Annotated in this window: 51 protein-coding genes (2 of these 51 cut by a window edge); 13 read left to right on the top strand and 38 right to left on the bottom strand. The window is 36.3% G+C overall.

From position 1 onward, the window contains the following. Positions 1 to 24, top strand: the 3' portion of a protein-coding gene (locus HHL23_RS11040; RefSeq protein ID WP_169234859.1) for a ferritin. Its footprint begins 486 nt before the window's first position; 24 of the gene's 510 nt are visible here — the last part of the coding sequence; the start codon falls outside the window, past its left edge; it ends in the stop codon at positions 22 to 24. Between the two features lie 319 nt (positions 25 to 343). Here the strand turns inward: HHL23_RS11040 and HHL23_RS11035 are convergent, their stop codons facing one another. The 13 genes from HHL23_RS11035 to HHL23_RS10975 form a co-directional block, all read right to left on the bottom strand. Continuing rightward, a complete protein-coding gene (locus HHL23_RS11035; RefSeq protein WP_169234858.1) occupies positions 344 to 763 on the bottom strand; it encodes a hypothetical protein in 420 nt (139 codons plus the stop codon). 119 nt (positions 764 to 882) lie between these two features. After that, positions 883 to 1,425, bottom strand: a complete 543-nt coding sequence (locus tag HHL23_RS11030; RefSeq protein ID WP_169234857.1) for a hypothetical protein — start codon at positions 1,423 to 1,425, stop codon at positions 883 to 885. 230 nt (positions 1,426 to 1,655) lie between these two features. Then, the gene (locus tag HHL23_RS11025) at positions 1,656 to 2,099 is read right to left on the bottom strand and encodes a hypothetical protein (protein WP_169234856.1); all 444 of its coding nucleotides are present in this window, start codon (positions 2,097 to 2,099) and stop codon (positions 1,656 to 1,658) included. 69 nt (positions 2,100 to 2,168) lie between these two features. Then, on the bottom strand, positions 2,169 to 2,870 hold the full coding sequence (locus tag HHL23_RS11020) for an XAC2610-related protein (protein ID WP_169234855.1): 702 nt from the start codon (positions 2,868 to 2,870) through the stop codon (positions 2,169 to 2,171). A 204-nt stretch (positions 2,871 to 3,074) separates the two neighbouring features. Next, entirely contained in the window at positions 3,075 to 4,067 is a 993-nt protein-coding gene (locus tag HHL23_RS11015; RefSeq protein ID WP_169234854.1) for a DUF5991 domain-containing protein, read from the bottom strand. Beyond that, the gene (locus HHL23_RS11010) at positions 4,054 to 8,130 is read right to left on the bottom strand and encodes a PAAR-like protein (protein ID WP_169234853.1); all 4,077 of its coding nucleotides are present in this window, start codon (positions 8,128 to 8,130) and stop codon (positions 4,054 to 4,056) included. Before HHL23_RS11010 ends, HHL23_RS11015 begins: the two co-directional genes overlap by 14 nt. A 4-nt stretch (positions 8,131 to 8,134) precedes the next feature. Then, positions 8,135 to 8,938: a hypothetical protein gene (locus tag HHL23_RS11005; RefSeq protein WP_169234852.1), complete on the bottom strand. Its 804-nt coding sequence runs from the start codon at positions 8,936 to 8,938 to the stop codon at positions 8,135 to 8,137. 159 nt (positions 8,939 to 9,097) lie between these two features. After that, positions 9,098 to 9,508 carry a hypothetical protein gene (locus HHL23_RS11000; RefSeq protein ID WP_169234851.1) on the bottom strand — a complete coding sequence of 137 codons (411 nt, stop codon included), beginning with the start codon at positions 9,506 to 9,508 and terminating at the stop codon, positions 9,098 to 9,100. Further along, positions 9,486 to 10,577 carry a DUF2235 domain-containing protein gene (locus HHL23_RS10995; protein WP_169234850.1) on the bottom strand — a complete coding sequence of 364 codons (1,092 nt, stop codon included), beginning with the start codon at positions 10,575 to 10,577 and terminating at the stop codon, positions 9,486 to 9,488. The genes HHL23_RS11000 and HHL23_RS10995 overlap by 23 nt, the downstream gene beginning before the upstream one ends. A gap of 2 nt (positions 10,578 to 10,579) precedes the next feature. Continuing rightward, entirely contained in the window at positions 10,580 to 11,014 is a 435-nt protein-coding gene (locus HHL23_RS10990) for a hypothetical protein (protein WP_169234849.1), read from the bottom strand. Next, positions 11,014 to 12,348 carry a hypothetical protein gene (locus HHL23_RS10985; protein WP_169234848.1) on the bottom strand — a complete coding sequence of 445 codons (1,335 nt, stop codon included), beginning with the start codon at positions 12,346 to 12,348 and terminating at the stop codon, positions 11,014 to 11,016. The genes HHL23_RS10990 and HHL23_RS10985 overlap by 1 nt, the downstream gene beginning before the upstream one ends. Positions 12,349 to 12,358: 10 nt before the next feature. After that, positions 12,359 to 14,284, bottom strand: a complete 1,926-nt coding sequence (locus HHL23_RS10980) for a type VI secretion system Vgr family protein (RefSeq protein WP_169234897.1) — start codon at positions 14,282 to 14,284, stop codon at positions 12,359 to 12,361. A 343-nt stretch (positions 14,285 to 14,627) separates the two neighbouring features. After that, a complete protein-coding gene (locus HHL23_RS10975; protein ID WP_394354154.1) occupies positions 14,628 to 17,783 on the bottom strand; it encodes a UvrD-helicase domain-containing protein in 3,156 nt (1,051 codons plus the stop codon). A 168-nt stretch (positions 17,784 to 17,951) separates the two neighbouring features. Between HHL23_RS10975 and HHL23_RS10970 the strand changes: the two genes are divergently transcribed. The 4 genes from HHL23_RS10970 (at position 17,952) to HHL23_RS10955 (ending at position 21,151) form a co-directional block, all read left to right on the top strand. Further along, positions 17,952 to 18,698 carry a carboxypeptidase-like regulatory domain-containing protein gene (locus HHL23_RS10970; RefSeq protein ID WP_169234846.1) on the top strand — a complete coding sequence of 249 codons (747 nt, stop codon included), beginning with the start codon at positions 17,952 to 17,954 and terminating at the stop codon, positions 18,696 to 18,698. A 6-nt stretch (positions 18,699 to 18,704) separates the two neighbouring features. Continuing rightward, positions 18,705 to 19,511 carry a hypothetical protein gene (locus HHL23_RS10965; RefSeq protein WP_169234845.1) on the top strand — a complete coding sequence of 269 codons (807 nt, stop codon included), beginning with the start codon at positions 18,705 to 18,707 and terminating at the stop codon, positions 19,509 to 19,511. Between the two features lie 16 nt (positions 19,512 to 19,527). After that, positions 19,528 to 20,343, top strand: coding sequence for a carboxypeptidase regulatory-like domain-containing protein (locus HHL23_RS10960; protein ID WP_228464714.1), 816 nt, complete (start codon positions 19,528 to 19,530; stop codon positions 20,341 to 20,343). A gap of 73 nt (positions 20,344 to 20,416) precedes the next feature. Beyond that, on the top strand, positions 20,417 to 21,151 hold the full coding sequence (locus HHL23_RS10955; RefSeq protein WP_169234844.1) for an SIMPL domain-containing protein: 735 nt from the start codon (positions 20,417 to 20,419) through the stop codon (positions 21,149 to 21,151). A gap of 170 nt (positions 21,152 to 21,321) precedes the next feature. Here the strand turns inward: HHL23_RS10955 and HHL23_RS10950 are convergent, their stop codons facing one another. From HHL23_RS10950 to HHL23_RS10930, 5 genes are all read right to left on the bottom strand, one after another. After that, a complete protein-coding gene (locus HHL23_RS10950; protein ID WP_228464712.1) occupies positions 21,322 to 21,702 on the bottom strand; it encodes an N-acetyltransferase in 381 nt (126 codons plus the stop codon). Between the two features lie 134 nt (positions 21,703 to 21,836). Then, positions 21,837 to 22,058, bottom strand: a complete 222-nt coding sequence (locus tag HHL23_RS10945) for a PspC family transcriptional regulator (RefSeq protein WP_169234843.1) — start codon at positions 22,056 to 22,058, stop codon at positions 21,837 to 21,839. Next, the gene (locus HHL23_RS10940) at positions 22,051 to 23,322 is read right to left on the bottom strand and encodes a DUF2851 family protein (RefSeq protein WP_169234842.1); all 1,272 of its coding nucleotides are present in this window, start codon (positions 23,320 to 23,322) and stop codon (positions 22,051 to 22,053) included. The genes HHL23_RS10945 and HHL23_RS10940 overlap by 8 nt, the downstream gene beginning before the upstream one ends. 254 nt (positions 23,323 to 23,576) lie before the next feature. Next, positions 23,577 to 24,725: an N-acetyl-alpha-D-glucosaminyl L-malate synthase BshA gene (bshA, locus tag HHL23_RS10935; RefSeq protein ID WP_169234841.1), complete on the bottom strand. Its 1,149-nt coding sequence runs from the start codon at positions 24,723 to 24,725 to the stop codon at positions 23,577 to 23,579. Positions 24,726 to 24,729: 4 nt separating this feature from the next. Beyond that, positions 24,730 to 26,463 carry a glycoside hydrolase family 3 protein gene (locus HHL23_RS10930; protein WP_169234840.1) on the bottom strand — a complete coding sequence of 578 codons (1,734 nt, stop codon included), beginning with the start codon at positions 26,461 to 26,463 and terminating at the stop codon, positions 24,730 to 24,732. 114 nt (positions 26,464 to 26,577) lie between these two features. Between HHL23_RS10930 and HHL23_RS10925 the strand changes: the two genes are divergently transcribed. Together HHL23_RS10925 and HHL23_RS10920 are read left to right on the top strand one after the other, a co-directional pair. Continuing rightward, positions 26,578 to 27,123, top strand: a complete 546-nt coding sequence (locus tag HHL23_RS10925; protein ID WP_169234839.1) for a hypothetical protein — start codon at positions 26,578 to 26,580, stop codon at positions 27,121 to 27,123. Between the two features lie 150 nt (positions 27,124 to 27,273). Further along, a complete protein-coding gene (locus HHL23_RS10920) occupies positions 27,274 to 27,666 on the top strand; it encodes a hypothetical protein (RefSeq protein ID WP_169234838.1) in 393 nt (130 codons plus the stop codon). Between the two features lie 69 nt (positions 27,667 to 27,735). Here HHL23_RS10920 and ribA read toward each other — a convergent pair whose 3' ends face one another. The 8 genes from ribA to HHL23_RS10880 form a co-directional block, all read right to left on the bottom strand. Beyond that, the gene (gene ribA, locus HHL23_RS10915; RefSeq protein ID WP_169234837.1) at positions 27,736 to 28,332 is read right to left on the bottom strand and encodes a GTP cyclohydrolase II; all 597 of its coding nucleotides are present in this window, start codon (positions 28,330 to 28,332) and stop codon (positions 27,736 to 27,738) included. Positions 28,333 to 28,348: 16 nt separating this feature from the next. Continuing rightward, positions 28,349 to 28,804, bottom strand: coding sequence for a hypothetical protein (locus tag HHL23_RS10910; RefSeq protein WP_169234836.1), 456 nt, complete (start codon positions 28,802 to 28,804; stop codon positions 28,349 to 28,351). Further along, the gene (locus tag HHL23_RS10905; protein WP_169234835.1) at positions 28,801 to 29,415 is read right to left on the bottom strand and encodes a DUF4254 domain-containing protein; all 615 of its coding nucleotides are present in this window, start codon (positions 29,413 to 29,415) and stop codon (positions 28,801 to 28,803) included. Before HHL23_RS10905 ends, HHL23_RS10910 begins: the two co-directional genes overlap by 4 nt. Before the next feature lie 15 nt (positions 29,416 to 29,430). Continuing rightward, positions 29,431 to 29,646, bottom strand: a complete 216-nt coding sequence (locus HHL23_RS10900; protein ID WP_169234834.1) for a twin-arginine translocase TatA/TatE family subunit — start codon at positions 29,644 to 29,646, stop codon at positions 29,431 to 29,433. A gap of 31 nt (positions 29,647 to 29,677) precedes the next feature. Next, positions 29,678 to 31,240 (bottom strand): peptidoglycan DD-metalloendopeptidase family protein, encoded by a 1,563-nt coding sequence (locus HHL23_RS10895; RefSeq protein ID WP_169234833.1) that lies wholly within the window; start codon positions 31,238 to 31,240, stop codon positions 29,678 to 29,680. Continuing rightward, positions 31,237 to 32,082, bottom strand: a complete 846-nt coding sequence (locus tag HHL23_RS10890; RefSeq protein ID WP_169234832.1) for a DUF4292 domain-containing protein — start codon at positions 32,080 to 32,082, stop codon at positions 31,237 to 31,239. The genes HHL23_RS10895 and HHL23_RS10890 overlap by 4 nt, the downstream gene beginning before the upstream one ends. A gap of 108 nt (positions 32,083 to 32,190) precedes the next feature. Then, positions 32,191 to 33,207, bottom strand: coding sequence for a sugar phosphate nucleotidyltransferase (locus HHL23_RS10885; RefSeq protein WP_169234831.1), 1,017 nt, complete (start codon positions 33,205 to 33,207; stop codon positions 32,191 to 32,193). 156 nt (positions 33,208 to 33,363) lie between these two features. Then, entirely contained in the window at positions 33,364 to 34,818 is a 1,455-nt protein-coding gene (locus HHL23_RS10880) for a lipopolysaccharide biosynthesis protein (protein ID WP_169234830.1), read from the bottom strand. 219 nt (positions 34,819 to 35,037) lie between these two features. On the opposite strand from HHL23_RS10880, the gene HHL23_RS10875 reads away from it, so the two are divergent. Further along, positions 35,038 to 36,375: a dihydroorotase gene (locus tag HHL23_RS10875; RefSeq protein WP_169234829.1), complete on the top strand. Its 1,338-nt coding sequence runs from the start codon at positions 35,038 to 35,040 to the stop codon at positions 36,373 to 36,375. Between the two features lie 304 nt (positions 36,376 to 36,679). Here HHL23_RS10875 and HHL23_RS10870 read toward each other — a convergent pair whose 3' ends face one another. From HHL23_RS10870 to HHL23_RS10860, 3 genes are all read right to left on the bottom strand, one after another. Further along, positions 36,680 to 38,977, bottom strand: a complete 2,298-nt coding sequence (locus HHL23_RS10870; protein ID WP_169234828.1) for a GH92 family glycosyl hydrolase — start codon at positions 38,975 to 38,977, stop codon at positions 36,680 to 36,682. Between the two features lie 90 nt (positions 38,978 to 39,067). After that, positions 39,068 to 39,748 (bottom strand): response regulator transcription factor, encoded by a 681-nt coding sequence (locus HHL23_RS10865; RefSeq protein WP_169234827.1) that lies wholly within the window; start codon positions 39,746 to 39,748, stop codon positions 39,068 to 39,070. 18 nt (positions 39,749 to 39,766) lie between these two features. Continuing rightward, a complete protein-coding gene (locus HHL23_RS10860) occupies positions 39,767 to 41,014 on the bottom strand; it encodes a sensor histidine kinase (RefSeq protein ID WP_169234826.1) in 1,248 nt (415 codons plus the stop codon). A 172-nt stretch (positions 41,015 to 41,186) separates the two neighbouring features. Here HHL23_RS10860 and HHL23_RS10855 point away from each other — a divergent pair, with 172 nt between their 5' ends. The 5 genes from HHL23_RS10855 (at position 41,187) to HHL23_RS10835 (ending at position 48,430) form a co-directional block, all read left to right on the top strand. Further along, complete coding sequence (locus tag HHL23_RS10855) at positions 41,187 to 41,597, top strand: DUF1573 domain-containing protein (RefSeq protein ID WP_169234825.1); 411 nt, start codon at positions 41,187 to 41,189, stop codon at positions 41,595 to 41,597. 371 nt (positions 41,598 to 41,968) lie between these two features. Beyond that, positions 41,969 to 42,850, top strand: coding sequence for an SDR family oxidoreductase (locus HHL23_RS10850; protein ID WP_073335501.1), 882 nt, complete (start codon positions 41,969 to 41,971; stop codon positions 42,848 to 42,850). 87 nt (positions 42,851 to 42,937) lie between these two features. Further along, positions 42,938 to 45,136: a M1 family metallopeptidase gene (locus HHL23_RS10845; protein ID WP_169234824.1), complete on the top strand. Its 2,199-nt coding sequence runs from the start codon at positions 42,938 to 42,940 to the stop codon at positions 45,134 to 45,136. 306 nt (positions 45,137 to 45,442) lie between these two features. Next, entirely contained in the window at positions 45,443 to 46,270 is an 828-nt protein-coding gene (locus HHL23_RS10840; RefSeq protein WP_169234823.1) for an endonuclease/exonuclease/phosphatase family protein, read from the top strand. 294 nt (positions 46,271 to 46,564) lie between these two features. Then, complete coding sequence (locus HHL23_RS10835) at positions 46,565 to 48,430, top strand: M1 family metallopeptidase (RefSeq protein WP_169234822.1); 1,866 nt, start codon at positions 46,565 to 46,567, stop codon at positions 48,428 to 48,430. A 52-nt stretch (positions 48,431 to 48,482) separates the two neighbouring features. On the opposite strand, the gene HHL23_RS10830 is transcribed toward HHL23_RS10835, so the two are convergent. From HHL23_RS10830 to clpB, 9 genes are all read right to left on the bottom strand, one after another. Further along, entirely contained in the window at positions 48,483 to 49,487 is a 1,005-nt protein-coding gene (locus tag HHL23_RS10830) for a zinc metalloprotease (RefSeq protein WP_169234821.1), read from the bottom strand. Between the two features lie 533 nt (positions 49,488 to 50,020). Next, a complete protein-coding gene (locus HHL23_RS10825) occupies positions 50,021 to 51,037 on the bottom strand; it encodes a zinc metalloprotease (RefSeq protein WP_169234820.1) in 1,017 nt (338 codons plus the stop codon). A 260-nt stretch (positions 51,038 to 51,297) separates the two neighbouring features. Then, on the bottom strand, positions 51,298 to 51,939 hold the full coding sequence (locus tag HHL23_RS10820) for a response regulator transcription factor (RefSeq protein ID WP_169234819.1): 642 nt from the start codon (positions 51,937 to 51,939) through the stop codon (positions 51,298 to 51,300). Next, positions 51,936 to 52,721: a sensor histidine kinase gene (locus HHL23_RS10815; protein ID WP_169234818.1), complete on the bottom strand. Its 786-nt coding sequence runs from the start codon at positions 52,719 to 52,721 to the stop codon at positions 51,936 to 51,938. Before HHL23_RS10815 ends, HHL23_RS10820 begins: the two co-directional genes overlap by 4 nt. After that, entirely contained in the window at positions 52,697 to 53,350 is a 654-nt protein-coding gene (locus HHL23_RS10810; RefSeq protein WP_169234817.1) for a DUF6962 family protein, read from the bottom strand. The genes HHL23_RS10815 and HHL23_RS10810 overlap by 25 nt, the downstream gene beginning before the upstream one ends. A gap of 35 nt (positions 53,351 to 53,385) precedes the next feature. Further along, positions 53,386 to 53,925: a hypothetical protein gene (locus HHL23_RS10805; protein WP_169234816.1), complete on the bottom strand. Its 540-nt coding sequence runs from the start codon at positions 53,923 to 53,925 to the stop codon at positions 53,386 to 53,388. Positions 53,926 to 54,105: 180 nt separating this feature from the next. Next, the gene (locus HHL23_RS10800) at positions 54,106 to 55,107 is read right to left on the bottom strand and encodes a zinc metalloprotease (RefSeq protein ID WP_169234815.1); all 1,002 of its coding nucleotides are present in this window, start codon (positions 55,105 to 55,107) and stop codon (positions 54,106 to 54,108) included. A gap of 270 nt (positions 55,108 to 55,377) precedes the next feature. Next, positions 55,378 to 55,533, bottom strand: coding sequence for a hypothetical protein (locus tag HHL23_RS10795; RefSeq protein WP_169234814.1), 156 nt, complete (start codon positions 55,531 to 55,533; stop codon positions 55,378 to 55,380). A 342-nt stretch (positions 55,534 to 55,875) separates the two neighbouring features. Further along, positions 55,876 to 57,671, bottom strand: the 3' portion of a protein-coding gene (gene clpB, locus HHL23_RS10790; protein WP_169234813.1) for an ATP-dependent chaperone ClpB. Its footprint extends 799 nt past the window's final position; the window shows 1,796 of its 2,595 coding nt (coding positions 800-2,595); its start codon lies beyond the right edge, outside the window; the stop codon is at positions 55,876 to 55,878.

The following is a 57,671-nucleotide window of genomic DNA, read 5'->3' as shown; positions in this document are numbered from 1 at the left end:
TTTGTGCCGGCTGCAAAAGCTTAAGCAAATATATTGTACAAACATCCCCGGCGTTCGAAGAACGCCGGGGATGTTTTGTTTTAAGGATATTCTGAAGTTATCCATAAAAATTCATGAAAATGATGGGTAATTGTGGATAATATCTATAATTTTTAATTTGTTTATTTCTTTTATTTGTAGGTGTTTGTGCGGTGTTTTAAGAGTTATCCACATTGCTTTGTGGAAAACTATTTTAAGGATTAAATCTTTCTATTTCTTATAATGCGTCATAGTATATAAAGGGTAGTCTACCTTTTAGATAAAGGTCAAAAAGAGAAAGCTTACCAAGAATTTTAGCATTTTCTTATTGTAGTTTTGTCAAAGGCATTTCATTATTTCCTGGATTGATAAAATATATAGGATTTCCAGAAATATAGAATTGATCATCAGATTTTTCGATAAAGATTGTTCCCATACCATTTTCAAATGAAGAATTATAGATGATTTTTATTTTATCTTTATTAATTATTTCAGCTTTGATATTAGAATAACTTTCTTTATTTCCATCTTCATTAATATTAACTGAAATATTGTCCAACGATTTTATAATAATATCAAAAGCTGTTTTAGCATTGTCTCTGTTAATGGCCTCAGCATGATAAGTTCCATTCCACTCTTTATTTAAACCAAATTCTTTTGAGGTTGTATTTGTATTGGTCTTTTCCTGCACCTTGCTACAAGAAAACATGCTTGATAAGCATAAAATTAGTATTAAATTTTTCATTTTCGTTATGAAAGGTTTCCTGTGTAGATAGCCCTCGTTCTCATATTAAGTTCCAGCTAATTGAATTGAGTTTTCGGTATATTGTCTTTGATTGTTGAGTTGAGTTTAGATTTCTCGCTTCAATTTTCTTTTGAAATTTTAAATCCATTTTTATCTGGTTTTGTAATAATATCGGAATCTATCCATTCGGATTGAATATAAAAATTACGATTATCCTTTATCAATATAAATTCAGGGTTCATATTTTCTCCAAGGGTATAACCATCAAGATTCTTTTTATATTTTAATATTAATTTATTTCCTTCCTCCATTGCAGTTACCTCGTCCTTAAATCCAATTTGATAGCCACTTCCTGATGCAGTAATATTATCACTATTTATATTGATTTCTAGATCCCATCCCACATTCATTCCACCAATTTTTCCATAATCTAACCGAGTTTTATAGATGCCATACCATTTTTTATCAATATTAGATTTCTGTACTAAAGTTGAAGTTTTTTTTGTTGAAGTAATTGTATCTGCAACAGTGCTTTTCTCAAAGAATCCACCATTATTGTCTGGAATAGACGCTTTGCTATTTTTACATGAAAAAATAGCAGATAGGCATATAAGTACTAGATATGACTTTTTTGTTATTTTAATTTCGATAATTCTATCCATTCGTTAAATGTAGCTTCTCCTCCCAGACCTGGCTAAAATAATATTCTCTTTTTTTGTCCTCTACAATTTATAAGATTAAAACTCTAAAACTAAGATTGTACTTGCCACAGGAGGGCTACAAAAACTATTTTAATTTGTCAATAAAGTTATAAGTTACCTTATCAAAAGTTAAAGTTCCAAAGTTTTTCTCTGTCCATACTTTTACTGGGAAGGTTTAATAGTAAGAATCTCTAATTTTTTTTTAGCACATATAATTCAGGACCCCGCTCCGAAAATCTGGTATTTAAATAAGGAGAGTTCCATATATATTTTCCATTGTCAAGACTTATAAAACCAAAATCCTTAGTTTCTTTAAGTGTACTGTTTTCTGTATTTTCTAATGCCTCACTAAAATGAAGAAATAGTTTACCATTTTTCTCTACAGATGATAATCTAAAAAGATCATAAATTTGAAAACCAGATGCCGAATATGCAATGCTATCTTCGGTTATTTTTAATTGTATCTCTTGATGTGCTCTCCAATCTTTGTCGGTTTCATTTATGGTAAATTTAAAGCTTCCTATCCATTTGCTTGAAATTTTTTGATTTTCAATATGAACGCTTTTCTTGTTTTCTTGAGCGCAGGAGAAAAAAAATAAGCAAGTCAGTAAGAGTATGTGTATTTTTATTTTCATTTCGTTTTATTTTTTCTGACTTGAGTATTGTATTTAGTTAGCAATACTCTAAAAAGACTTGTATCAAAATCAATTCATATTCTCCTCTTTTGATGAAAGGATCTCCCAATTATTATCTTTTTTTAATTTAAAAACCGTTGTTTTAATTTTACAACAGCCACTAGGTTTGCGAAGTGTTATTGTTTTATTTACTTTATCTAGAGTTTTAGGGAAATTACCCTCATTTAAAGGGAATTGTTTATTTACAATAAACTGTCCTTGGTCATTTTGAAAGAAATATGAATAAGAAGGACCGCCATTTCCTCCGTAATCATATAAGATTGCAAAATCTTCAAGATTGTCGAAATTAAAATCAGCAATAATGAAGTCATGATAATCTTCTATTCCTTCTTGTATTTTTAAATTTTTATTATAATAATCTATTTGAGTAATCTCAAGTGAATCTTTAATTGCAACCCAGGTATTTGGTTTGTATATAATATCTTGAATATGGTTTGAATCTTTAGTGATTTCAATTTTTAGTTTTGACGGTCTATTATCACTATCTCTTTCTAGCATCGAGACCAAAAATTTAAATTCACTAGAGTTCTTGATTGAATTCTTGCTGGTTGTAGATACCCTATTTTTTAATTCATTTATATTGTTTGATTTCTCACAACTCAAAATAGATATTATTAAAAAATATCCGATTTTTAAATTCATGTTTTCTTTATTTACATTAATAGGTTTAAATAAACTTTCAATTCTTTGGCTGTTCTCTATTTTATCCATTCGTTAAATGTAGCTTCTCATTCTAGACCACTGAATAAAATAGCATAGTCTAATATTAAACTTGTCACATTTTTTTGATTTTCAAAAACGCAAATAAATATTTTCCTTTTTGTTTTTATTAAAAGTAGAAACTCTAGAAGATTGAAAGCGTAAACATTTAATACTCGTTGCGTAGGTATATTTTTAAGAAAATTTAAATCAACTTTAATCTTTCTTGACCATCAACAACTCTTTATCATAATTCCATTTATTATCAGCTACAATAGAGCTTTTTAAATAATATTTTCCCTCCTTATGTATGATAGAACCCAGATTAGTAAGATTAGAATGGTCAGAAAAGCCATCTCCATCGATTGCTTTTATATATTTTAGAGTTAATTGATTTCCATTTTCTTCTATTTTGCATAAATCAGTAAAGTAGGTTTTGTATCCCATTCCTGAAAAAGTACACTTCCCATTAGTAATCTCTATATCATAGTCTATTGACATTTCTGAGACATTATCTAATTTTCCATAATCTATATTTAATTTATAAGTGCCTTGCCAAAGATTATTTTCTTTTTTGTTTGAAGATTGTATTTGATTGATTGGCGTTTTTTTTATAATTCCTGATTTAAAATATTCAGGGAAGTTATTTCTAAAAAAATCAGAATTAATATAAGGAGGTAACACCTCTGATTTAACATCTTTTAATAATTCCCATTTTTTTTTGGCAGAATTATAAATATATATATATGCTATACTTTCTTTTTTAGCATATATACTCTCCTCAGTACAATTTCCATCTAAATACTCTTTTGCAATTTGGTATGAAAAAATATTATAATTATCGCTTTTATTTTTTAATAAATTAGAGATCTTTACATTATCCTTTTCTAAATTAATATTATTAAAATCGTAATCTTTTAAAAAAATATTTTTCCAAAAGTTTTGTAATACCTCGGTCTTAGGAATATAATGGATTGTAAAATATCCTAACTGATTACAATCTAAGTAAGATCTTAATGGATGATCTGCAATGTTTGACTCGTCAATAATTAATGAATATTGAGGATCTCCAAATTTTTTATTAAAGAAATCTATACTTTTACTTTCTTTTTTTTCTTCATTTTTTCCTGAATGTTGATTTTGTGCATCTCCTTTACAAGAAATGAACAGAAACAGGACTAATGTGTAAATTGCTTTATTTAATTGCATTTCCTTTATTATCAAATTTTGTTTTCATATAATCTTCAGGCTGTAACCTATCCTTACCAAAAAAAGTAGCTGCCCCACTTCCATTAGAACATGCTTCAATATGTACATGCCAATTTTCTTTGTTTATACCTCTACCCGGAATTCCATTTGGTAGACTTCCATCCGATGCATTTCCAGTAGACCCTGATAAAGCTATTTTTTGACCATGCTTGACCGTTTCTCCTTCTTCAACATATACTTTATCTAAATGACAATATAATATATATACTATATTTCCATTTTTGTCTTTGGACTTTATATTTATGACATTACCAAGTTTTTTTTCTCCATATTGATTGGTTTTAAAAGAGGTAATTATTTTTTCTACCTTACCACACATTAATGAATGTACTTCTTTATAGATTGGCCCGGATAATATATCTACGCCTTTATGTCCTCTGCTGGATCCCTTATCAAATCTATTATTATTTTTTCCTCCGTTGTCGCTGCTTATTATTGGATTTTCCCATACATCTGCATAATCAAGACACTGCGAACCATCCTTAGAACATAATGAAATTTCTGCTGGATTGTTTTTATCATTATTCTCTCCGCATTCAAAATTACTTTCTTTATTTGCGGTTCCTTCGGTAATATAAACTTGGACTTTTGCTTTAATTTCGGATTTCCAAATTTTACCATCTTTATTAGTATCTAAGCCGTCATTCTGTTTATAGGCAGTTACTCTTAAGTTTCTTAGTTTTTCAGGCTCATTTGTCCTTGTAGTTAATTTATCTAAAGATGACGCAAAAACTATATGATCATCTTTACGGGAGGATGCTGGAAATAATACTTGCAGATAAAAATCAACAAATTCAACTGTTTTATTTCTTAAAGGTTCAAAATATTTTTTAACGTAATCTAACTGTTGTATTGCTGTCATATCAGCAAATTCTTTTACTCTTTTTAAATACCAATCTTCTTTTTGTTTGGTTTTTTTATTATATTTTTTTCCATAGTAATTCTTAACATTTTCTATAGTAATTTTCTTTCCAAGCAAACCTGCTGCTGTGCTTGGCATGAACTGTATTAACCCCGTTCCTCCAGAATCAGCTTGGTTAGGAGCATCAGGTTTAAATGTTCCGCCACTTTCCCAACGGAAAACAGCCATTAAGTTATTGGCCATTTGTATTTTATTTTCCTCACCCCATAGATCTTTACATATTTCTACAACTTTCTTCCTGAATTCACAGTTTACATTGGGATGACCGCCCCAAATTAAATCATAATCTCTACAAACACATGTTCCAGTATTTTTTACAATCTTTTCATCACCTACTTTGACTGCACCATTGTTTTCTGCGAGTTTTGTCAACGAACTTCCTTTCTTTAGTTTGGCAGTTGCCATAGAGAAGTCGCCGTCTGCATCATATAATACTTTTCCTTCCTTATTGTTTTCCTTAATAATAGCATATACGGTGAGAGAATTTACTTTGTTTTTTATATTATTCCATACTATTCTTTGCTTTATAACTCCGCTTTGGTCTGCTTTTATATTGGTTTGGAATAATAATAAGGGATCCTTGCCGAATACTGAATCCCGAATTTCCAAGTAGAGGTTTTCACTAGCTGAAATACCTCGTGAATGGGCGTACAAATAACTTATTTCATCATAGTCTACTATGGTATGTTTTTCTTTTCCATTAGCGCTTCCAAAGATGGCATTATATATTTCTCTTTTGTCCTGAACGTCCAGTTTATAAGTTTTGGGAAAGCTCTGCCCTTCTCCGGTTGCAATCAATTTTGGGACAGAAACTTTTGCATAGATTAATCCTTGATTTCCGGCTTTATCCTTCATATATGAATCTAGTGTTACCGGAATCAATCCTCCATCATAAGGATTAATTGTAATGGTCTTAACAGGATCATCTTGTACTGTATCATTATCCCAGAGAACTACATTTATTTCTTCGTTTGAAAGCCCATTTTGGTCAATCCATATATTTACTTTGTGTCCCCAGCTTGCTTTTTCAATTTTATTTCCGTTGCTGTCTGTAAATTGGATATCATTAATAACAGGCTGTACCACATTTACTTTTTGCGTCACACCCTTACCCTTTATTTTACTGGTTATACTCAAAGTTCCCGGAGTTTTCGGGGTGAAAGTTATGGATTTTCCGGTAACAGGGGTAGAGAATCCTTGCCAGTGTACGATTTCATTAGGGAGAAGATCAGCAAATACCATTTTATCAACAGTAGCTGTTATCGGTTTTCCTACCTTCGGAGTTCCGCTTAAGGTAAAACTAACGACGTCATTTTCCTTCACTTCAAAATGCCAGTCATCATCTTCTTTTTTTGCATTTTTTCCGGTAGCGTTGGCGGAGATGCTGTAGGCTTCCACGATGTATTTTCCCGGAGCCATCAGTTTGGAACCTGCTATGGTGAAGCTTTTTCCGGTTCCCTGAGGAATGCCGTTAAGGTTCCATTTGATTTCTGAAGATTCTTCAGAAGTAAGGTCGTACGGGGAATTATCTGCTCCGAATTTATATTTCATCTTGGAAACACTGAAAGACATAGCTGTTCCTGGTCTTACAACCTCCGCGCCATGACTGATGCTTAATACAGCATTGCCTTCCGTTTCTCCGGCTATCTGTTTTTCTATGACTTCACCCTGATCATTGGTGTATCTTGCTATAATGGTATATTTTGCTTTGGTGTTTTTAGGCGTGAAGGTGAGGATCTCTCCATTCTCCTGAACGCCTTCCGTAATGGTATTCCCACTTCCGTCCTGCACCGATAGTGTAAGTTTTGATTTTTCCTCTGCCGTAAGATCGGGAATGAAAAATTTAGCTTTGAAAACCGAAGGAACTCCTTTCCGGAATTTTCTGTTTTTGGAAGGATCGATTCGTGTAGTAAAATCCGCGGAAGTACATTCAATATCAATCAGCGTATTTTCTACCACTTCTACATCAATAGAGCAGGAAGGATCACATTTGTCATATTTTCCTTTTTCAAAATCCTGATTTTTAGGTTTTCCATAACCTTCTATTCTGAATTTTCCCAGTCCTTCAAAGCTCTGTGAAAATTCTGTTCCGATTTGTTCTCTCAGGAAAATTCTGTTTTCTTTCTTCCCCTGATGATCGCTGTAGACCATCCAGGAAGTAAGTTGTTTATTACCGCTTTTCAGATTGGCCTTAAAAGAAGCTTCTTGATCTTTTCGGAGATAAATAATACTGCTTTTATTTTTAGAATCGATTTCTTTAAAAGCTGTTCTGTTTTCTACTTTGGTTAAAACAATAGAGGTAACGGAAGGGTATTCCTCTTTTTTCTTAGGCTGATCTATTGCCGGATTGACCATGGCAAGTTCCACCGGATTGGTATTGTCGGCATGGGCATTACTTACCGAATCGGTTTGCCCATGCTTGAATATCGTGATTTTTCCACCTACGGTACATTGCAGTTCGGATATTTCCGTAAGGGTGTTTTTGCCCATGACCTGTGTGCTTTCATAGGTTTTCGCCCATTTGGGAGCCGGAGCTAAAGCACAGGGAAGGTAACCTCCCGATGAAGGTTTCAATTTACATTTTCCAAAGGTGGCAGCGGGAGGGATAAACGTTTTATCCTCTTCGGTCGCGGCTAATTTACCCTGCTCATCATTCAGAACAATAATGGAGTGGGTGGTAACCTGTAAATCGGCAGTTTGTTTTGGATTTTCAGCTTTGTCACACACGCATTTTGCATTGTGGACGACAAAATATTTTCCGTCATGATCACTTTTGGAAGCTTTTTCTTCTTTTTTCTCCTCTTCCTCCTTTTTCTTTTCCTGATCTTGCTTCTGTTCGGCACTCTTTTGCTCTTCTACAGGATCGGGTGGAGGAGTCTCACCATTCATGGTATAAATTTCATCCTTTGGCGGAGTCTGAAGAATGAATCCTGCATAAGGGATATCTGAAGTCTGCTGACCGGAACCAGCCTGCTCATTATGATATTGTTTAAGCTTTGTCCAGTCTTTGATACCCAGTTTTTTAGCGATATCCTGCAGCGTTTCTCCGCTCTGAACTGTATATGGGATAGGTGCTGACATATTCTTATTTTGTTTCTATGGTGATGGTGTGCTGGTAATAAAATTTATTTTCTGCCTCAATACAAACATGGGTTTCTGCTTTTTCCATCCTTCCGGTTTTACCCGTATAGCTGATGTTGTTCTGAAAGTCTGCATAGAGTGGGAGATGTTCTTCGTCGAAGTTGACGTAATAATCATGTTGATGAATGTATCTGATCAGATCATTCATGATATCCTGGGCATTGTCAATTTTAGGTTCAAAAGACAATGTGTTGTTTTCTTTTTGATATTGGGTTTCCCCTTTCCATTCCGAAGTTCCAATGGGTAAAACTCTCCACGAAGTTTCGTATTGCCTTTTAGGATTAAACTTCTGCATGCCATATTCCAGCATTTTGATAAAGTGGAGCTGTTTGATGAACTGGGTGAGTTTTTCATCAGTTTCAATGGCTCTAAAAAAATTCGTTTGAATGTGGTCGATACCTTCTCCACTGTAGATATCATAGATACTGATGTCTGCTTTTTGAATACGTTTTCTGATCTCCTCAAGGTTTTCAATGGAAAAACTGTATTTGTTTATTTTACAGGTTATAGGAAACAGAGCATCCATATAGGTGTTGGATACCTCAAGAAATTTGGTGTCTATTTTCTGGCCATTGACCTTAAAATTCGATCTGTTGATTATTATTTCTTCACTGTCTTTTTTTCCGGGTTCTATGTACAGGGTGTAGGAGAGTAAAGCATCATGCTGCTCTCTCCCTATTTTTATAGTGCATTGATCCTGCACCGAATAGGTAGAAGTCGGGAAAAGATCTGGTGCTGATGAGGTCATGTTTAAATTTTTAATTTCAATTTTTGTGTTGCTATTTTATGCTTTTGATCTTGAAAAGTTTAAATCATATATTTTGTAAATTATTATAATTAGTTCACTATCATCAAATTAAAGGATAGTGGGGGAAATTAAGAATATGCTATTAAATAATAATAATTATTATTTTAAATGAAAATCTATTTTATTCGTTTGCTTTGTAATATCCTGAACAATAAGAAATTTGCTGAATCCCTCTTTTACATTATCAATCTGAACATTACAGCTTTTATCAAAATGAATAGAATAATGCCCACTTTCATTTGTAATTATTGGCGTTTTTTCTCCTCCCATATAGCTTTCACCGTCACCACCCTCATAATAATAATTTGTAATGTATAAGGTGTAATTTTCAACAGTTTTTTCATTTTGATCATAAACATACCCTTCTATATTTACGTTATTTATGTCTTTATTGGTAAGTGAAAAAAGATTCTTTATCATCGTTGGAAATATTAAATAATATGATGCAAGTCCTAAAGCTATTAATGAAATTACTATAATCATGATTTTATTTCGGGTATTTGTACTCATCTATTCTCTTTTTAAAAATTGAAATTATTGTATCGAATTTTTTTTGTTGAATATTTCCATGTGTAACATCTGGAGCGGTTGCATTAATATTATCAACTTTGTTTCTTCCTTCTGCTGTATGCGGATACCCTCTGGAAGCCGGAGAATTTGAGCTCCCATCACTTGAACTCCCTTCGCTGGAATTAGGGTCATCACTGTTTTTCCCTGATTTACTAGAGCCGCCCGACGCTTTAGTCTGATAAATATTTAATGTATATCCAACATTATCTGGGACTGAAGTATCAACTGAAATTTGATGCAATGGGCCATCAGTGCTATCAACTATAATCATGGTGTCGACAGGTAAATTAGAAGCATCTATTCTTTCTGCTAAGTTAACAGCATTATCACCTCCATAACTGTAACCATATATGATTATTTCATAACCTGGACGATAATTTTGAATTATAAAATCATAACCTGTTGATACCCCATATTTTTCTACTGCAGCGGGTGCTATAATAGCTCCAACAACTTCATGACCTTTAGATTTTGCATACTTCATTACATTATTATAAATTACTCCAGTATATCCTGTATCATCATTTGATTTACCTTTTATTTGTCCCCTTCCAAATGGACCGCCATGAAAAAATACAAATAATACTTTATGTTTCCTGTATACTTTTAATACTTGATTATCTTGATAGGCTAAGTCAACTGCTTTATCTTTATAGATAACTTCACAATAGGCTTCTATTTCTTCTCCCTTTTCACCAGTTCCTTCGATCATATTATCCCAATCTTCACGAATTTTAAAATCATATTGAACTAACAGACCTCTAATGCTCACTTTCTTGGCAGAACCTAATCTTGTGTCATTCATCCAATCTTTTTCATAAAATTGTAGCGATAATAAATCTCCAATTGAGACAAATGGACTAAGGAGGATGTTAAACCTGACTTTATCACCAAAATAAGCACGTTTAATGGGCTTATTATTTAGGTTTGTCCAGTAACCATATATCACATTACCTTCTAATTTACCATTTTGCAATTTTTCAAAACTGACTCCAGCTGATGTACCCATGATTATTTAAAATTTTTGGTGAATTTTTTATTTATTAATACAAAAAAGATAATATAAAGACTAATACATATAATTATTGGCATTGTTGATTTTGATAAAACTTCGATATTAATTTCATTTTCTGAAAACGTACTCCAATCCGCCTCTCTTGTTTCAAATATGCCAACATTTATATATTTAAACCACATAATTATTAAATATACCAGAATCACAATTAAGCTAAACCATTTACTCCATTTTATTCTATCAAAGATAACTTGGATAAAGAAAATTGGTGCAACAGTAATAAGTGCCTGTATAATTAATTCAACATGAAAAGAACAATCTATACAAGCAGACGAAATATTACTTGAATACTCTCCCATCGCACAATATGCCTGGAAAATTGTTAAAACAAAACAAAGGATGCATATCACTATGCTTTTAATAATATTCATTATTTAGGAACTGCTTTTTTATTTTTTTCAAATTTATATACTTGCGAGGGAAGTCCTGTAGGTGTTGTACCAACCGTTGGTGGAGCATAAGCACCTTGCGGATTCCATAATGCTTCATCCCATTGATTTGGACGATATGCTTCTCCATTTAAGTCTTCATCTTCAATTTGTATGTACTTATTCTTATAGGCTTTATTACCTTTATCATCCCAAGTTGATTTATATTCTGACCTTTTGATATAAGCATACACAGTTGCATTAAAATAATCTGCTAATTTTTGAGCTAAACTTTCCTGCGGTTTCACTAGTTCTATCCAATTTGAATCATAAGTATACCCTTTTTTTGATGCTTCGGGTCTATTATCTAAATTTCCTGTTCTACAAGCAAAGGAATATATTATGGGACTAGATACAAATGACTCTTTCTTTATTTCGGAAATATGTTTAATTTCAAATCTTTGTGTTAGTTGGTTTTTACCATCTAAACCAAAGTCAAAAATGCTTGGGAGCCCATGTGCAAATACTTTGATAGTTGATATTTTCACATTTCCTCGAATGACTTTAGAGTCGCCTTTGTTAAAATAATTTATGAGGTCTGTGACAGTATTAATTTTCTTAAAGTTTACATTGGCATTAAATGCTTTGGCACTATTTTCAGGATTCGAAAGTTCTTCTGAATTATAGCCATCTGTAAACATAAGTATTGTTAGATATTTATATGCGGAATAATTTTGTCTAATTTCTCTAACCGCCTGCGCTGGAAACATCATTTTATTTCCATAGTTTGCAGAGTGCTGCTCCGTTCCCACTATCAAAATAATTTCTTGCTGCACAATTTTAGCCTCAGCACTTACATTTTTATTGGCTTTTTTAAAATAGGCGTAAATTCTTATTTTAGATGCCTGAGTAGTGGATTTAACCATGAAGAATATGTTTTTAGACCCTTTAGCTCCAGAATCTGTGGTTTCAACTATTTTACCGTCATCATATTGACGCGCCCACTTTAATTCCTTTAACTCCTTTTCTTCTGCTTTTCTATTAAATTGAGTCGCTTTAAATGTATACCATTTATCTTTTTCCATTAAAGAAACTTTCATCTCCTTATCATCAAAAGGACCCTCAACGTTCAATACTCGAAGTGGAGCTTTATCTTCTCCAGCGGATTCTCTTCCATGGCCTTGTAAAATCGCTCTTCTTTGGCTAGAAAGTTCAAGATTCTGTTTTGTTGCTTTAATAATCACTTCTCCGGATTCCTCGTGAGAAACCTTGCTTAGAGAGGTGTAATTATTCGTAACCTGTACGTTGATATTGTTTGCTTTTTTTACAATGGCCATATCAAGACTTTTAGTGGGTGTTGCCCTGTTCGCCGCTTTGTGATTTTACTGTTTTTTCACTTTGTAAAATCATATTCTCTTTCGTGCTTACAACCGTTACCTTTTCAGCATAAGAGTCACTTTTCTTAGCCTGAATATTTCTTTCGTTTTCGGAAATTTCCGTTCTCATATCAGAAGATTCGTGAATGTTTCCGGTGGCGGTCTGCATAAGATCTTTCCCTGCAGTATCAATCATGTTTACTCCTGCATTGGAAACAATATTTACGTTAGCTGTGGAGAACATGCTGTTTCCTGCAATAGAAGTGATGTCATGTCCTGCGGTCATCTTGATATTGTTACCGGCAGTGAAAGTCATATCTTTCGGTGCGTTTACAGCAATATTTCCTTTTCCGTCCATAAAGTAAGTGTTTCCACTCGGGTCCTCAATAAAAATACTCCCTTCGGCATCATTGAATATTACTTTATTTCCGCTGCGGGTTTGTATCGATTTGATATGGTTATTGACACCCCCGCCTAAGCCTACAGCTCCATGGAACATTCCTCCCATAGCAAAAGGAAAATCCGGATGATGGTATTCAAAACCTACCATAACCTGATCTCCGACTTCCGGAACGGCTACAAAACCTCTGTTTTGGGTAATAGCATCAGTTCCTCCTGCGTCAGGGCTCATCATTCGGATGAAATGGGTGGTGTCATGTAGCTGCCAGTCAAATTGCACCTGTATCCGTCCCTGGTTCAGGGGATCGGTATTGGAAATCACAGTGGCGATTTGGGGCTCTGCCTGTGGATGCGTAAATTCCGGAGTGGGAATATATCCTGTTCCTTCTGCAATTGCTTCAAATGATCCGCTATAGTATCCCCGCGTATTCACTTCATGGGAAACTTCTGTGATCATAAGTTTAGTGAAATAAGACGTTTGGTTGGTGTTCGGTTTTCTCATTTCGATGTCTGCAATACAACCGGGATGCAGAAAAGGAACCGTCGTATTTCCAGAAACCGTAAAAACTTCTACAGCAGCACTTCCTGCCGCACTTTGCTGGGCATCATCTACATTTAAAGACATGTTTGCATTCACAGGGGAAGGATTCAGTGATCTGGTTTTATATATACTGTCATTAAGTTCATAAGCCTTTGATGCAAGCTGTCCCAAATGTTTGATATTGGCTTTTGAGCTAAGCAGCTTTTCATGTTTGCTGCTGTTGTATCCGTAAAATTCGGGTTTTGTATGCACTGCTTTCAGTTCAATACAGATGTCACTTACGTTACTTCCGTAAATAAGCTTGATGGGTTGCTCTCCTGGTGGCAGTTTCCCAAAGTGAAGAACTTCACCGTCATAATAGAACTGTTCTCCATAGGTTTCCGCCAGTCTTGCCAGATAGTTATAATGCGTTTCCTTGTACTGGGCGCTGTAATTGATATAGCTTTGATTTTTTGAGTCTACTTTGAAATCATACTTGCCGGAGCCTAAAGCTTCCTTGATCACTCTGTCAGCAATAATGGATGTATTGACTGACTGATCCCCTCCAAAGCTTTGGGTATGGGGAGCAGAATCCATCAGAATCGTCGGGCTTTTACCTTTCAGGACAATATTTCCCAGACTCATTTCTTCCTGGCTGAATGCGACCTGGGTGATAAGTCCCACAAAAGTTCTTTCAGGGCTCTCATTTTCCGCATCTTTATATTTAAAAACAACAGTTAAACGTTTTCCTAAAAACTGTTGAGCTTCTTCCAGATTGTAATCCTGATGATCTCCCAGAGTGTCATGAGCGAGTGTAAGTTCGAAATGATGGTGTTTTCGTATGCTTTGCTGTAAGCGGAAATGCTTGAAATGTCTGATGATCTTACCTTCAATAACAATATCTAGCTTTACCACACGCTGTACACCAGCGATATGATTCTCAGCAATTTTATCTGCATTGGTAGCCTTCTTTTTCATCATTAGTTTTTTTGTGATTATGTCACTAAAATTAGAAATGTTTTAGATTAATTGGTTAAATAGACTGTTAAAATTTAAAAATTGTAGTAGAAGTACGACATGAGTACATGAAAAATCTGATAATTAGCTAAAGGAGATCACTTGATAACTTTATGAATTATCTGGAGTACAATAGAAAATAATTCCGTGTTTTTGAGCGGTTTGTGAGTGAAATGTAAATATCATCCCTATAACTAAGAATGATATTTATAAACTTTTAACCGTCAAAATGAGCTCAGAGAGTATTGAAAATGATCAAAGGAGATGGTTTCTAAGATGTCATTTTGAAAAAAGTAATTGGAAATTATAAATAGATAAGCTGTGTCTTTAAAACCTTTCGGCCCAAACCTTCAAGGATATTTTTATACCTTTCAATCTGAAGTTCGTTTTTTTCTGTCTGTTCACCGGTTTTAAAATCAACGATAATATATCCTTCTTCTCCTTTCAGAATACGGTCCGGTCTGAAAATATGGCTCTGTCCTCTTTCAGAGATCATGATATCTTTTTCATTGATCACTTCCCATTTTTCATCAAAGAACTCCGCATGTTTCTGAATGATCTGAACCAGAGTTTCCTGGATCTCATTTTTTTCTTCCCAGGTGATTTGTCCCTCCAGAACATAACTTTCCAGAACTCGGGCAATATCTTTTTCTGTATTGATTTTTGATAATAATTCATGGACGAAAAGCCCGATTCTTACCTTCTCATTCCGTACCTGATAGTTTTTGGATGGAGTGGCAATTTTAATCGAAGATCTGTTTTCATTACTATTTTTAAGGTTTTGAATATCCTTCGTTTTAAATAATGATGTTTTATCCTTTGAATGCTTTTTCAGCATCTCAGGACGTACTTCATACAGATCAAATTCATCAGCCCCTTCGTTATTTTTTCCGTTAAAAAATTCAAGTAGCTCAAGATTATTGGATGTCTTATTAGCTTTCTGAAGATAGAAAAATAACTGTTCTACAGGGCGTGTCGTAGCCACGTACTGAAGACACAATCTGTCGATCAGATTTTTATAGGAATTCTTTTTATTAAATGCCTCGATTTCCACATCATAGACTTCAAGGTTTTTACTGAACTGATTGATGTTGACTGATTTTAAAGCATCATCGTTATTGGTGTCAAACCAATTGGTAAACTCACTGTCCCTGTTTTTATTCATCATGGGAATAAATACGATGGGGAATTCCAGTCCTTTCGATTTGTGAATCGTCATAATCTGGACAGCATCAATATTTTCTGAGGCCTGAATTGTATAACCGGACGCTTCCTCGTCCCAGTATTTTAAAAATTCTTTTGTGCTGGCTCCGGCGTTCTGGGTGAAGTTGAAAAGCATTTCCAGAAAGTTCAGAAGGAAATCTGTTTCTTTGTTTTCTACTGCAAATTCATTGATATAATATTCCACAAAATTATACAGGTTGAATCTCGGGAAATTTTCCTGTTTCAGTTTCAGGGAATAGGTATTTTGGAGAAACTGAAGAATTTCCTCGTGTGTTTCTATCTCGAGAATTTCTTTCATTTCCAACGTAAAATCTGTCATTTTGATTCTGCCCAGGGTATTCAGATAATACATCATCATGATCAGATTCGGTTTGTTTTTGGGATTAATTTCCCAGCGTAGAAATTCAATGACCGCTTTTAATGTATTGGAGAGTTCAAGGGTCAGACCTTTATCGGAAATTGTTTTGATATTTGTTTCTTCTCCGCGGTACTTCACCTTCAGATTTCCCAGCTTTTGAGAATAGCTGAAAATATCAAAATTACCACGGCATAAAATCGTAATGTCAGAAAATTTAAAACCATTATCCAGGCTTTCCTGGATATCATTCCGCATTTTTTCAGAAGTATCATTATAAAAATCATCATTGGTGAGATTTTCAATAAGACTCACTTTCACACGTCCTTCGATCTGGGATCTTGGGTTCTGTTCAGCATCCTCACCAAAAATATTCCGATGTTCTTCCTCCAGATCCTGCGAATGATAGCGGTACAGCTCATTATTGAACTGAACAATATTTTTCGCACTTCTCCAGTTGTCTTTCAAAACAAATAGAGTAGCTTGCTTGGGAGAAAATTCTTTTTTATTAATGATATCCAGCATCAGTTTACTCTCCCCGCCACGGAATCTGTAAATACTCTGTTTAGGGTCACCTACCAAAGTAAAGGAAGTATTCTCCGAAGAAACACTGTGGTCTCTCAGCGGAACAAAATTTTGCCACTGCAATTCAGAAGTATCCTGAAATTCATCAAAGAAAAAATGCTGAAACTGTGAACCTACCTTCTCATAAATAAAAGCGGACGGTTCATTTTTAAGATTCTCGTTGATCAGGATGTTAAATTTTGAAAGCAGAACCAGATCATTTTCCTCTTCAATTTTTTTTAATTCATCCTGAATATCTTTGTTCACCTTTAAAGGAAGAAGTGCAGATAGAATTTTTTCTTTCTTTTGGGTTTCAATATATAAAAGGATCAGCTGCATCCTGTTGTCAAGAAGCTGGTCGAGGATTTCAAAGATTTCAGGTTCCTTGTTTTTTGATTTTGAAGAAGCTCCCTTTCTGTAATTATTGACGACAGATTCTTCCTGTGTGGTAGGAAACGGAAATCCGGGTCTTTTCTGGCTGTAAAAATCCTGAACTTTCGTGAAAAATCCACCAATTCCATTTTTGCCCTGAGCAAAATCTTCGATCTCAATATTTCTGGACCGGAAGAGCTCAACAGATTGGGCAGCAATATCTGCAGACTGTTTTTTATTCTGTACGATTTCTTTTCTGAGTGTATTTTTTATGTTCTCATAATTCGTATCGTCAAAGCTCTTGTTGCTTTTCAGATGTTCATAATGAATATCTTTTACAAACTCTTTTGCAGAATCATAAAGGTTCTTGTTGAGGTTAATTCTCTCATTGTTTTCCAGACTGTAGTCCACATAATCCATGAAAGAATTGGAGATGTTGTCATTTTCGCCAATCTGGTCAAGCATTTTATCTACCGCTTCGATAAGAAACGGTTCAGCGTCGATTTCGAGATTGAAATTTTTAGCTAAACCAAGCTCATAGGAAAAGCTTCTCACCAATCTTGAGTTGAAACGATCAATCGTTCCGATATTCAGGGTTGAATAATTGTGAAGGACGTAGTCCAGAAGTTTTTTAGAACGGATATGAAGTTCGTCAATCGTAATTCTTAAACCGTCAGCTTCAAATGCTTTCTGAATATTTTTCAGATCTCCATTCTCTGCGAAATTCTCCGCAGAAAAATTCCCAAGCCACGTCAAAATTCTTTCCTTCATCTCATTGGCTGCTTTGTTTGTAAAAGTAAGCGCGAGAATATTCCTGATCGACTGCTGCTGATTAGGATAGCGGAGACAGATCATCAGAAGCCTCTGGACAAGGGCATATGTTTTCCCCGAGCCTGCTGAAGCATTGATTACTGTATAAGAATTTTGCATTGCTGAATTTAGAATTGAGACTGCAAGTTAGCTAAATTTTAAGTGAAATTTTAACAATTCCGGGCGGTGATTTAACAGTTTCATGAGCAAAAATCAAAAAGAAATCCCAAAACGCGTTAACTGTGGTTAAACTTACCATTTTCTTTAAAAATAATTTTAGATTTGCTTTATAAAAAACTGTCCGTGAAACTTAAACTACTCTTTTTTTTAACCACCTTTTTTTTCATTCACACCAATGCCCAGAATTATATTTTCGGGAAAATAATTTCTGAAGACAATGCGGAAATTCCAGATGTAACGGTAATTAATATCAGAACGGACGAAAGAGTAGTCACGAACAGAGACGGGCACTTTATGGTGTCCGGAAGGGCAGGCGATGAGCTCCGTTTTGTAAAGGCCGGCTATGAACGCATCGTTAAAAAAGTTTCCAAAGAAAATATAGAATCTCCCTTAAATGTTACTCTGGGAAGAGCCACCATATTAATTCCCGAAGTGGAAATCAAGAAGGGGCTTACCGGTGATCTTAAAATTGATACAAAAAATCTTAACCGGCCGAAAAAAGTGGATAAGCTGATCAAAGATATCGATAGGTATATCGCTCAGAAATCAGATCCTAGGATTCTTGCAGCAAAACCGGGAGAATTTGTACAACCGAAAGGGCAGGGGTTCTATATTGGGAAAGTAAAAAACAAGTGGGATGATGTTGATCTCATCAATTATCTGCATTCGGCACTTGGTGATGAATATTTTATTTATTTGAAAATAGGAAAACCTCAGATCGAACATTTTATCGGTTACGTCTTGGCCGGAGGTTTCGAAAGGCAAAGAATTCTGAAGTATGGCTTTTGCAGCGATGCAGATCTGAGCAGATTTCAAAGGTTTGTACTGACAAGAATTTCCTCTTACCGTGCTCCACAAACTCAAAGATAAACACCAATGAGAACTTACATTAAACAAAGTCTTTATACAGTTCCGCTTTTTATATCCGCAGAATTTTTTTCCCAGCAGCAGGCAACCGGAATCGTTACAGATAACGGCAAGTCTAATATCAACCCGGTTTTAATCATTAATGTTTCCAACCAAAAAAGTACCCTGAGTGATGCTTCGGGAAAGTTTAGTATTGAAGCATCAGAAAATGATGAACTCAGATTTGTGAAAGAGGGGTATTACCGTATGGACAAGAAAATGGGAAAAGAAAATTTCAATTCTCCTTTAATGGTAAGCCTTGAAAAAGTAGAAATAGAGATCCCTGAAGTGAAAATTACCTACAAGCCGACAGGAAATCTGGAAAGAGACAACAAACATCTTAATGAATCCAGAAAAGTGGTTTCTTTAAGGTCAGAATTGGATGAGTATATGAAAAGTCCGATGAATGAGGCTTTACCGGATAATACGATTTCAAAATCTTTTAAACAGGATTATGGTGCTGGTCAGGTAAGTATTTTAGGGGTTTTAGATGCGGCTGTAGGCCTGTTCAAAAAAGCGACAGAACTTAAAATTACCAAAGCCAATTTTACAGAAACACAGGATTTTATCAAGAAAGTCAAGCAGGAAGCTGATTTGACCTTCCTTACAAAATATGGAATGGGTGAAGAACAGATTGATCAGTTTCTTCTCTATGCCAATGATACCCGAACCATGGCGAAAAAATTCAGAAAGAACTTTAAGATTGATGTGGTGGAATATGAATTAAGAGTAGCTTTTGCAGAGTATAGGAAAACCCGTAAGTTGGATAATCTTTAATTTTTAACGAATAGAAATGAATTTTGTATGCGGAAATATCGGGATGGCTCAGTGGAAGAAAATTATTTTTTTTCTTGTTTTTCCGTTCATGAATGTCTTTGCTCAACAAACTGTAACCGGGCGTATCGTAGATGACAGCGGTGAAAACTTAAGCTCTGTCGTTATCATCAATATGTCTACCGACCAGAAAGTATCGTCCGATTTTATGGGGATGTTTTCCATTGAAGCTTCTCCCAATGATGAGCTGAGGTTTGTGAAGGCCTATTTCAGCAGAGTTTCTGCGAGGGTTCCTGCCGGTGGATTCAATGCTCAGCTGATGGTCACCCTGATCCCAATACCCACAGACGTTGGAGAAGTGAAAATCGTAAAAAAACCAACCGGTGATCTGGAAACCGATTCACGGTTGGCCGGAAAAGTAGATAAAGGGGAAATTGTACAACAGGCGGTAGGTCTGCCGCAACCTGTTGGAAAGATGCGGGAAAAACCTGCCGAGGTGAAGCAAGTCCTTCTGCCCATACTTCTAGGTTCACTGGATGTGCAGGGTGCCTATGATCTGATCAGTGGGAAAGCAAGGAGACAGAAACGTCAATACAGGTATGATGATCTCCAGGAACATATTATGTGGGTGCGAAACAGAGTAGATAACGAATACTTTACGCAAGCAGGAATTCCTGAAGAGCGTATTTCTGAATTTATACAATATTCTTTTGAGGCTAAACCTCAGGTAAGAACTTATGTGAAGGCCAAAAACCTGTCAGGAGCATTACTCAGAATGGAGGAAACAATGCCTGTCTATCTCGAAAGATTAAAACAGCAGAAAAAGCAGGAATAATGTTAAAGAATTCTTAAAAATCGGAATAGAAATTGATGTACTGCTAGACAGAATCAATCAGATCACATTTTTTATGAATAAAAATATTATTGCAGTAGCAGTCGGAGCACTGGGATTCGTCCTCGGCCTCGGCTTTTTAGGAAATGCCATTAAAAACAGAAATAAATCTGAAAATACGATTTCTGTAACCGGATTGGGCACAAAACAGTTTACTTCAGACCTGATCACCTGGTCAGGAAGTTTTTCCAAAAACAACTCCGATTTAAAAGCAGCTTATGATGAGTTAGCGATAGACAGAAAGGTCATCAATGATTATCTTGTGTCAAAAGGGATCAAACAGAGTGAGATTGTATTTTCTTCGGTAGATATCCAGAAGCAGTTTAGAAGCTATAACGACTCCAATGGAAATTATGTACAGGGAGAATTTTCGGGATACAACCTTACTCAAAAAGTGTCCATTGAAAGTAAGGAAGTGGTAAAGATCGAGAATCTTTCCAGAAATATTACAGAAATCATCAACCGTGGTATCGAGTTCACCTCTTCAGCGCCATCTTATTTTTATACTAAATTAGCAACGGTAAAACAGGAAATGATTGCCGGTGCAACAAAGGATGCTAAAGAAAGAGCTGAGAAAATTGCTGAGAATTCAGGAAGCAGTCTGGGAAGTCTTAAAAAAGCGACAATGGGGGTGATTCAGATCACGGAACCTAATTCCAATGAAGACTATTCCTATGGCGGAACATTCAATACTTCTTCCAAAGAAAAAGAAGCAAATATTACCATAAAACTGGAATACGAAGTTAATTAAAAGTTGATCTTTGAAGTCCGTGAAATTAGTGGGAATAAATATTATTTTCCCGCAGATTACACAGATTTAAAAAACAATAAATAGTTATTATCCATTGATAATTGCAGATCAAAAATCTTACGGGGCAGAAAAAAATAAAACCGCTGGAATCTTCCGGCGGTTTTTATATTTTAGTGATATACGATATCATAAATTTCCTCTTTGACACTCTTTAGATTTTCAGGCGTGTAATTGGCCAGCAGCCAAAGATCCAAAGACTTTTTTCCTTCACCATAACTCGGCTGTACATACATTTCGTCAATCAGGGTGAATCCGTTTTTTTGATAGAAAGAATACCGTCTTTTGGCATCATCACCCAAATGATCCGGTTCTATTTCCAGGATAATCCTCGGGTAATTTTCAAACAGATATCCTGTAATATGCGATCCCAGTTTTTGACTTCTGAATGTCTCAAAAACTTCAAAATGCTCTACAAAAACATAAGAACTCAATTCCCAGATGATAAGATATCCTATACTCTGAGACTCATGCAATACAGATATTACCTTCACATGAGGGTTTGAAAATAGAGCAGTAAATTGTTTTCAGTCCCTTTGCTCATCTTCGGGGAAAGTGCTGGAGTAAGACTTATAGATTTCCTGTACTCTATAATCTTCGGGAGACGTAATCGGTAAAAATTCCATAATTATAAATCAAAAACACTGGGTCTTCTTGTAATGAAAATATCTTTGATCCAGAGTGTGAACGCCAGTCCCAGATAGATCAAAAAGAAGAAACCTGCTGTTGCAAAAGTAGAATAGATAAAGAAGACCCTTAATTTAGATACAGGGATCCCTAGTTTGGCTCCGGTTCTCGTGAGAACACCGAACCATTCTCTTTCCATCTTATGGCGGATATTATCAAACATTTGAAGATTCTTTTAAAAGTTTAAATCCAATACCGCAATTTAAGCAATTTTTTTCTTCACACGAGGTTTTATAGTGATAAATCAGACTCTGGCTTTCCAATGCATTTTTGACATTCAAGCCCATTTTCTTCCATCCGGAAATAATAGAATTTTTTTCAGCTGGGGTATTTTTGTAAAATTCCAGAATTTCATCAGTAATTTCTTCACGATGGTATTTATGGTAGGTATATTTTAGAGGAAGTACCGTATTCAGGATGACTAGTTCAATAAAATCCCTACTTAATGTTTTAGGCTGAAATTTTGAAAGGGTTCCGAAATTAAAGTGAAAATCCCAATAGTCCGAAGCTTTTACGGGGGCAAAAACGTCATACAATTCATTGATATGATCAGCTTTGATGATCTTTGAAAATAAATTCTGATGTCTGTGATAAAGATCTGCCAGCTGAGAAAGACGAACCGTTGGGAAATTAGGCGGCCGCAGTCTCAGAAACTTCGGATGAAATTTCAGATCCGGAATACTGAACTTTTTTCGGAGAAAATCAAACTCTCTTTTCCAGATCATCATCTGCCCGTCTTTGGGATCTTCCAGCCATCCTGAAATGCCAAAAAGAAGCGCTTCCAGCTGCGATTCGTTCTGACGGATTCTGTTGATGACTTTGAAATCAACAGATTCTGCGATAAGCCTGAAAATAGGGGCATTTACTTTTAATCCGAAAGAGTAGGAGAGGCTGTGAAAAAGAACGGCCTCGAAATCATTCTTGTGAAATTCTAGGTTTTTTTCGAATTCCTGAGACTTTTCATCCAGCTTTTTAATGATCGTAGCTTCATGAAAATTAACCGGGATTTTATCGGGATCAAAAATATTCTCGCAGGGAATAAATTGGGTTCCGTTGATTAATTTTTCGTATTTCCAGAGAATATTTTGATCAATATGATCCTTCAGCTCCAGAGTCGGAACATTTTTGCGGATAAGGTCATCAATCTCTGCATCATTTTGATAGACAACGTGCAGAATAATGTTTTGGTAATTGGGGTCCTGGGAATGGTTGTGGAAAATCCAGTCGGAGGTGCGAACGTGCAGTTCAATATTTCCGGCAATGACCAGATCTTTGGTTTTGATTTTTGCATCCAGAAAATCAGGTCCTGCATTTGTATTCCATTTTCCGAAGTTTAGAATTTCAACAGCGTTGCCTTCAATATCCCTGAAGTCAAAATGTTTGAAAACTTTATAGTTCCAAAGATATTGAAGCAATTTTTCTGTCATAAGTGTGAAGATAAATATAGTAGAAATTCTATACTTCTACCACCTCCATACTAAGATTTTCCAGCTCTGTACTACACAATCTTATATAGATAGAAACGCAGTTTATACAATGGAAATTTACGTTCTGTTCTTTCACTTTTATTGCTTTTTTGCTTTAAAAAATAAAATGCCCTCCATCAATATATGGAAGGCATTAGAGTATATGTGTTTGCTTATTAAAGCAGTTAAATCATTGATTTCCTAAAAGATATTCGTTACGCTTTCGTCAGTTGCTTATTGAAGTTTTCTATCGTTGTTCTGTACATTTCCTCGTAGATAGGAAGAATGTTTTTCAGGTCAAATTTGATAGCCTGTTCTTTCGCGTTCTTTTTCATAGTCGCTAAAAGCTCGTCATTGCTCAATAATTTGATCGTGTAATTACTCATTGCTTCTACATTTCCGATCTCAGCCAAGAATCCTGTTTCTCCCTGGATATTCACTTCGGGAATTCCACCTGCATTGGAGCTGATTACCGGAGTGTAAGCCGCCATAGCTTCAAGAGCTGCCAATCCGAAACTTTCCTGTTCGGAAGGAAGTAAAAAGACATCAGACAGCTGTAAGATCTTATACAGATCATTTACTTTTCCTAACAGACGGATCTTTGAAATAAGTTCAGGATTTTCCTCCAGAAACTGGTTCACCTTTTCCATATCCGGTCCTTCACCGATGATGATCAGTTTTGATTTTACTTTTTTCTCAACGCTTTTGAAGATTTGCAAAACTTCATCTACACGTTTTACAGGACGAAGGTTAGATACGTGGATCAAAATTTTCTCGTCCGGATTCGCAAACTGTGTTCTCTGACATTCCGTACAGTCATCAAATTCAGAATTATCAATAAAATTGGTAATCACCTGGATTTCTTTTTTAATATTGAAAAACTGCAGCGTATCTTTTTTCAGACTTTGGGAAACCGAAGTGATCGCATCAGACTGGTTGATTGAAAACTCAACAGCGTGCTTATAACTTGGGTGCTGTCCTACAAGGGTAATATCGGTTCCGTGAAGGGTAGTAACCAGTGGAACGTCATTATTGTCCTCCTTCAGCATCTGTTTAGCTGTAAACGCAGCGTACGCGTATGGAATGGCGTAGTGAGCGTGTAGCAGATCAAGCTTATATAGATTGACAACACGGTAAATCATCGAACTTAGCGCAATATCATAAGGCTGATACTGGAAAAGCGGATAGGTCTGTACATTCACCCTGTGAAAAAAAATATTCGGGTTGGTAATGTCTAGTCTTGCAGGGAGCGCAGAACTTATAAAGTGAACTTCATAGCCTTTGTTGGCCAGAGACATTCCCAGTTCTGTTGCTACGATTCCGCTTCCTCCGTATGTTGGATAGCAAAGTATGCCTATTTTCATTAGATTATTGTTGTTTTGATGTTGTAAAAACTGTTGTGTTCACATGAGAAGCAGAAGCCGGAACCTTATCGATTCCCATTCCTGCTTTCAGCTGGTCATTAACCAGAACGGGCAGCCTGCCCCATATTTTTGTTTTTCCGTTCAGAGCATTTGCTGCAGCGGCCATTGAATCATCATTATTTTCATAAGAGACAAGGACTGTAGATACTTTTGAAATATCAATATCTTTTAAAGCGTAAGCACTTCCGAAAACATTTAAAATAACGTTTTGATTTTTGGTGAGATCAGCAAGAACTTTCTTAGATTCTGCCGAAATTTTATAAGGTTTGTATGCCGTTGAATTATCCTTGTGGAATCCTACGATTACGGTAGAGCCTGAAGGAATTGTATTGATCTCGTTGGCTTTTTTGATGACCACATTAGATCCCAGCTGGTTGGCAAAAGTCTGATAAGGAGCTTCTTCCAGAGGAACATAATAGGTTTGTTTTCCAGTGATAGGAAGCAGGTTTTTGTCATCCTTTAACAAAGTCAAAGCATTGGCGTACAGATTCTGTACCAGTATTTTATGAGAATCATTATCGATGTCGTTATTAACGTTTTCTGGATTTTTCGGGCTGTATTTGTCAAGGCCTAAAAAGTATTTGGTCAATAAAATTTTCTTCACACTTTCCTCAACTCTTGATTGTGAAATTTCACCATTTTCAATGCTTTTCTGAATTAATTTTTTTCCTTCCGAAACGCCCTGAGAAAATAGCATAATATCATTTCCGGCTTTAAATGCAAGTGCATCCAGTTCGCCAGGTTTGTATTTATTGGCTACAGCACCCATGTTTAAAGCATCGGTGATAATTAAGCCTTTGTATCCTAATTTATCTTTTAGTAATCCTGTAATGATATTCTTTGAAACTGACGCAGGAATTCCTTTTCCTGATTCCAGGCTTGGAACATAGAGATGAGCGACCATCACACCACCAATTCCTTTATCCATTAAAGCTTTAAAAGGAGCGAGTTCAACGGTATTTAGTCTTTCTAAACTATGTGAAACCACCGGCAGATCCAGATGGGAGTCTGTACTCGTATCACCATGTCCTGGAAAATGCTTGATGGCAGCAAGGATCGTATTGTCCTGAAGTCCGTTAGAATAAGACAAAGCAGAGCTGATCACATTATCGACTTCTGAACCAAAGCTTCTGTTTCCAATAATCGGATTGTTTGGATTGGTATTCACATCCACAACTGGTGCGAAATCCCAGTTGATCCCCATTCTGTGGCAGTCTTCTGCAATCTTGGCAGACATCTGGTAAATGAGGCTTTTATCCTGTATGGCTCCAAGGGTCATTGCCCATGGAAATTTGTGTGCTGTGGCAATTCTTTGAAACAGTCCCCATTCTGCATCCATCCCGATCATCATCGGAATTCTTGATTTTTGCTGAAACTCATTAACCAGATTAATTTCTCTGGCGGCATCGTCCTGCATTAAAATCAGTCCTCCAATCTTATCATTAACCACAATGTTTCTGATCTGATTAATATAGTCTTCACCTTTATTGGTGTAAAGTGCTACAATAAACAGCTGACCCAGCTTTTCATTCTGAGAAAGTGACCTGTACGTTTTGGCTACCCAGTGATGAGCCTTTTTCAAGTCTTCTTTGGAAATGTTTTTGGGCTGGTATTGAGCTTTGGCTGTAAAGCTTATTAATGAAAAAATAAAGAGGGAAGTATATAACAATTTCTTCATGATCTTTTGAATAAGAACAAAAATACAATTAAAAAAATGATGAAAACAAAGTTTTTGCAACTTTTGGTATATGATTTGAATACGATTTATAAATAATAACTAAACTTTCTAAAAATGAAAAAAATTCTTCCACTTTTATTTCTGGCATTTGTAGGTTTTACTGCTTACAGTTGTGATAATGATGATGATACTGTTGTACAAAATCCAGTGGATAATGATACATACTCACAGATGAGAGATGTAACCGGGTCATTTACCAGCGGTAATACTTATGCATTTACACAGGCAATTGCCATTGAGCAGACTGATGTTGTTTTAGTCTACAGAAAGGCAGGAAATGCTTGGCAGCAGATTCCTAAGACTGTATATTTAGATACTGCTACTTCTCCGGCAGCGAGAAAGTTTGATTATAATTTCGTATTTGACTCTCAAAATGTTCAAATAAGAATTGATGATCAGAATTTTAATCTTGGAACAGGATTGTCTACACAGGAGATCGCCAATTATTTGTCTAACCAGACTTTTAGAATTGTACTGGTTCCTGCATCACAAAGCAAAAGCGCAAGCAAAAACGCAGGAGTAGATTACAGTGACTATAATGCTGTAGTGAAGTACTTTAATCTTGATGAAACTAAGGTAAAGACTACCAACGTTAATTAATTAAGAAATATCTTTTCAGTTTTTTATAATTAAAAAAGCTCCGGGAGAAATCTCGGAGCTTTTGCATATAATATCTTAAAATTCTCTTTTTAAGACAGATAAAAAAGAGGTATTTTTACTCACCTGAAATACATAATAAAAGTCAAACCAATGATAAAAAACTACTGGCTAAAATTTTTAATAATAGTTCCATTGCTTTTTCTTGCCTCATGCAGCGAGATTATAGACAATATTGATCGTCAAAAAGAACAGGAAAACTATGTTTCTCCCTACATGGGAAAATGGATAGGTACTTTTACAGGAGAAGTGAGTGGAGATTTAATCCTTAATGTTTCGAAAAGCGGAAGTATTGAGGTAACACGAATTGTAAATACGAATGTGGAGGAAGTATACTATACTAGTCTTCAAGGCGCAGGAAGCGCTGCTATAAGCCCTTCTGCTTCTCCAAAAGGTTTTGTTCTGACCGGAAGTTTAGAAACCAAGTCGGGGACATGGAAACAGCAGTACTGGAGTGGAAGCTGGTCAGTAACCAAGCAACCATAATCTTGATGATAGACATTAATGATAAAACCAAAAAAGCTCCAGAAGAAATTCTGGAGCTTTAATTTTTATCTAATTGTCATTATCATCTAGTAAATGACCGAAGAAATCTTTTTTTGTTTTCAGATACCCTTTACTCATCTCGTTGGCCGGAATCTGTAAAGGAATCCTTGAATTGAGGTTAATGTTGCTTTCTACAACATATTTTACCTTTTCAGGATTATTCGTTAGAAGATTAATATCTTTTACGTCCAATAGGTTCAGGATATCGATAGCAACTCCGAATTTTCTGTCATCAGCAGGAAGCCCCAGTTCAAGGTTGGCCTGTACAGTGTCAAGACCTTTTTCCTGTAAAGAATATGCTTTCAGTTTATTGATGATCCCGATATTCCTTCCTTCCTGACGAAGGTAGACAATAATTCCTCCGTGTTCGTGGGTGTATTTCATTGCGGCATCCAATTGCTGCCCGCATTCACATTTTTTTGAATGGAAAACTTCTCCGGTAATGCATTCTGAATGGAAACGTACGTTCACCGGTTTTGAGAAATCTGTATTTTCTGCTACGATGGCCATATGTGGCATCCAGTCGTTTTCGTTTTCGGAGAAAGCGATCATTCGGAAAGAGCCGTGTTCTGTAGGAACATTAGCTTCTGCCTGAATTTTAATCATTAATAGTGGTTCGTTTTTAATTTCCTTTTAAAGAATCTTCTATAACAGAGATATTGGTTTTTAGACGTACCAGATATCTGTTTAAAACTTCATCATCATCTTTATCCAGCTGTTGTCTGAGTTTTTGAATTTTCTTATATGATTTTTCGAAGCTTTTAACTGCTCTGTTTTTCCCTGCCAAGTTATTGGCATCAATGGCATATAAATAATTCTGAAGGCTATATTTCAAACTGGTTACTTCCTCATTCAAATTATTATTCTTGAATTTTGGAAAAGTAGAAATCAGATTTGAAATTTCAGAAGCATTTACATTTTCCTTGATATTGATATCAAAGCCTTTCTTTGCCCCTCTGTCGGAATCAGAACCTTTAGTTTCGCTATAAAAATTATTGGACAGCGGAGAAAGATTAAGCTTTTCCGTTGCGCAGGAAGTGATAATTAATAGTACTCCAAAAAAAAATAGTTTTCTCATTTCTGTTGCCCCTTTTGATAAAGGATCGGGTTAAGACTATCATCGTTATACATTTTCATTTGTTTGTATACTTTCGTCTTAACATTACCGTATTCAATATCAGTAAGCAACTGATCTATAGAGGTAGATAGGTCTTCTTTCTGGCTAAGCAGTACATCCAGTTTTGCCTGGCAATTTGCACGGTGCTCTTCAGAAGCGGATTCTCTATTGGCCTCTAACGACATATGATAAACCTTTAATGCAAGAATTGATAATCTATCTACTGCCCAAGCGGGAGTTTCAGTATTGATTTTTGCATCGGGTTTAGGAGTTATATTTTCAAACTTTGTAAGGAACCAGCTGTCGATAAACTCTACCAGATCTGTTCTTTTCTGGTTAGATGCATCTATCGTTCTCTTCAGTTGAAGAGCTTCAGCGGGATCAATATTTTCATCTCTAATAATATCTTCCAAATGCCATTGAACGGTATCAATCCAGTTCTTTGCATACAAAATCCGTTCCAAACTGTCTTTTTCGAAAGGGTTATTAATTAGAGCGTTAACGTCATCGAACACGTGATAGTCTTCAATAGATTGATTGAAGACTTTCCATGCAGTTTCAGTGAAATTCATTAATTCTAAGGAATTTTAGTTGCTGGTAGTATTATTATTGTTGGTAGAAGAGGTTTTGCTTTCAGAACCTGGTTTGTCTTCTTCCTTCACCGCATCTTTAAATTCTTTGATTCCTGAACCAACTCCTCTCATGAGTTCCGGAATTTTCTTTCCTCCAAAAAGCAATACCAAAAGTATGGCTACGATAAGGATGTGCTGCCAAGATAAGGCAAGTATTGTTAGTGTATTCATCTCTTAAGATTTTTACAAAGTTAAGCTTTTTTTAATATGAAATCCAACCTAATGGGTCAACTGGTGTATTTCCGTTCCATACTTGGAAATCAAGGGTATAAGAACCATCAAAATCCTGAGCTACGGTACCTACCGGAGTTCCGGAAGAAACCTGCTGTCCTTTGGAAACGCTTACGCTTCCCAGGTTAGAATAGATTGTAAAATAATTTCCGTGTTTCACCATAACGGTTTTTGTTCCGTCACTATTTGCTAATACAGAAGAGACTGATCCTGGATATACAGATTTTGCGCGGGTACCGGAAGGGACTGCTATTTTAATACCTGTATTGTCCTCAACAATATTTTTGAAAACCGGGTGCGGCTGTCTTCCAAATCGGTGGGTAACCTGTCCGGCTCTGTCTGCAGGATATCCAAGTTTCCCTCTGCTGTCTGCAAAACTGCTTCCGGGTGATGTTGTAACTCCATAGCTGGTCATTGCTTTAGTTTCAGCGGCCTTTTTCTCTTCTTCTTTTTTCTTATTCAGTGCGGCTTCTGCTGCTCTTGCGGCAACGAGTTTATCGGTGGCTTCTTTTGCTTTGATGTTGGCTTCTTCAGATGCTTTTTTCGCAGCGACTCTTCTGGCCTCGTCTTTTGCGCTGGCTTCTGCTCTTGCTGCCTCTTCATTACGTTTTCTTTCTTCTTCAGCTCTTTTGGCTGCAAAATCGGCTGCTTTTTTGGCTTCAATTTCTGCCAGTTTTCTTTCTCTTTCCAGGGCTTCAGTTCTCGCTTTCGCTTCAGCTTCGATTCTTGCTTTTTCTCTTTCTGCAATCAGCTTAGCCATACGGATTTTTTCTGCCTCAGCTTTTCTTCTTGCTTCCTCTTCAGCTTTTGCTATTCTGATTTCTTCCGCGATAATCGCTCTGATCTGTCCTTCCAAAGCTTTGGATTGAACTTGTTTCTGCTTCAGCTCTACTGTAAGCTTGGATTCATTTTTCTTGAAATCTGCTAACAGCTGTTCTTTCTGAGCTCTTTCTGTATTGATGGTGGCTAGATCTTTCTGCTGGTTGACCAGAAGATTATCTTTTTCTCTTGCAGAATTTTGTTTTTGTGCGATTGATTTTTTGATTTGGGCTGCTACATTGCTGATCTCGGCAGCTTTTTTATCCTGATAGTCAGCATACTGCTTTAGGTATTGTACCCTTCTTATAGCCTCCCCTAAATTTTTGGACGAAAGAATGAAGGTTACTTTATTCTGTACCCCTTTGTTTTTGTAAGCATTCACCAGTACTTCAGCGTAGTTCTTTCTGAGAACTACCAGTTCTTTGTTCTGGCGGTTAATTTCCAGCTGACGCAGATAGATCTCATCCTCAATAAATCTTTTTTCTTTCTGAGTGTTGGTATACACCTTTTCTCTTAAAGACAGTTTATTATTGACGTTAGTAAGATAGGCAACTGAAAGCTTGGATTCAGTTCTTGTTTTAGCAAGATCTGTATTTATCTGTACAATTTGTTTTTTAAGATCGGCATTCTGTTTCTGAAGCTGTTCCTTGTTCTGCTGTCCCTGCTGCAGGCCGAACAGTAGAATACCTATTAAAAAGCTAAATTTTTTAATCATTTAATCTCAATTTTCTTATAACTGGATGGTACAGAATAAGCTGTTTCCATCCTCGAAAAGTCAAATTTCGTGTTTTCCAGTAAAATTTGGCTAGATTTTGACCCTTTTATAATTATTTTAACATTTTTTGGTAGACGGATTCCTTCGTATTGATTCCAGTTACTGTACGAGATTTCCAGTTCGTCGGTAGATAAAACATCCTTTAAATTCACACTCAGCAGATCGTAATTGGTATCATAGTTCATGACAATTTTATACTCTCTGGTTTTCTCATCGGTAACAATTTTCTGGTTGGTATTGGAAACCATTTTAAAGCCCTGTGCATTTTGGGTCAGGGTAAACTGAGAATCACTGATTTTTACAAAAGTTCTGCCCATTAGTATTTTCTCCAGCGATTTGTAATCGATGAAGTTGACATTGAGTAGCCTATTTAAATAATCAAAATCTGAATCGATATAGGTTTTGCTTGTTTTGTCTTGTCCCTTGATCCCTTCCGGAGTTGCAATACCTCTGGCTACACCGATGAAAAATGCCTGAAGATTCATCCAGACTTTTTTATCATTTTCAATATAGATAGTAGCATCCAGGGTTGGGATAAAACTTCCTGTTTCCACATTGACTTTACTGCTGATTTTTACCTGATCAAATTTCAGTGGGACAACTACATGTTCGTAGAAGGTAAATTTATCTTTTACCGGATCATTGGCATCTTTGGGTTTTCTGTTGTCTTCAGCTATGACTGTGCTGTCCTGTGTATTGCCGTTGTTGTTTTTAGCGGCATTTCTCGTTTTACAGGATGATAAGGTAAGAAATATGAGAAGTATCGGAATCCAGTTTTTCATGTATTTATCTTTCAATTAAAAAAAATAGGCTGCAATATTAACGCCAAACCACACAAAAAATGTTGTGTGGTCTGGATGTATCTTATTTTATATTAATTATTTCTGTTCTTATCGGGATAAGAAATCTAAAACCGAGTAGTCTCCTAAAGAAATCTCTCTGGAAACGCCAAAGTACTGTGCAGAATTTCCGATCATGGAATTGGAAAGGTTTCCGTGATTGATTTTTGTGTTTTCCTGAATCAGGGAATTTTCAATATTGGAATTAACAATTACCGTGTTATTTCCCAGTGAAACACCAGGGCCTATTTTGGAATTGGAAATCTTTACATTTTCCCCAATAAAGCAAGGTTGGATGATCAATGAATTCTCAATAACCGCTGATGCAGGGTAGTTAAGCATTTCTTCTCTTTCATACTCAAGAATTTTACTGTTGGTTTCTACGGTAGCATTTTTGTTTCCGCAGTCCATCCAGTCATTGACTTTTCCTAAAGTGAATTTTGCTCCTTTTGCTCTAAGGTTTTCTAATGCTGTAGTCAACTGATATTCACCTCCGTTTTTAATATTATTATCCATAATATAGTTGATCTCGCTCATCAGTTTTTCAGCACTGTTGAAATAATAGATACCGATGATGGCAAGATCTGAAACGAAAGTCTGAGGCTTTTCAACGAAATCGGTAATAAAACCATTGTCGTCTAATTTCACCACTCCGAAAGCTGAAGGGTCTTCTACGCTTTTTACCCAGATCACCCCGTCGGAATTTTTATCCAGCTGGAAATCTGCACGGAAAAGAGTATCTGCGAAAGCAATCACCACATCTCCCTGCATAGAGTCTTCGGCACATTTAATAGCGTGTGCTGTTCCAAGTGGGTCAGTCTGGTAATATATACTGCCTTTTGCTCCCAGTTTTTCGGCTATCTGAAGTAAAGATTTTTCAATCTCCGGTCCGAAATCTCCAATGATAAATGCTACTTCTTCAATGTTTTCACCTGCTACTTTAGCAATATCTTCTACCAATCTCTGTACGATGGGTTTTCCTGCAATCGGAATAAGAGGTTTTGGAACGGTCAGTGTATGTGGACGTAATCTGGAACCGCGTCCAGCCATAGGAACAATTATTTTCATAGATTATATGACAATGTATTTATTTGTTAGTTTTTTATTTTGACTAGGCTAAAGGTAATAATTTAAATCATTGCTGATCGTAATATTTATTATCTGTATCAACCTCTTGTTTAGTTTTTTTTAAAGAATTCATTAGTATCAAATTAGAGGCCATACCTAAGATTTTTTCAGTATTTTGGATATGATAGCCTTTTCTTTATAGGCCACCAGGCCGATGAAAAGAAGTAGAAATAAATTTCCTACGATATAATTGGTTCTGAAAAAATAGAAGGATACCAGAGAACATGTAATGGTAAAGACTAAATAGAGCGCTATTTTTCCTGTATTATAGTGAATCGGGTATTGTTTTTGCCCCCAGACGTATGAGATGACCATCATAGACATAAAGGTAATTAATGCGGCCATAGCACTTGCCCAATACCCATATTCCGGGATAAAGAAGAAATTAATGAAAACGGTAATAGATGCTCCTATCACCGAAATATACAAGCCAACTCTAGTCTGGTCAGATAATTTATACCAGATAGAAAGATTAAGATAAATCCCTAAGAATAAAGCTCCGAGCATTACAAACGGAATGATTTCAATGCCTTCATAATAAAGCGGGTTGCTCAGGTATTTTTCTGAGATCCACTGAAGATTGACCATTAGTCCCATATAAATAACACAGCTGCATATCACAAAAACATCCATCAATACAGCATAGGTTTTATGTGAATCTTTATTCTTGAAACTTGAAAAGAAATAAGGTTCTATACCCAGCTGATAAGCCTGTCGGAAAACGGTGATAAAAGTTGCTATTTTATAAACCGCTCCATACACTCCGATCTGGTGACGCGCTTCGTCTGGAGGAAGAAGATATTTCAGGAACTGTCTGTCGAGAGTCTGGTTAACAATGCCGGCCAACCCAGCAATCATCACCGGCCATGAATAATTCATGATCCTTTTCCATAATTTAAAATCAAATTTGGAAAGACTGAAGCTGAAAAATTCCTTTCCTACAATCAGTAATGTAATGATACTTTGTACCAGATTGGCGATGAATACATAGCCTACCCCTAATTGCGGATCATATTTCAAACCAAAAATTCCTTCCGGATGTTTCGGAAGCCATCGGATAAAAAATATAACCAACAAAAAGTAAACTACTGATCCTGCTACTTTGGAAAACATATACTTGAATGCTTTTCCCTGCAACCTTAATATAGCCGAAGGAATTGTAGAAAAGGCATCCAAAGAGAGTATGAATAAAAATATGACCAGATAATTGACTTGATCCGGAGTTTCAAAAGCTACTGCTAATTCGTTCCTAAAGACATAGCCTAAACCAAGATAGATGAGTGCAATGCTGATGATACTTACCGAACACGTTGAAATCAATGTTTTTTTGTCAATGCTTTCTTCCTGTGCAAATCGGAAAAAAGAGGTTTCCATTCCGTGGGTAAGGAGTACGGTAATAACTCCTGCGATGGAATACCAGTCTACAAAGGGTGATGAATCAGCGGGCCCGAAAGCCTTTGTCACGATGGGTGCAATGATGAACGGGAAAATACGGACTAATACTGAACTAAGCCCATATACGGCGGTTTGACCGAATAACTTCTTATACAAATTCGAAAATTTTATGCAAATGTAAATATTTAGAAATTGATTTGTAATCGACAACAGTAAAATTCATTCATAAACCTTAATTTTGTTTTTTTAGAGGTTAGATATTAGAAGTTAGAAATTAGTGATTGCAGTTTTACCAATCACTTAAAATTTTTCTAACATCTAACATCTAACATCTAACTTCTAATATCTAATATCTAATATCTATAAAAAGTAAAAATGAAGACCCTAATCAAAAATGTAAAAATCGTGAACGAAGGTAAGATCTTCGAAAGCGATATTTTAATTGAAAATGACCTGATTTCTAAAATAGCGACCCCTATTTCTGAAGAAGCAGACCAGATTATTGACGGTTCCGGTAAATATCTTTTGCCAGGGGTAATAGATGACCAGGTGCATTTCAGAGACCCAGGACTAACCCATAAAGGAGATATTGAAAGTGAATCAAGAGCAGCAATTGCAGGAGGAATAACAAGTTTTATCGATCAGCCGAATACTGTTCCTAATGCCGTTACTCAGGAATTACTGGCAGATAAATATGAAATTGGAGCCCAAAAAGCATATGCTAACTATGGCTTTATGATGGGGGGAACAAATGATAACCTTGAAGAAGTTCTAAAGACCAACCCTAGAAATGTTCCCGGAATTAAATTATTCTTAGGTTCTTCTACCGGAAATATGCTGGTAGACAATCCTGAAACACTGGAAAATATCTTTGGCAGCACAAAAATGCTGATCGCGGTTCATTGTGAAGATGAAGCTACGATCAAAGCCAATACTCAAAAATATATGGATGAATATGGAGAAGATATTCCAGTGAAATTCCATCACTTGATCAGAAGTGAGGAAGCTTGCTACAAATCTTCCTCAAAAGCCATTGAGTTAGCTAAAAAAACAGGAGCACGACTTCATGTCTTCCACCTTTCAACAGCGAAGGAAATGGAACTTTTTAGAAATGATATTCCTTTAAAAGATAAAAAAATAACAGCGGAGGTATGTGTTCACCATCTTACGTTTACCAATGAAGATTATGATACAAAAGGCGGATTGATTAAATGGAATCCGGCTGTAAAAACTCAGGCAGATCAAGATGGACTTTGGGAAGCATTGCTGGATGACAGAATAGATGTCATTGCTACAGATCATGCACCTCATACCTGGGAAGAAAAGCAGAATGTATATACCAAATGTCCTTCAGGGGCACCCTTGGTACAGCATTCTTTGGTTGTTATGTTGGAAAACTATAAGACTGGAAAGATTTCTTTAGAAAAAATCGTTGAAAAAATGGCTCATAATCCTGCCATACTTTTCAGAGTTGAAAAAAGAGGTTTTGTGAGAGAAGGCTATAAGGCGGATCTTGTTTTGGTTGACCTGAATGCAGATTGGACAGTAGCTAAAGACAATCTCCTTTACAAATGTGGTTGGAGTCCTCTGGAAGGAATGAATTTACATTCAAAGGTAACCCAGACTTTTGTGAATGGACATCTTGTGTATGACAACGGAAAAATTACTGAGGAAAAATTCGGGGAAAGACTTCTTTTTGAAGTAGGAGAATAATTGAAATGCAAAAATAAAATAGTAAAAGGGCAAATATGTTACACACATTTGCCCTTTTTATTTTTATAAATTTCTAATGAACCACCCCGTCAAAAATTCTCTGAATTTTCGCCACCCCTCCACGGGAGTGGAATTCCAGTCGTTTGAGTAGTGAAGATGTTTTTTTTGCTCTATCACATTACAGTAACGCAGAATAAAAATCTTTGATTTTTCTTAAAACTTAGGTGAACTATTATGCGAAAAATATTCAACTTAAAGTTTACTAAAGTGTTTAAAAAACTTTTGCAACTTTTGTGGTTAAAATCTATTTCTTCGCCTTAGTACTCATATAAAACGTCAGTTTTCCACCAGCTGTAATCTCAGAATGTTTTAAGGTGAAATTCTTAATCTCTTTACCATTCAGAAGAATTTTTTCAACATATATGTTCTTCGGACTCTGATTGATTGCGTCAATTTCAAACGTTTTTCCGTTTTCCAAATTCAGCACTGCATGGTCCACTGCCGGACTTCCAATCGCATAATCTTCCGAACCGGGTGCCACAGGATAGAATCCGAGTGAGCTTAAAATATACCACGCACTCATTTGTCCTGCATCGTCATTTCCGCCCAAGCCATCGGGTGTTGCTTTATATTGCATGTCTAAAATACGACGGATCTGAGCCTGGGTTTTCCAGGGCTGTCCTGCCCAGTTGTAAAAATAGGCAACGTGATGAGCCGGTTCGTTTCCGTGAACATAGCCACCGATGATTCCTTCGCGGGTAATATCTTCAGTGTCTGCAAAAAATTCGTCAGGAAGATGCATCGTGAACAATTCATCCAGTTTTGAAGCAAATTTTTTCTTTCCTCCCATCATTTGCATCAGTCCATCAGGATTTTGAGGAACAAAAAAGCTGTAATTCCATGAATTCCCTTCAATAAAGCCCTGTCCATGAGTGCTCAGCATATCAAAATCCTTTTTAAAGCTTCCGTCCGCCAGTCGGGGGCGCATAAAACCAGCTTTGGGATCAAAATTATTTTTCCAGTTTTCGGAACGCTTGATGAATTGATTGTAAATTTCTGTTTCGCCTAAATGTTTTGCCAGTTGGGCAATCGCCCAGTCGTCATAAGCATATTCCAGGGTATTGGAAACTGAAGTTCCATTTTTTTCAGCCGGAATATAGCCCATATCGATATAATATCCGATGCCTTCATAATCTCTTTTATTAGCTGTTGCGATACAGGCTTTTAATACTTCTTTCGGATCACCATTGTAATTTCCTTTGATCACAGCATCGGCTGCTACACTTACGCTGTGGTATCCGCTCATACACCAGTTATCGTTGGCGTAGTGTGACCATATCGGAAGCATTTTCATCGAGAACTGATCATAGTGAGCCATCATCGATTTAACCATATCATTATTCCGTTTTGGCTGGATAATATTAAAGAAAGGATGAAGAGCTCTGTACGTATCCCAGATGGAAAAAGTGGTGTAGTTGGTAAAACCTTCTGCTTTGTGAATATTCTGATCCAAACCTTTATATTCCCCATTGATGTCCATATACGTTGTAGGGCTGATGAAAGTATGGTACATCGCTGTATAAAAGTTGGTTTTTTCTGTTTCAGAACCTTTAATGACGATTTTATTCAGTTCTTTATTCCAGTTTTCCTGAGCTTTTGCCTTGATCTGATCAAATGATAGATTTCCGGTTTCTTTTTCGAGATTTTCCAATGCATTGGTCTGACTTACCGGAGAAATGGCAAGCTTTACTTCTACGGCTTCATTTTCCTGAGTATCGAAATCAAAATACATTTTCAGGTTTTTACCTGCGATCTCGGGGAAGTTTTTATTCTGGTCGAATTTTCTCCAGAATCCTTTGTAAGCTTGTGCTCCGTCCAAATTTTTCTGGCCGTATGATTTAAAAGGTTTTGAAAATTTCATGGCAAAATAAACCGTTCTGGTTCTTGCCCAACCATTAGTCTGGCGGTAACCGGTTACTGTACCGTTGTTTTCCACACGTACATAAGTCCAGACATTTTTACCTTCATAATTATAAATTCCTGCGGTCAAGTCTAAAATGATGTGCGACTGGTCAGATTTTGGGAAGGTATATCGGTGGACTCCTGTTCTTGTTGTAGCGGTTAGTTCTGCTAAAATATGATGATCATCCAGCTTAACTTTATAATATCCGGCTTCAGCTTTTTCATTTTCGTGGGAAAATCTACTTCTGTATCCGCTTTCAGGATGTGAGGCCGTTCCCGGATTTAACAGGAGTTTTCCTACCGTTGGCATGATCAGAAAATCTCCAAGATCGGAATGTCCCGTTCCGCTGAAATGGGTGGAACTGAAACCAACGATCGTTTTGTTTTCGTAACGGTATCCGGCACAGTATTTATACACTTCGCCATTGTATTTTCCATTGAGTTCATAAGAGATGGTATCGGTTTCCGGGCTCAGCTGTACAGCTCCGAATGGAACGGTAGCGCCGGGATAGGTATGACCCATTTTTTCAGTTCCGATCAGAGGATTTACATATTGTATCAGCTTTTCAAACTGCTGGGCCTTTGAATACTGACTGAGAAATACAAAGAATATGAGTGCAAAAGTTGCCGTATTTTTCATGAATGGATAGGTTTTCAACAGTAAAAATAATTAAAAATTGAAGAATAACTATTATTACTTAAATTTAGAATTAATCCATCCGAAATGTATTTATTTTTCGGAAAAACGAAATCCAATTCCGTGTAAATTTTCAATGATTATATTCTGCTCATCCGCAAATACTTTTCGCAATCTGGAAATAAAAACATCCAGACTTCGTCCCATAAAATAGTCATCATCTCCCCAGATTGCTTTTAATATATCCTGTCTTTTTAAGACCGTGTTCTTGTGTCGGATAAAGTATAAAAGCAGTTCAGATTCTCTTTGTGTAAGGGTAACGGTATTTCCGGTATCTTGCAAAGTATAGTTTTTGGGATCAAAATAATATTTTCCGACACTATATTTTAGTGGGGGTGCATCTGTTTTTCTAGTGCGTTTTAAGAAGACTTCTATTTTTAGAATCAATTCTTCTATACTGAATGGTTTAACGAGGTAATCATCGGCACCAATTTTTAGCCCTTTGATCCTATCTTCTTTCAGGGCTTTTGCAGAAATAAAAATAATAGGGATCTCAGAGTTCTTATCACGAATGTGCTGGGCCAATTCAAATCCGTTGAGTTCAGGCATCATGATATCCAGCAGACAGATGTCAAAACTTTGGCTGTTGAAGGCCTCAAGTGCCAATTTTCCATCGGGATAATGATCTATTTCATAATAGCTTTCGAGGCTGTCCTGAATCAGGAAAGCGATCGTCTTATCATCCTCTGCATATAAAATTTTAGATTTTTCCATTACTCACTATTATTACATTTAAAACGGAAAAAACAACGTTATGGTAATTCCCTGATCTGTATTATTTTCAACTGAAATTTTCCATTGGTGTTGCTGTACGATCTTTTTTACATAAAACAATCCCAATCCAAAACCGTTGACCTCATCACTTTTTTTGGTAGTAACCCTGTAAAATTTATCAAAAATATGGGGTATGTTTTTAGCAGGAATACCCATTCCGTTATCTTTAAACTTTAAATATAAGCCTTTTGAACTTTTACCTGATGAAATAGTGATTTCGGGGTTTGTTTCGCAATACTTAATTGCATTGTCTAAAATGTTGTACACGATATTGGTAAAGTGAAATTCATCTGCAATGATAGAGATGTGGTCTTCAATTTCCAGATGAAGTACGAGATTTTCGTTCTTTTGCTGTATGATATCCGCTATTTCCTGAATGAAAGGAAGAAGCATAATCTTTTGAGGTTTCAGGGACAGTCCGGAAGCATCATTTTTAGCAATATTTAGTATTTTTTCAATATGATTATTGAGTTTATAGCTTTGATTGATAATGATGGATGTGTAGGTCTGCAGTTTGGAATCTTCCTGTATGATATTATGTTTATTGAGGGCTTCTGATGCTAAGAGGATTGATGATAAAGGCGTTTTAAACTCATGGGTCATATTATTGATGAAATCCCTTTGCAGTTCCGAGAATTTTTTTTGCTGAATAATGGTGTATATAGAATAAACGTACACCAACAGAATGATGATGAGCGCAAAGGTGAGTAAATACCAAAACCTTAATGAGCTTATTAAATAGGTGGTTTTATCTGGAAAGCGGATGGAAAAATAATAGATCAGGTTTTTATGTTTAGGAAAATTAATGACCTTATCACTTGGAGGTTCCTGGTGTGTCGATATGTATTTCCCATAAATCATTTTGTCACTATGGCAATTATAGAGGGCATACACATAATCTGTATTGATTTGAAAACGTGTAAATTCTGTTCTCAGATAATGTTCCAGAACTGCGGGATGAAATTCATTATTAATATTAACCACATAATAGTCGTTGGCAATATTCTGTACCGGATTTTCTGTAAAAGAAGTCTTTCCTCCGGATAGTTTTTCCACGACTTCTGATAAAGCGATATTGACTTTCTGGTTAAATTTTTTATCTTCAAGATTATAGGCCTGCCGGGTCCATAAAAGCTGAGCGGTCATAATCCCGATGATAGCAATGAATCCGAGGGTGATAATAATATTGAGTTTTTTAATTTCCATTTCCAGAAGCAATATTATCTAAAAATATCTATTAAATTTTTATCATTAACAACTTATTAACAAATGTTTGATATCGGTTAACAATATATCGCGATTTTCAGCTATATATTTGACTCATCAAAACAGAATGACCAATTTCTTTGATTTTTATTAACTATTAAAATATATACTCATGAAAAAATTAAAAATTACAGCACTTTTAGCTGTCTTAGCATTTTCACCTTTTTATGCTAATGTATTTACTGCTGAAAGTTCTTCAATAGTGAAAATGATTGCAGATGCCATTAAATGGAAATCAGAATCTATCGATGTAGGAAATATTCCTCAGGGAAAACCAAAACTTATCAGATTTGAGTTCACCAATACTTCTTCAAAACCAATTATTATCGAAAATGTAGCACCATCATGTGGGTGTACAACAGCAGATTATACTAAAACTCCGATTCTTCCCGGGAAAAAAGGATTTGTAGAAGCCAGCTACAATGCAGCAGCTGCAGGCGCATTCATAAAAACAGTGAATGTAACGACAAGCGAAAGCAAAACGCCTAAAACGCTTTCTTTCAAAGGAGTAGTGGTTTCATAATCAATTTTTACGACAAGACAGTCAATACAAAATACCGCAACCTTGTAATTCGTTACAAGGTTGTTTTTTATGCCTTATTAGTTTGAGAAAAGAAAAAGGGATAGCAGAGCCGCTGATTAAGGGTGTGGATAAAACGCTCGCTTAGTCGAATCAATTATATTGATTCCTTCTTTGTCTCCTTAATACTATGCGGTATTAGAATTGAACTTTGCGTGAAAAATAGGCATGCTGTTTTTCCACTACTTATTGTTTTTTCTGTATGATTGGTAAATATCACAAGGAGAATAACTATTTATAACATTATTATTTATCCCATTATTTTAAATGGCATCCATTCAATATTTAGTATTTTTAGGAAAAAATAAAATCATATGAATTTATATACACAGCCCATGTTGCGTGAAGGCGCATTACAGGATAAAGTAGCAATTGTAACAGGAGGTGGAAGTGGTCTCGGAAAAGCAATGACCAAATATTTTCTGGAACTGGGAGCAAAAGTGGTGATCACTTCCCGTAATCTGGAGAAACTACAGGGAACAGCCAAAGAATTAGAAGAAGAAACTGGCGGAAAAGTTCTGTGCGTTGCATGTGACGTAAGAAATTGGGATGAAGTAGAAGCGATGAAAGAAGCTACATTGAAGGAATTCGGAAGAATTGATATTCTCTTAAATAATGCAGCCGGGAACTTTATTTCGCCAACAGAAAGACTGACGCATTCAGCTTTTGATTCTATTTTAGATATCGTTTTGAAAGGAACAAAGAACTGTACCCTTTCTATCGGTAAACACTGGATCGATTCTAAAAGCCCGGGAACTGTTCTGAATATTGTAACCACTTATGCGTGGACAGGATCTGCTTATGTAGTACCTTCGGCCTGTGCAAAAGCCGGAGTTTTGGCAATGACCAGATCTTTAGCGGTGGAATGGGCAAAATACGGGATCCGTTTCAATGCGATTGCACCGGGACCTTTCCCAACCAAAGGTGCATGGGACAGATTGCTTCCGGGAGATCTTCAGGAAAAATTTGATATGAAGAAAAAAGTTCCTTTAAGAAGAGTAGGAGAGCACCAGGAGCTGGCTAATCTTGCTGCTTATCTGGTGTCAGATTATTCGGCGTATATGAATGGAGAAGTAGTCACCATAGATGGCGGCGAATGGCTTCAGGGAGCTGGAGAATTCAATATGCTTGAAGATATTCCGAAGGAAATGTGGGATGCGCTTGAAGCGATGATCAAGGCGAAAAAAACTAATTAAATTAAAATTTTGATAAAAAGATCCCGGGCTTGTAACGATTCCGGGATCTTTTGTAACTTATCATAGAAATATTATAAATTATTTCCAATGAATTATAAACTTCCAGGCCTGATAGCAGCGGCAGCAGTTTTCCTTTTTTCGGGATCTGCTTTAGCTCAGGATACTCCAAAATACAGTTATGTAGAAGCGTTCAAACCCTTCTTTTACCCACAGACAGGAACGGAAACTCGTTCTGCAAGCGGACAGCCGGGACATGCTTACTGGCAGAATTCAGCAGATTATGATCTGAATGTAAGCTTAAACGAAGCTAAAAATGAAATTACCGGAACGGCTGACATTACGTATACCAATAACAGTCCTGATCAAATGGGCTTTCTATGGCTGCAGCTTGACCAGAATTTATTTGCAAAAGATTCCCGCGGTAACGCAGTAGTTCCTGCATCTGGTAGCAGAAACGGAGCTCATGGGGAAGAGTTGGAAGGAGGATACAAAATTAAATCTGTAAAGCTTGACGGTAAAGACGTTAGATATACAGTGACTGATACCAGAATGCAGATCGATCTTCCCAAAGAATTAAAAGCTAAAGGAGGTATTGCCAAAATCAAAATTGAATATTCTTTTATCTCTCCCGAATACGGATCTGACAGAATGGGAGTGCAGAAGACGAAAAACGGAAAAATATTTACGGTAGCCCAATGGTATCCAAGAATGTGCGTGTATGATGATGTAATGGGGTGGAATACGCTGCCTTATGTTGGAGCATCAGAGTTTTATCTGGAGTACGGGCATATTTCTGCGAATATTACAGTGCCGGCTAATCATTACGTTGTAGCATCAGGAGATCTTTTGAATTATAAAGAGGTATACAGCAAGGAAGAAAACAACCGTTGGGAGCAGGCTAGAAATAGTGATAAAACGGTTATGATCCGTCCGGAATCTGAAATCGGGAAAAACCAGGCTTCAGGGACAAAAACATGGAAATTTAAAATAGATCAGACCCGTGATTTTGCGTGGGCTTCATCACCGGCATTTATCCTGGATGCTGCAAAAATAAATCTTCCAAGCGGTAAAAAATCTGTAGCTATATCAGCTTATCCCGCAGAAAGTGCAGGCGAAAAAGCTTGGGGCAGGTCTACAGAATATACAAAAGCAGCAATCGAGCATTATTCTCAAAAATGGTATGAATACACCTATCCGGCCGCGACGAATGTAGCAGGAAATGAAGGCGGAATGGAATATCCGGGAATTGTGTTCTGTCATATGAATTCCGCAGGAGAAGACCTTTGGGGAGTTACAGATCACGAATTCGGGCACAATTGGTTCCCTATGATCGTAGGTTCAAATGAAAGACTGTTTGCATGGATGGATGAAGGCTTCAATACCTTTATCAATGAATTATCTACAAAGGCTTTTAACAACGGAGAATATTATACCAAGAAAAATATTGCCAGAGCCGGAGGTTTTATGATGGGCGATAATCTTGAGCCGGTCATGGTAGGTCCTGATAATATGAAGGAAAGAAGTATCGGAGCTTTGGCTTACTTTAAGCCGGGGATGGGACTGCAGATTTTAAGAGAGACCATTTTAGGTCCTGAGAAATTCGACAAAGCTTTCAAAACCTATGTCGACAGATGGGCTTTCAAACATCCTACACCATGGGATTTCTTCCATACGATGGAAAACGTTTCAGGAGAAGAACTGAACTGGTTCTGGCGAGGATGGTTTATCAATAAATGGAAGATCGATCAGTCTGTAAAAGATGTGAAATATGTGAATGGCGACTTTAAAAACGGTGCTCAGATTACTGTTGAGAATCTAGGTCAGTTGCCTATGCCTACAGTTGTTCAGGCGAAATTTAAAGACGGAACAAAACAGGTATTCAAAATCCCGGTTGAAGTCTGGAAACGTAATACAGAATGGACATTGAAAGTGAATTCAAATAAAGAAATTAATGAGGTAATGCTGGATCCTGAATCTATGGTTCCTGATGTGAATATGAAAAATAATATTTGGCCTTCAGAACAACCAAAAACTGTTGAAAAAGTTAATACAAAAGATTTTGCAGGAACATACGGGACTAAAAGTGATGCAATCAAATTGGTTTTTACCGATAAAAACGGTCAGCTTTATTTCAAAGCTGGAAACCAGCCGGAGTTTCCTCTTGAATATACAGGAGACAATCAGTTTACTTTTAGTGAAGCCGGGATAACATTGGCATTTAGCAAGGACAAAAAGGATCTTGTCTTTAAACAAGCCGGAAGAGAATACAAATTTACCAAAGAATAAATGGTATATTGACCTTATAAAAAACCGAAACTTCAGATTTATGAAGTTTCGGTTTTTTTTTGTTTGGAAAAGAACTGGAAGGAGAGGGGAGCCGGAAGATGGAAGTTCTATTAGTTCTTCATTCGATAATTAGATTCATTGATAAGAATGAATAAATTTAAATAGGTATAAAACAACCTTTAATTACTTCTTTCGGCTATATGAACTTCCATCTTCCCTCCATAAATTAACAATAATATATCCTCAACTTTCATTACCTCTCATCAGGATATTCTATTTTTGTTATTCTAAGTTAAACATATGGTTATGAATTTCAGATTTTCAATCTTATCCTTACTGTTTTTTGCACTGGGGTTTTCACAGGATCTTAAAGTAATGAGCTTTAATATCAGGCTGCAGGTAGCGTCTGATAAGGAAAATGCATGGACAGAAAGAAAACAGGATGTAGTGGATTTATTAAATTATTATCATCCCGATTATTTCGGAGTTCAGGAAGCACTTCCCGAGCAGATGAAAGTTCTTAAGGCCAGCCTTAAGAACTACGAGTATGTAGGAGTAGGAAGGGATGACGGAAAGGAAAAAGGAGAGTTTTCGGCTATTTTCTATGATACCAATAGGCTTCAGGTAATAAAATCCGGGACATTCTGGCTTTCTGAAACACCCGAAAAGCCTTCGAGAGGATGGGACGCAGCACTTAACAGAATCTGTACTTATGCCATTTTTAAAGATAAAAAATCAAAGAAAGAATTTTTGGCGATGAACCTTCATTTTGACCATATCGGAAATGTGGCAAGAGTGAAATCTTCCGAACTTATTTTGAAGAAGATCAAAGAGATCAATTCTAAAAATCTTCCTTTAACGTTAAGTGGTGACTTCAATTTAACAGAAGATTCTGAGCCTATAAAAATCCTTTCCCAGAATTTAAATGACAGTTTTTATCATTCTGAAACAAAACCTTACGGACCGAAAGGGACATTTACAGCTTTCAACATTAATGAAATTCCTAAAGACAGAATCGATTATATTTTCGTGAAAGGGTTCAAAATAAAATCCCAGAGACATATCAACGACAGAAGAGAAAATCTGCTGTATCCATCGGACCACTTTCCTATATTAGCGGAGCTTTCTTTTTAATTCAGGATCGGTTTACCGGAAAATCAATTTCAAATCCAATTTCTTTTGAGGGTTGGATTTTTTATTGTTGGGGAAGTTGTAAAGCGATTAAGAAAACAGCAGAGCTAGGTGTAAGTGGAATTGGGGAAGAGCGGATAATTTTAGAAATTGATAGAAGCGGGGTTTAATAACTGCCACTCATCTTCCTTTCGGAAAAATAAAAAACTGCTATTCATAAAACATTATTATAAAAGAAATAGGCGCCTAGTGTTACATTTTCGCTAATTTTGATACTTATTTTTAAAAAGTAGAGATATGAAACGATTTCTTTATGCTCTGGTAGTGACTGTTTCGATGCAGCCAATCGCTGCACAGGAGCTGTATATGCCGAGAAATATTAAAAAAGCCTATGAAAAAGGAACCCGGGATATTTCCGGTGCTCCCGGTAAAAATTATTGGCAGAATAAAGGAATTTATAATGTTGAGGTGAAAGTAGATGCCGGAAGCAAAAGGGTTTCGGGAAAAGAAACGATCACATACAGCAATAACAGTCCGGATGAACTTCATGAGCTGGCGATCAGATTTGTGAATAACCTTCATAAACCACAGTCACCGAGATCAGGTTCCGTATCCAAAGACTTTCTGTCTTCCGGTCTGCACATCAAATCATTTATCGTAAATGGAGAGAAGTACAACGTAAACAGTGACGACTGGGGAACCGTAGAAAAAGTAAAACTGAATAAAGCTATTAAAGGTGGAGCTAAAGCTGAGGTGAAAATAGAATGGGAATACCCGCTTTCCATACAGAGCGGAAGAGAAGGACAAATAGATCCTGAAACCTTTTATGTTGCTTATTCTTTCCCCAGAATTTCAGTGTATGACGATTACAACGGCTGGGATATGCTTCCTCATTCGGACAGACAGGAGTTTTATAATGATTTTAATGATTATAATTTTGCTATCTCTGCTCCGAAGAATTTTGTAGTATGGGCCACCGGTGATTTTCTGAATCCTGATGCCGTACTTCAACCAGAATATTTAAAAAGATATAAAGCGTCTCTCAAAAGTGATAAAGTCATGCATATTGCGTCTGAGCAGGAAATGAGAGCCGGAAAAGTAACGAAGCAGAATAAATGGAATATCTGGAAATTCAAAGCCAGCCATATCACAGATTTCTGTTTTGCGTTAAGCAGTCATTATGTTTGGGATGGAGCAAGCGTTCAGCTGAAAACAAAAAGAGCAAGTGTTCAGGCAGCTTATAAGACGGGAGCAAAAGATTTTGAGCAATATGTAGACTGGATGCGCTATAATCTGGACTGGTTTTCCAGGAAATGGCCAGGTGTGGAATATCCTTATAATGTAATGACCGCCATTCAGGGGTATGCAGATATGGAATATCCAATGATGATCAATGATACCAGTATTCCTGATGATCTTCGGGATGCGAGACTGACGGCAGATCATGAAATCGCCCATACCTATTTCCCTTTTTATATGGGAATCAACGAAACCCGTTACGCTTTTATGGATGAAGGCTGGGCAACTACCCTTGAATATCTAATCGGGATTGATGAAAACGGTGAAGCGGCTGCAAAAGAATTCTATAAAAACTTCAGGGTAAAAAAATGGATTAATGACCCTTCTGCTGAGCAGGACCAACCTGTTATTACAATGAGTACGCAGGTGAGTGGTGCAGGGTATGGAAACAATTCTTATGTGAAAGCATCCCTGTCTTATCTTGCATTGAAAGACTATTTAGGAGATGAATTGTTTAAAAAAGCACTTCTGCACTATATGGATAACTGGAATGGAAAGCATCCGGTGCCGTGGGATTATTTTAATTCTATGAATACAGGTTCGGAGAAAAACCTGAACTGGTTCTTTCAAAACTGGTTTTATACCAATAATTATATTGATTTAAAAATTACCGGTGCTTCACAGCTTAATGATCTTCTTACAGTGAATGTAGATAATGTTGGCGGATTCGCCATTCCGTTTGATGCGGTTTTAAATTATGCAGACGGATCTTTTGAGAAGCTTCACTTCTCTCCAGTGCTTTGGGAAAAAAATCAGAAACAGACGGATATTACGGTGCCTATCAAAAAGAAAGTCAAATCGGTGACTTTGGATGGAGATATTTTTATGGATTATACGCCTGATAATAATACGAGAGCATTATAAAAGCAAAAGCCTGAATTTTCATTCAGGCTTTTTATTGAAATCAATTTAAATTTTAATAAAGTCTTAATCCGGATCTTGCTCCTGTAGAAGCAACTACCGATTGAACTCTTGCTTTCTGTCCTGCTGAGAACATGAACATGGCTGCATCGTCCACATAATCCATATAATTCATGAACATAACAGATCTTTGAACACCGCTACATGTGTTGTATAATGGATACGTTGGTTTTCCATAATTCGCAGTAGTTTGTGTAGGAGTGTCTGTAACCTGATCATTACCACAGCTTGCATCTCCCCAAATGTGTCTAAGATTTAAATAATGTCCTACTTCGTGTGTTGCAGTTCTTCCTAAATTAAATGGTGAAGCTGCTCCTGTTTTTCCAAAATATGGAGCGGCAATAGCTACACCGTCATTCCATAATCCTGCAGATTCAGGGAATGTAGCATATCCAAGAATAGTTCTTCCCTGGCTTGTCATTTTACCTACAATCCAGATATTAAGGTAATTTGCCGGGTTTGTAGCATCAATTCCACCTTTAGAGGCTTTCTTCATATCATCATTGGTTGCCCAGCTTGTCTTACTTGTAGCTTTTCTTATTGTATTTACCAATCTGAATTTTATTTTCGTATCACCAGCACTTACTGTCTGGAATTCAGCTGGGATTTTACTGGCATCACTATTCGTTCCTGTGAAGTCAGCATTCAATACGTCAATTTGTTCTGCTATTCTTGCGTCAGATACGTTTTCTGCAGTAGTTTTATATAATACGTTAACAACAACGGGAATTTCTACAGTACCATCTGCGAGAACTTTTCCAAGTTTTAATTCATTAGCGAATTTTTCTGTATTCGCTTCTAATGTTACAAACTTTTGTCTAAGCTGAGCATCGCTTTTTAATGCTTCCTCTCTTACTTCTTCAGAGGCACAACCCCTTTTGAACATGTCGGCTGAAGATACGTCTTCCTTTGCAGGGTTTTCGCTTTGGTTTGTCATGTTGTCGCTGTTACAAGCTGACATGAAACCTAGTACAATGGCTCCAAATAATAATTTTTTCATAAGCTTCTATTTATATAATTTCAGATGGTGAATTTATATTATTAAAAATTATTATGCAAGGTATTTTTGATTTTTTAGTATAAATATTTCAACATTACCGTTTAATCATTGTTTGTTTCGCATGTATTTTGATTAAATATTGATTTTTAATCAAATTATGATTTGTTGAAAAAAATACTTAATTTTCCTTTTTATTTTAATGTAGTTTTGATTTATTGAAATTTCAAATTAAATTTTTCTAGTTATTGTTGGATTGTTAGTAAAATATTTATTGTTGTAATTTGATTCTGTAAAGCAAGATGACTAAAAATACTTCGTTCATATATTGTCCTATCTGGTCATCTGGGAATAATTAATCGTTTTTTTTATTCTAATACTGTATTTTTTATCTGTAATTTATTTATAGGTTTTCCATTATTTTAACCAAGATTATCTTTATAGACTCTACTTGTAAAACAGGATCGGATCATATAAAACAAAAAGCCTGAACAAAAAATTCAGGCTCTTTTATGTAAAATTAATTTGGATGTGTATTATCTTAGTCCTGCTCTTGGGCCAGCAGCAGCCACTACAGCCTGCATTCTGGTTTTTTGATTGGCAGAGAACATAAACATAGCTTTGTCATCTACATAATCCATATAATTCATAAACATTTGAGAACGGCTTACTCCTCCACAAACTCTGTTTAGAGGATATGATGGTGTTCCGTAATTAGGGCCAGGAGAAGTAGGGGTGTCATTAGAGTAATCTGTTTGACATCCTGTATTGGATGATCCCCAAAGGTGAGGTAGGTTTAAATAGTGACCCACTTCGTGTGTAACTGTTCTTCCTAAATTAAATGGAGCAGAAGCACCTGTTTTTCCTATATACTGATAGCCAATTACAAGACCGTCATACCATAATCCGGCAGATTCAGGATAGTAGGCGTATCCTAACGTTCCTGGTTGGCTATTCTCATCAAGGATGGAATTAACCACCCAGATATTCATATTTTTGGTTGGGTCAGTAGCATTAATACCTCCGGTAGTTGATTTTTTCATTTCTTCCAGATCAGATCTCCAGCCTGTTTTTGTGCTTTGCTTACGGTTGGTTGCTACCAGTTTGAAGCTGATTTTTACATTTCCGGCTGCAGAAGGTTGAAATGCTGCAGGTATTTTACTAATATCAGAATTTGTAGCACTGTAATCAGCATTCAATACTGCGATTTGTTCTGCAATTCTTGCATCAGAAATATTTTGGGAAGTGGTGTTATAGATCACATTAAAGACCACCGGAATTTCAACGGTTCCGTCTGCAAGAACCCTTCCCATCGATAGGTCTCTTAAAAAGTTGTCAGACTGTAATTCGTTAGCTTCAAATCTGGCTCTTAATGCAGGATCATTTTTAAGGGCCTTTTCTCTAATAAGGTCAGAGGGACAGGATCTTTTTGATGCCAGCATGCCGGGAGTTGTACCCGGGTCCTGTGATGCATCTTCCTGATTGGAAAGACTATCATTGTTACAGGCAGACATAAAGCTCAATATAAGAGCTCCGAAAAATAGCTTTTTCATAATATATCGTTAATGGTTTGGTCTCCAAATTTATATTATAAAAAATTAAAAAACAAAATATTTATGCAAATATTTAAATATTTATCACTCAATACGCTTTCTTGTTGAGTATTATTTACTTTTTATTTGTTTTGGTTGAATTTTAATCATATCACTGATGTGTGTTTAATTATTTACTTTTTTAATTTGTATTGATTGAAAATAATTAAATAAACTGTTTAAATCGGTTGATATTTTTAAGTTTAACTTCTCTTTTGTCGCTAGCCTGCAAAACCGTTTTTAATAGCAAAAACAGCCAGTCCTACACGGGTTTTCAGGTCCAATTTATCACACAACTGATCCCGGTAGCTTTCTACAGTTCTCGGACTGCAGCACATTCTGTCTGCAATTTCCTTATAGCTCAGTTCAGTGACTGTATATTTAAGAAATTCTCTTTCGCGGTCTGAAATTCTTACGGCGCTTTCCATTTCCTTGTCTTTGTTCAGATTGGAGAAGATGATTTTTGAGGCCCATTCCGGATAAAAGAATCCTTCCGAATTTAATTTCGTCAATGCAATTTCCAGTTCTTTTGGGTGGGTGTTTTTCAGTAAATAGCCTTTTGCTCCGTTTTTGATCATTTTGATGACGCTATTGTCATCGCCCTGCATACTGAGAGCCATCACCTGAATACCCGGATGGTTTTGTGTAAGCCATGCAGCTGTTTCAAAGCCGTCCATGATGGGCATACTGATGTCCAACAAAACGATATCAGGAATTTTACTGTTATTTTCAAGCTTATCGATCAGGTCTTTGCCGTTTTCACATACGTAGATCACTTCGAATTCATTAAAATTACCAATGATTCCTTCTAATGCTTTAGCAATAAGAATGTGGTCGTCTACGATCACTATTGTTTTTTTCATAGCTGTTTTTTTAAAATAATATTGAGGGTAGTTCCGTTATTTTTCTGGCTTTCAAAAGTGAAATCAGCTCCTATAATAGCCGCTCTGTTTTTCATATTAGTCAGGCCAATGCCGGTGGATTTTATTTGAGTACTGTCGAATCCGATGCCGTCATCCCTGAGATCAAGTTCCCATAATACGTCTTCTGAAGTACTCAGGTTAATGAAAACATTTTTACAGTTGGCATGTTTGATGCTGTTCTGTATAAACTCCTGCGTGATCCTGAGCAATACATTTTTATGGGCAAATCCCAAATCAAGCTGATTAAAGTTGTGGTTAAAAGTGACTTTGCATCTTTTGAAAGTATTGGTGTTGTCTACTTCTTCCTGAATCAAAGTTACAATTTCCTTTTGGGTTATATTATCGTCTGTCAGTGTTTTTGAAAGGCTTCTGAGGTCCTGCAGCGACTGGTTAATGATTTGGGAAACCTGATCGATTCTTTCACTTACCTCGGGAACCCTGTTTTCATAGAGAAGCTGTTGGGTATAGAGGCTTACCAATGTCAGTTTCTGACCAATATTATCATGAAGTTCGCGTCCAATCTGCTGCATCGTTGCCTGTTGAATTTCAAGCTGGGTGGCCAGAAGCTCCCGTTTATGAATTTCATTTTTTATTTCAATCTCATTCATATACTCTTTCTTGCGCTGCTTGTATTTTCTGATGTATACCATTACAGCAGCTACAAACAACACAAAGAAAATGTTGAAAAGAATGATCGTTATGATGAGCTCCGTTTTCCCCATATGAATGAAATTGAAAATAAAAGGTACATTGTAATTCCGGATATCAGAAAATAATTGAAGTACATATCCCACAGTTCTTTATACTTAGCTAAAAGACTGAAAAATGTCCAAAAAGGCAAGGTTCCGATATAGAATAAAGTAACACCTAAATTAATATAAAACATTTTGTTTTTGCTAAAGTTTAAAATTTCAGCTGAATTAATCTGTTTATAGTATTCCATAATAACCAGCACCATTAACATAAGACACCCAAAGGTATAATTGAAAGAGAAAATTATTTTTTTAGTCGTAAAGAATATCTCGCTGGGTAAAAATGATAACAGATACAAGAGTGATAAAGTATAGAAAAGTTTTGGCCTTCCCAGTGACTTTGCAGCATAGAGCCAGTAAAAGAACAGAAATTCAATAGGAATTACGAAATAATTGAAAAACTTAGGTTTATCATATTCTATAAAAAGATGCCCCCATTTTCCTATGGCTTCAGACAAGAACATAATGATAAGATAGATAGAAAAATACTTCCAATACCGGTCTTTATTACTACGATTATAGTAAATAAGTGATATGATGGCAGCGAGTCCTTCGGTCCAGATCAGGGACTCCTGAAGTATCTTCTGAAAATCAGTCATGTGTAGTGTAAGGTAAAAATAAATTATTGACTAAATTAAGGGAATTGCTCAACTTTTGTATCGTGTGGTGGAGATAATGTTCCGTGGTTTTCTGCAATGGTTTCGGGAGGAGTTTCTCCAGCTCTTTTTCCTGCCATGGCCAGTGTGGATCCGGAAGTTAAAGGACAAAAATCATAGTGCAGCATTTCACCTGTTTCATCTTCTTTCTTTAAAGTAGGGATCATGACCAGGGTGTGTCTCTCTGCATATTCTCTTTCTACAGGATGACTGTCCATAATACCCCAGTCTTCCGCTTTTGGATAGGCTGCATAATAGAATCTGATACCCAGGTCTTGTTCAGAAACGTCAGGGTTTACTTTTGCAGCTTCATCCTCAATACATGCAATGAATTTTTTCAGTTTAGGAAGATCAAACCAGATCGCGTGTGAGTCAGTAATTCCCAATTCTTTATTGACTGCCTGCATCTGGTTGTCTCTGTAATTGGCAATTAACTTCTGAACAAGCCCTGAGTCAATCGTATTTGTACTTGAAACAGCTTCAAGGCTCCCGGCTTCTAAAGTTGGTTTTGGTTTCATAATCTTAGTTTTATAAAAAAATGTTAGTTAGTAGCGCAAATTTCGTGTTTTTTTATGTGAATTGGCATGTGTTTTTTCCCCCCTTAATTTTCCGTGTTTTTACGGATTGTAAATTAGGATATAAAACAACAAGGTCCCCAAATAATTTGAGGACCCTGTTGTTTTTTATGATTGTTACTTTTATAATAATCTCAATCCGGCTCTTGGACCGTTAACAGAAATGGCAGCCTGCATTCTGTCGTTTTGTTTTTTTGTAAACATGAATAAGGTAGTTTCATCGGAATAATCCATATAGTTCATGAACATGGTAGAGCGGGATACTCCGCCGCATGTTTCCATTTTAGGATAAGAAGGTACGCCCCTGTGGTTGGTAATCTGTTGTGGAGTATCGTCTACAAGGTCATTTCCACAGTTAGCATCACCCCAGATATGTCTAAGGTTAAGGTAGTGTCCTACTTCGTGTACCGTTACTCTTCCTTTATTGTGTGTTGCAACCGGTCCGCCTTCACCTACATATTCGTCCATCATGACAACTCCGTCATTCCAAAGGCCTGCAGATTCAGGGAAAGTGGCATATCCAAGTACGTATCCGGTTTGGTATGGCATATAGTTTACTACCCAGATGTTCAGGTATTTAGAAGGGTCTGTAGCATTGATTCCTCCTGTTGAGGATTTTTTCATATTATCATTAGGAGCCCAGTTGGAGGTAGTCGTAGATTTTCTGTTGATCTGAGCCAGTCTGAACTTGATCTTTGTATCTCCGGCATTCACAGGCTGGAATGCAGCAGGAATATTGGAAACATTAACATGAGTTGAAGCAAAAGCTTTGTTCAGAACATCGATCTGCGAGTTGATTCTTGCATCAGATACATTATTCGTTGAATTGGTGTATAGGACATTGAAAATAACCGGGATTTCCACGCTGCCGTCAGGCAGTACTTTACCCACTTTCTTTTGCTCAATATAATCTGCGGTGTTGTTTTCGATCTGAAACATGCGCTGTGCTGCATCAGGGTTTTCTGAAAGGAATTTTTGTCGTACCAGATCTGAGCCGCAAATAGCTGCTGTTTTATCTGCCATGGCAGGCTGATCCGGAGTTGTGTTTTCGGAGCCGAGATTTTCGGATTCGTTGTTACACGACACAAAAAGAGTAATCAATACTCCTAATACTGCTTTTTTCATAATATTATTGGTTTGTGGTTTAAATGTGTCGCAAATGTATGAAAAATATGTATTGGCTGATTATTATTTAATATTTTAACGTTATTTATTGCTAATATGATATTTTATTGAAATTTAAATTATTCATCAAATTATTTATTTTATTGAAATATTTTAACCATTCTATTAATATATTAAATTGATAGACTATATCTTTAGAAATTCCTCGAAAAATAATAATTGATGTTAAAAGCAAAAAAAACCGGAGAAAATTTTTCTCCGGTTGATGGGTTAGATGCAAGGATACCTTTTCCAATCCCTGCAGATATATCCTGTTGAACAGCAAAGCCCGGTAGGGCAGGACATATCAACCGAGCAGTCAATTTCTGAAAATGGATTAATTCCACCATTGATTTTCTTTAAATCATTTCTTTTTAACTTTTTCATACAATGATTTTATGGGTTAATCAATAAGGTTAGGGCGACATTCAAGTTGTCCGCAATTGATGTTGATTTGGGAACATTGTTCTGTGGCACAAGTTCCGCTGGTAGAGCCATCAGGGTAAATTAATATGCTGCATCGACAGTCAATTTTTCCTCCCAAAATAGTTTTTAGTGAGCTTCTTTTTAGCTTTTTCATACTGATTTTATTTAGTTATTAATTTGTTTGGTTCTCTAAATATACAAATATATCACTGTGTATAGATAAAATTTGATGTAAAAAAAATAAGTGATGCAGATTGGGCTGCATCACTTACTTACAAAAATAATATATATGAAAAAAACTACTTATTGATCGGTTGGTCTGAAAACCAAACCGGTTTCTTCGAAATAATCCAAAGTGATTCTGTCTCCGTCATTAACGGTTCCCGCAAGAATCTCTCTTGATAATTTATTCAAAACTTCCTGCTGGATTACTCTTTTCAGAGGTCTTGCTCCGAAAGAAGGATCATATCCTTTATTCATCAGATAATCTACAGCATCCTGAGTAGCGGTCATAATGATATTACGTTTGCCTAGCATATCATTATACCCTCTCAACTGATACTGAACAATTTTTCCGATCTCTTTTTTGTTTAGAGGTTGAAACAGTACCACCTCATCAATTCTGTTCAGGAATTCAGGACGCAAGGTCTGTTTCAGAAGATCAAAAACCTCATCCTTGGTTTTGCTGACGATTTGGTCTTGATTTTCCTCTGTAATATTTTCAAAATTCTCCTGAATCAGGTGTGAACCTAAATTCGAAGTCATAATGATGATCGAATTTTTAAAATTCACCACACGTCCCTTATTATCTGTCAAACGTCCGTCATCTAAAACCTGCAGCAAGGTGTTGAAAACATCCGGATGCGCTTTTTCAATTTCATCTAGAAGAATTACAGAATAAGGTCTTCTTCGTACCGCTTCCGTAAGTTGCCCGCCTTCATCATATCCTACATATCCCGGAGGAGCTCCTACCAATCTTGAAACGCTGTGTCTTTCCTGATACTCACTCATATCGATCCTCGTCATATTATTCTCATCATCGAATAAGTATTCTGCTAGAGCTTTTGCCAGCTCAGTTTTACCGACACCGGTAGTTCCAAGGAATAAGAAAGATCCGATGGGTTTTTTATCATCACTTAATCCGGCTCTGTTTCTTCTGATGGCATCTGCCACGGCTCCGATTGCTTCATCCTGTCCTACGACACGATGGTGAAGTTCCCCCTCAAGATTCAATAATTTTTCTCTTTCAGACTGAATAAGCTTGGTTACAGGAATTCCCGTCCATTTGGCAATCACTTCAGAAATATTTTCAGAAGTAACTTCCTCCTTAATTAATTCATTCTGATGATTTTGCATCTCCAGTTCCAGTTTTTGCAAAGCATCTTCTTTCTCCTTTATTTTGCCGTACTGAATTTCTGCTACTTTCGCATAATCTCCTGCTCTTGAAGCTTTTTCTGCTTCCAGTTTCAAAGATTCAATATCTTTTTTAATCTGCGTTAAATCCTCAGATTTTTGTTTTTCCTTCAGCCATTTAGCATTGATCTCATTTCTTTCCTCAGAAATTTTTGAAATATCTTCTTTCAAATGATCAATTTTGGTCTGGTTGCCCTCTCTCGAAATAGCGGCCAATTCAATTTCCAGCTGCATCAGTCTTCTGTCCAGAACATCAAGTTCCTCAGGTTTCGAATTGATCTCCATTCTCAGCTTAGCCGAAGCTTCATCGATAAGGTCAATCGCTTTATCCGGTAAAAATCGGTCTGAAATATATCTCTGAGACATTTCTACCGCAGCAATGATTGCCTCATCTTTGATTCTTACTTTGTGGTGAGCTTCATATTTATCTTTAATACCCCGAAGAATTGAAATGGCAGACTCCGTATCCGGTTCTTCCACCATTACTTTCTGGAAACGTCTTTCCAGTGCTTTGTCTTTTTCAAAATACTTTTGGTATTCATTCAAAGTAGTAGCACCAATCGCTCTCAATTCACCTCTTGCCAAAGCAGGTTTAAGAATATTCGCTGCATCCATTGCTCCTTCACCGCCTCCGGCTCCTACCAGAGTATGGATCTCATCGATGAATAGGATGATCTGTCCTTCTG

The sequence above is a fragment of the Chryseobacterium antibioticum genome (genome assembly GCF_012927325.1).
In the GTDB taxonomy this organism is placed as follows: Bacteria; Bacteroidota; Bacteroidia; order Flavobacteriales; family Weeksellaceae; genus Chryseobacterium; species Chryseobacterium antibioticum.
Note: the sequence above shows the minus strand (reverse complement) of the source record. Positions and strands in the feature narration are given on the sequence as shown.

Coding starts and splice junctions, on each gene's coding strand:
- HHL23_RS10965 (WP_169234845.1), top strand. CDS start 18,705: ATGAGAACTTACATTAAACAAAGTCTTTATACAGTTCCGCTTTTTATA.
- HHL23_RS10855 (WP_169234825.1), top strand. CDS start 41,187: ATGAAAAAATTAAAAATTACAGCACTTTTAGCTGTCTTAGCATTTTCA.
- HHL23_RS10895 (WP_169234833.1), bottom strand. CDS start 31,240: ATGATTAAAAAATTTAGCTTTTTAATAGGTATTCTACTGTTCGGCCTG.
- HHL23_RS10875 (WP_169234829.1), top strand. CDS start 35,038: ATGAAGACCCTAATCAAAAATGTAAAAATCGTGAACGAAGGTAAGATC.
- HHL23_RS10885 (WP_169234831.1), bottom strand. CDS start 33,207: ATGAAAATAATTGTTCCTATGGCTGGACGCGGTTCCAGATTACGTCCA.
- HHL23_RS11035 (WP_169234858.1), bottom strand. CDS start 763: ATGAAAAATTTAATACTAATTTTATGCTTATCAAGCATGTTTTCTTGT.
- HHL23_RS11030 (WP_169234857.1), bottom strand. CDS start 1,425: ATGGATAGAATTATCGAAATTAAAATAACAAAAAAGTCATATCTAGTA.
- HHL23_RS10825 (WP_169234820.1), bottom strand. CDS start 51,037: ATGAAAAAGCTATTTTTCGGAGCTCTTATATTGAGCTTTATGTCTGCC.
- HHL23_RS10795 (WP_169234814.1), bottom strand. CDS start 55,533: ATGAAAAAGTTAAAAAGAAATGATTTAAAGAAAATCAATGGTGGAATT.
- HHL23_RS10805 (WP_169234816.1), bottom strand. CDS start 53,925: ATGAAACCAAAACCAACTTTAGAAGCCGGGAGCCTTGAAGCTGTTTCA.
- HHL23_RS10815 (WP_169234818.1), bottom strand. CDS start 52,721: ATGGGGAAAACGGAGCTCATCATAACGATCATTCTTTTCAACATTTTC.
- HHL23_RS10800 (WP_169234815.1), bottom strand. CDS start 55,107: ATGAAAAAAGCAGTATTAGGAGTATTGATTACTCTTTTTGTGTCGTGT.
- HHL23_RS10930 (WP_169234840.1), bottom strand. CDS start 26,463: ATGAAGAAATTGTTATATACTTCCCTCTTTATTTTTTCATTAATAAGC.
- HHL23_RS10955 (WP_169234844.1), top strand. CDS start 20,417: ATGAATAAAAATATTATTGCAGTAGCAGTCGGAGCACTGGGATTCGTC.
- HHL23_RS10820 (WP_169234819.1), bottom strand. CDS start 51,939: ATGAAAAAAACAATAGTGATCGTAGACGACCACATTCTTATTGCTAAA.
- HHL23_RS10900 (WP_169234834.1), bottom strand. CDS start 29,646: ATGAATACACTAACAATACTTGCCTTATCTTGGCAGCACATCCTTATC.
- HHL23_RS10840 (WP_169234823.1), top strand. CDS start 45,443: ATGAATTTCAGATTTTCAATCTTATCCTTACTGTTTTTTGCACTGGGG.
- HHL23_RS10980 (WP_169234897.1), bottom strand. CDS start 14,284: ATGAAAAAGAAGGCTACCAATGCAGATAAAATTGCTGAGAATCATATC.
- bshA (WP_169234841.1), bottom strand. CDS start 24,725: ATGAAAATAGGCATACTTTGCTATCCAACATACGGAGGAAGCGGAATC.
- HHL23_RS10995 (WP_169234850.1), bottom strand. CDS start 10,577: ATGGGTACATCAGCTGGAGTCAGTTTTGAAAAATTGCAAAATGGTAAA.
- HHL23_RS10920 (WP_169234838.1), top strand. CDS start 27,274: ATGATAAAAAACTACTGGCTAAAATTTTTAATAATAGTTCCATTGCTT.
- HHL23_RS10940 (WP_169234842.1), bottom strand. CDS start 23,322: ATGACAGAAAAATTGCTTCAATATCTTTGGAACTATAAAGTTTTCAAA.
- HHL23_RS10850 (WP_073335501.1), top strand. CDS start 41,969: ATGAATTTATATACACAGCCCATGTTGCGTGAAGGCGCATTACAGGAT.
- HHL23_RS10945 (WP_169234843.1), bottom strand. CDS start 22,058: ATGTTTGATAATATCCGCCATAAGATGGAAAGAGAATGGTTCGGTGTT.
- HHL23_RS10845 (WP_169234824.1), top strand. CDS start 42,938: ATGAATTATAAACTTCCAGGCCTGATAGCAGCGGCAGCAGTTTTCCTT.
- HHL23_RS11015 (WP_169234854.1), bottom strand. CDS start 4,067: ATGCAATTAAATAAAGCAATTTACACATTAGTCCTGTTTCTGTTCATT.
- ribA (WP_169234837.1), bottom strand. CDS start 28,332: ATGATTAAAATTCAGGCAGAAGCTAATGTTCCTACAGAACACGGCTCT.
- HHL23_RS10960 (WP_228464714.1), top strand. CDS start 19,528: ATGAATTTTGTATGCGGAAATATCGGGATGGCTCAGTGGAAGAAAATT.
- HHL23_RS10860 (WP_169234826.1), bottom strand. CDS start 41,014: ATGGAAATTAAAAAACTCAATATTATTATCACCCTCGGATTCATTGCT.
- HHL23_RS11000 (WP_169234851.1), bottom strand. CDS start 9,508: ATGAGTACAAATACCCGAAATAAAATCATGATTATAGTAATTTCATTA.
- HHL23_RS10925 (WP_169234839.1), top strand. CDS start 26,578: ATGAAAAAAATTCTTCCACTTTTATTTCTGGCATTTGTAGGTTTTACT.
- HHL23_RS10810 (WP_169234817.1), bottom strand. CDS start 53,350: ATGACTGATTTTCAGAAGATACTTCAGGAGTCCCTGATCTGGACCGAA.
- HHL23_RS10890 (WP_169234832.1), bottom strand. CDS start 32,082: ATGAAAAACTGGATTCCGATACTTCTCATATTTCTTACCTTATCATCC.
- HHL23_RS11005 (WP_169234852.1), bottom strand. CDS start 8,938: ATGACCTCATCAGCACCAGATCTTTTCCCGACTTCTACCTATTCGGTG.
- HHL23_RS11010 (WP_169234853.1), bottom strand. CDS start 8,130: ATGTCAGCACCTATCCCATATACAGTTCAGAGCGGAGAAACGCTGCAG.
- HHL23_RS10865 (WP_169234827.1), bottom strand. CDS start 39,748: ATGGAAAAATCTAAAATTTTATATGCAGAGGATGATAAGACGATCGCT.
- HHL23_RS10835 (WP_169234822.1), top strand. CDS start 46,565: ATGAAACGATTTCTTTATGCTCTGGTAGTGACTGTTTCGATGCAGCCA.
- HHL23_RS11025 (WP_169234856.1), bottom strand. CDS start 2,099: ATGAAAATAAAAATACACATACTCTTACTGACTTGCTTATTTTTTTTC.
- HHL23_RS10905 (WP_169234835.1), bottom strand. CDS start 29,415: ATGAATTTCACTGAAACTGCATGGAAAGTCTTCAATCAATCTATTGAA.
- HHL23_RS10990 (WP_169234849.1), bottom strand. CDS start 11,014: ATGAATATTATTAAAAGCATAGTGATATGCATCCTTTGTTTTGTTTTA.
- HHL23_RS10830 (WP_169234821.1), bottom strand. CDS start 49,487: ATGAAAAAATTATTATTTGGAGCCATTGTACTAGGTTTCATGTCAGCT.
- HHL23_RS10870 (WP_169234828.1), bottom strand. CDS start 38,977: ATGAAAAATACGGCAACTTTTGCACTCATATTCTTTGTATTTCTCAGT.
- HHL23_RS11020 (WP_169234855.1), bottom strand. CDS start 2,870: ATGGATAAAATAGAGAACAGCCAAAGAATTGAAAGTTTATTTAAACCT.
- HHL23_RS10985 (WP_169234848.1), bottom strand. CDS start 12,348: ATGGCCATTGTAAAAAAAGCAAACAATATCAACGTACAGGTTACGAAT.
- HHL23_RS10910 (WP_169234836.1), bottom strand. CDS start 28,804: ATGAGAAAACTATTTTTTTTTGGAGTACTATTAATTATCACTTCCTGC.